This is a genomic window from Pseudomonas arcuscaelestis, assembly GCF_016881005.1.
In the GTDB taxonomy this organism is placed as follows: Bacteria; Pseudomonadota; Gammaproteobacteria; order Pseudomonadales; family Pseudomonadaceae; genus Aquipseudomonas; species Aquipseudomonas arcuscaelestis.
This window is the reverse complement of the sequence record NZ_JACOPV010000004.1, coordinates 173,014-230,043: the sequence shown is the minus strand read 5'-3', so window position 1 is coordinate 230,043 and position 57,030 is coordinate 173,014. Positions and strand designations below refer to the sequence as shown.

Genomic DNA, 57,030 nt, shown 5'->3' with positions numbered 1-57,030 from the left:
CGGCGCGCCGAAGCAGGTGGAGAAGGTCGACTTGATGCCGCTGCCCGAACCCATTTCAGTCGAACCCACCAGTGCGGTGTAGCCCGAGAGGAAGTGGTAGGCCGCTTGCTCTTCGCTGAGGATCGAAACTGGCGGCAGTACACCGGTCAGGTCGCAGGTCAGGAAGATAACAGCGTTAGGCTCGCCACCGAGGTTCTTCTCGGAACGCTTCTCGACGTGCTCCAGCGGGTAGGCGGCACGGCTGTTCTGGGTCAGGCTGCCGTCGGCGTAGTCAGCCTTCTTGGCGTCGTCCAGAACAACGTTTTCCAAGACCGCGCCATGCTTGATGGCTTTCCAGATGACCGGCTCGTTCTTCTCGGACAAGTCGATGCACTTGGCATAGCAACCGCCTTCGATGTTGAACACCACGCCTTCGCCCCAACCATGCTCGTCGTCACCAATCAGGTAACGGCTTTCGTCGGCCGACAGGGTGGTCTTGCCAGTGCCGGAAAGACCGAAGAACAGCGTGACGTCACCCTCTTCGCCGATGTTGGCAGCGCAGTGCATTGGCAGCACGTCGGCAGCTGGCAGCAGGAAGTTCTGCACCGAGAACATGGCTTTTTTCATTTCACCGGCGTAACGCATGCCGGCGATCAGCACTTTCTTCTGTGCGAAATTGAGGATCACGCAGCCATCGGAGTTGGTGCCGTCACGCTCAGGTACACATTCGAAGTTGGCAACGTTGAGCACTTGCCATTCATCACGACCGGCAGGGTTGTACTGCTGCGGGTTGATGAACAGGCAACGGCCAAACAGATTCTGCCAGGCAGTCTGGGTGGTCATCTTGACGGCCAGGTAGTGCTCGTCTGCAGCGCCTACGTGAACGTGGGAAACGAAATGCTCTTGCGCGTTGTTGAAGGCCTCGACGCGGTCCCACAGGGCATCGAACTTGTCGGCCGGGAACTTGCGGTTGATCGGGCCCCAGGCGATGGCATCCTGCGTGGAGGGCTCTTCGACGATGAAACGGTCAACCGGCGAACGACCGGTACGGTGACCGGTTTTCACGACCAGCGCGCCTGTATCGGCCAGCTCGCCTTCACCGCGGTTCAGCGCTTCTTTTACCAGCTCATCGACGCTCAGGTCGGTGTAGACGGTGTTGTTGGCTTGCGTCATGAGATTCCCCATCCGGCCTGAGGCCGAGTGCTCCAAACGTTTTGTAGTAGAGCTTTTAAAACTACTACAGCGAAAAAAGTGGCCGGATTATGCCAGAAACGCCCAAAAAAAGTAGGGCCCTCCTGTCAGAACGGCGAGTTTCCGGCGTTAGACAGGAGATTTACCTGTGGTGAAACGTTTTAGTGACGAGTATCTGACGGCGCGTCTACACCGCCACCGCCGAACAATTGCTCGATATCGGCCGCATCGAATTCATAGCTCTGGTTGCAGAACTGGCAATCGACCTCGATCTTGCCACCACTCTCATTGACCAGCGCAAGGGCATCGTGTTCGCCCAGGCTGACCAACGCATTACCGGAGCGCTCGCGGGAGCAACTGCAACGAAATTGCAGCGGTTGGATATCGAACAGGCGCACGGCATCTTCGTGGTACAGGCGATGCAGGACAGTTTCGTTGTCCAGGCCGAGCAGCTCTTCGGCTTTCAAGGTGTTGGCCAAGGCCTTTACGTGGTTCCAGCTTTCTTCACGATCTTCGATGTCCTTCTGGCGATCAGCAGGCAGTTGCTGCACCAGCAGGCCACGGGCGCGCAGGCCATCGGCGGTGAGGGATACGCAGGTATTGATCTGCTGAGACATAACGAAGTAGTTGGTGAAACATTCCGACAGGTCTTTGCCGTCCAGTTCCACCGTCCCCTGATAGCGCTGGCCCTTGACTGGAATGATGGTCAGCACCAGATGCCCGCCGGGCATCAGGTCAGCCAGGGTTGCATCAGCCTTGATCTGTTCGGCCTCATACCGGGCCAGACCGCGAATTTCGTGCTCGCTGGTGCATTCGATGGCCAGCAGCGGCACCGGCCCGCTGGACTGTGCCTGGAGAATCAGCAAACCATCGAACTTCAGGGTGCCGACCAGCAGGGCAGCGGCTGCCATCAGTTCGCCAAGCAACTGCGCGACAGGCTGCGGGTAAGGGTGCTTGGCCAGTACCTCGGCGTAGCTGCGCTCCAAGCCGACCATTTCACCGCGTACATCGCGATCGTCGAAGATGAAGCGTTGGGTGTAATCGGTATCGGACAAATCGTGCATGGGTTCAGACTTTCGAATAAATGGGTTAATGGCGCCTAGTTTATCAGTGCGCCCCGCGCCCGTTAACCGGCGCTGTCATGAAGCTGGTGGATCTGGCGACGTTGCTTCTTGGTTGGCCGACCGTCGGTCGTTATCCCCATCGCTCCGGCCTTGCGCATGGCGGCGGCCTTTTCGCGACGGTCAATACTCTCCGGCGTTTCGGCATAGAGCGCCTGGGCCTCGGGCGCTCCCCGACGCACCACCGAAAGCGCCAGAACCACCACCGTGCGCTCATCAAAGCCGGTGCGCAAGACGAATTCGTCGCCTACATGCGGCTCTTTACCCGGCTTGCAGCGCTCGCCACGACAGTGCACCTTGCCGCTTTCAATGGCCGCCTTGGCCAGTGCGCGGGTCTTGTAGAAACGTGCGGCCCAGAGCCATTTATCCAGACGTACCTTGTCATCGTTTTCCGGCTTTTGTGCCATGACATTTCTCCGCATATTTTCGTTAACGGAACTGTACTACCGTATCTGACGGATGCAAAAAAACTGCGGCGTGCTTACAGTTCACGACTTGTCGCGCACGCCGGTTCTGGCCTTGCGATTTTTTATGCTGGTTGAGCAATTTGAAGACATTTGACCATTTGACTGTAATTGGCCTGCGCGAGTGGGTAGCCTTGCCCGACCTGGGGGTGGCCGGCTTGCGCGCCAAGATCGACACCGGCGCCAGCACCTCGAGCCTGCACGCTACAGAGGTAGAGCCTTTCGAGCGCAATGGCGAGCAGTGGGTGCGTTTCAACGCGCACCTGGGCTCGATCGTGCAATTACGCCATCGCCGCTGTGAAGCACCGTTGGTGACCATGAAGACCATCAAGAGCTCCAACGGCCACGCGCAAATTCGCTACGTGATCAGAACGCCGTTGGCATTGGGCGACCGGGTCTGGGAAGTCGAATTCACCCTGGCTTGCCGCAAAGCCATGCGCTATCGCCTTTTACTCGGATCCAAAGCCCTGATTCATGGCCAGTTGGTGGTCAATCCAGGGCTCAAGTATGTTCAGGACAAGCCGGCATTTCCGGCCACTATTTCTCCTTCCACAGGTGTTGCATGAAGATCGCCGTGCTGTCGCGTAACCCGCGTCTGTATTCCACTCGTCGTCTGGTTGAAGCCGGTACTGCACGAGGCCATGAGATGGTTGTGATCGATACCCTGCGCGCCTATATGAACATCGCCAGCCACAAGCCGCAGATCCACTACCGTGGTAAGCCGCTAGAGGGCTTCGATGCCGTAATCCCGCGGATCGGCGCATCGGTGACCTTCTATGGCTGCGCAGTGTTGCGCCAGTTCGAAATGATGGGCGTGTATCCGTTGAACGAATCGGTTGCCATTGCCCGCTCGCGGGACAAACTGCGCTCGCTGCAGTTGCTGTCGAGGCGCGGCATCGGCCTGCCTGTTACCGGCTTTGCCCACTCGCCAGACGATATCCCGGACCTGATCCAAATGGTCAACGGCGCCCCACTGGTAATCAAGGTGCTCGAAGGCACCCAGGGCATCGGTGTGGTGCTGTGCGAAACCACCAAGGCCGCCGAGTCGGTGATCGAGGCATTCATGGGCCTGAAGCAAAACATCATGGTTCAGGAATACATCAAGGAGGCTGGAGGCGCCGATATCCGTTGCTTCGTGGTCGGCGACAAGGTTATCGCGTCGATGAAGCGGCAGGCCAAACCCGGCGAGTTCCGCTCCAATTTGCACAGAGGCGGCAGTGCCAGCCTGATCAAGATCACTCCCGAAGAGCGCATGACCGCCATTCGCGCCGCCAAGGTAATGGGGCTAAGCGTGGCTGGCGTGGATATTCTGCGGTCGAATCACGGGCCACTGGTAATGGAGGTGAACTCATCGCCTGGCCTGGAAGGCATCGAAGTCACCACCACCAAGGACGTGGCCGGCATGATCATCGAGCACCTGGAAAAGAACGGCGGGCCAAACCTGACCCGCACCAAAGGCAAAGGCTAGACCGCGTCACGCGGTAGCAACAGCCCCAGCGGCAGGCGCACCCTGGCTTCCAGGCCGCCGCCGGAGCGGTTGCGCAACTCGACATTGCCGCCATGCTGCGCGGCAATGCGCTTGACGATTGCCAGCCCCAACCCGGTCCCCTTGCCGCTTCGGGCCCGGTCGCCGCGAATGAACGGGTTGAAGATGCCTTCCAGCTCGTTCGGATCAATACCCGCGCCTCGGTCCAGCACACTGAGCACCACATACGGGGCGCTGCTGTCGCCGGACACGTAGGCTGCCACCTCGACGCCCTTGCCTGCGTGATACAGGGCGTTGCCGATCAGGTTGTTCAACAGGCGCTTGAGCGAAACCCTGCGCAATGGAAAAGGCGGAATCGGCTCAAGACACAGGCGTACACGCTCTTCTGGCTGGTTGAACGGCGCCACCACTTCACGCACCAGGTCGCTCAGGTCGACCTCTTCGACCGGCTCGTCCCGGCCATCACGAATAAACGCCAGAAACTGGTCGAGGATGGCGTCCATGTCTTCGATATCGCGCACCATGTCGTCGGTCAGGTCACTGTCGTTGTCCAGCATCGACAGCGACAGGCGTAAACGGGTTAAAGGCGTACGCAGGTCGTGGGAAACACCCGCCAGCATCAACTCCCGCTCTTGACCGGCCTGTTCGACGTCTTCGGCCATTTGGTTGAAGGCCCGGTAAACCTCGGTCATCTCGCTAGGAGTGTCGCTGATCGGCAACCGCACACTTCGTCCCTGTCCCAGTTGCCGGGCAGCAAATACCAGGCGTTTGAGTGGCTGGTTGAGCTGACGGACAAAGATCCATGCCGAGGCTGTGGATAACAAGCCGATAGCCAGGAACCAACCCAGCACGCTCCATATTTTCTGGCCACGCAGCGGATGCGGATAAAGCGGAACCTTCAACCATCCGTCGCCAAGACTTGGCGCCCTGACCCACAGGGCCGGTGGCGCATGGATGCGCAAACGCACTTCGGTGTCGGCGCCAAGCTCAGCCTGCATCTGGCGCTGGTAGATTTCACTGTAGGGCCAGTGCTGCTCACCTTCTGGAACACCGGAACCTACTACTCGAATCAGCCCAGCGGCTTCGGCGATCTTGTCGCGGTCGGATTCATCGGCGGCCCAATAGGCGCGCAGGGTCAGGGCCACCCCGTGGCTGTATTGGCGATCGACCAGCACGTCTTCGTTCATCAGCAAGTAAACCAAGGTCAGCGCCTTGGAAAACAGCACGACGATCAGCACCAGCCATAAGGTGCGGGCGAAGAAGCTTTGCGGGAACCACAAGGGGGTTTTCATCGACAACGGCTACACACTTTGCAGGAACGAGCATGGCTCGCAGGCTTTGCGGATCTCGGCACACGCAAAAACAGGGCAACCCGAAGGTCCACCCTGCTTGCCGTGACTGACTCCTACAATCGAAACATCACTTGCTGGCATTGCCATCCGGTACGAACACGTAACCGACACCCCAAACCGTCTGGATATAACGGGGTTTGGAAGGATCAGGCTCGATCATGCGACGCAAACGGGAGATCTGCACGTCGATGGAGCGCTCCAGCGCATCCCATTCACGACCACGGGCCAGGTTCATCAGCTTGTCACGGGTCAGCGGCTCGCGCGCGTGCATGACCAATGCCTTGAGCACGGCGAACTCGCCGGTAGTGAGCATGTGCACTTCTTCGCCGCGCTTGAGCTCGCGGGTAGCCAACGACAGCTCGTAGTCGCCAAAGGTGACGGTTTCGTCCTCGCTGCCTGGGGCTCCGGGTACTGCCGGCGCCTGGCGACGCAGTACGGCCTTGACCCGCGCCATCAACTCGTCGGGGTTGAAAGGTTTGGCCAGGTAGTCGTCGGCACCCAGCTCCAGGCCCTTGATACGGCTGAGCTCATCACCCTTGGCGGTAAGCATGATGATCGGGATCTGGTTGTTTGCGGCGCGCAAGCGGCGGCAAGCGGTGAGGCCGTCCTCGCCAGGCAGCATCAGGTCGAGCACCACCATGTTGAAAACTTCACGGGCAAGCAAGCGGTCCATCTGTTCGGTATTGGGTACTGCACGGGCGCGATAGCCCTTACTGGTGAAGAATCGTTCCAGCAGGCTGCTCAAGCCTGGGTCATCATCGACGATGAGAATTTTTTCGCCTTCAACGGTTTGTGCAGTGCTGCTCATGGATAGCTCCTCTAATCTCGGCACGCATTATGGCTTAGCCGCCATTGGCCGTGCCGTGTGCATTGTTAGCAGATTTTTCCCCGGGCGCCAGTTCTGCCTAGTCAGGGGCTGGCTTGCTGCTATCACCGCAACCCCGGCTGGCTGGGTATAATGCGCCGCTTTCAGCCAGCGCCGCATTGATCCGAGTGCCCTTTGGCGCCCGCCCGCGGCCTTTGTATTCACAATTTGTCAGGTGGTTTTATGGACAGCATCAACAGCCGCATCGCCGAGGAACTCGGCGTACGCCCGCAACAGGTCGAAGCGGCCGTGGCCCTGCTTGATGAAGGCTCGACGGTGCCTTTCATCGCTCGCTACCGTAAAGAAGTGACCGGCAGCCTGGATGACACCCAACTACGTCACCTGGACGAACGCCTGCGCTACCTGCGTGAGCTGGACGATCGCCGCTCCAGCATCCTTGCCAGCATCGAAGAACAAGGCAAGCTGACCCCGGAGCTGGCCCGCGAAATAAAACTGGCTGACACCAAGACACGTCTTGAAGACCTCTATCTGCCCTACAAGCAAAAACGCCGCACCAAGGGCCAGATCGCCCTTGAAGCGGGCCTGGGCGAGCTTGCCGATGGTTTGCTGAACGATCCACAGCTGAGCCCGGAAGTCGAAGCAGCGCGCTTCGTTGACGCCGAAAAAGGCGTGGCCGATGTGAAAGCTGCGCTTGAAGGCGCCAAGTACATCCTCATGGAGCGTTTCGCCGAAGACGCCAGCCTGCTCGACAAACTGCGCAGTTTCCTCAAGCAGGAAGCAGTGCTCAGCGCGCGTCTGGTCGCTGGCAAGGAAGAAGAAGGCGCCAAGTTCCGCGACTACTTCGAGCATGATGAACTGCTCAAGAGCATGCCATCGCACCGTGCCCTGGCGATTTTCCGCGGGCGCAACGAAGGGGTGCTCGCCGCTTCGCTGAAAGTCGGTGAAGAGCTGCCAGGAACGTTGCATCCTTGCGAAATGATGATCACCGAACGCTTCGGCCTGCAGAACCACAATCGCCCTGCCGACAAATGGCTGAGCGAGGTGGTGCGCTGGACCTGGAAGGTCAAGCTATACAGCCACCTGGAAACCGATCTGTTCGGTGAATTGCGCGACAACGCCGAAGGTGAAGCCATCAACGTCTTCGCCCACAACCTGCACGACCTGCTGCTGGCTGCCCCCGCGGGCCCTCGCGCAACCTTGGGCCTCGACCCGGGCCTGCGCACCGGCTGCAAAGTGGCGGTGGTCGATGCCACCGGCAAGCTGCTCGACACTGCCACGGTTTACCCGCATGTCCCGAAAAACCAGTGGGACCAGACTATCGCCGTGCTCGCCGCGTTGTGCGCCAAGCACTCGGTGGAGCTGATCGCGATCGGCAACGGCACCGCAAGCCGTGAAACCGACAAACTGGCTGCCGAGCTGATCAAAAAGTATCCAGCCCTGAAAATGACCAAGATCATGGTCTCCGAAGCCGGTGCTTCGGTGTATTCCGCTTCGGAACTGGCAGCCCGTGAATTCCCCGACCTGGATGTATCGATCCGTGGTGCCGTGTCCATTGCCCGTCGCCTGCAGGACCCGCTGGCTGAGCTGGTGAAAATCGATCCGAAATCCATTGGTGTCGGCCAATACCAGCACGACGTTTCGCAACTCAAGCTGGCCCGTGGCCTGGACGCTGTGGTCGAGGACTGCGTGAACGCCGTAGGTGTTGATGTCAACACCGCCTCGGTAGCGTTGCTGGCGCGCATCTCCGGCCTCAACAGCACCCTGGCACAAAATATCGTCAACCATCGTGATGCCAACGGCGCGTTCAAAACCCGTGCAGCGTTGAAGAAAGTCAGCCGCCTGGGCGAAAAAACCTTCGAGCAGGCAGCCGGTTTCCTACGCGTTATGAACGGTGACAACCCGCTGGACGCTTCGGCGGTCCACCCCGAAGCCTATCCCCTGGTGCAGCGCATCGCCGCTGAAACCGATCGCGACATTCGCTCCCTGATTGGCGACAGCGGCTTTCTCAAGCGCCTGGACCCGAAAAAGTTCACTGACGAAACGTTCGGCCTGCCGACCGTCACCGACATCCTTCAGGAGCTCGACAAACCGGGCCGCGACCCACGTCCCGAGTTCAAGACGGCCGAATTCCAGGAAGGTGTCGAGGACCTCAAGGACCTGCAACTGGGCATGATTCTCGAAGGCGTGGTGACCAACGTGACCAACTTCGGGGCCTTCGTCGATATCGGCGTCCACCAGGATGGCCTGGTGCACATTTCGGCGCTGTCCGAGAAGTTCATCAAGGACCCACGCGAAGCGGTCAAGGCCGGCGATGTGGTCAAGGTCAAGGTCATGGAAGTCGACATCCCGCGTAAACGCGTCGGCCTGTCGATGCGCATGAGCGACACCCCGGGCGAGAAAATCGATGGTGCCCGTGGCAGCCGCCCAGGCTCTGCACCACGTCAGCAAAGCGCTCCAGCCCGTGCCAAGGAAACCCCGGCACCCGCCAACAATGCCATGGCGGCATTGTTCGCCAACGCCAAACAGCTGAAGAAGAAGTGATGCCGGCCCCACAAGAGGTTGTCCTCAGCGCCTTCAGCCAGTTTCTCGGCTGCCGCCTGCAGCATCTGGAAGCAGGCGTTGCGCACATGACCCTGGCCCTGGCGCCGGAGTTGCGCAACCGCGGTGGCAAGCTGCATGGCGGCGCGATCTTCAGCCTGGTCGATACTGCGATGGGCCTGGCCTGTTCCAGCGCCCATGGCTTCGACCAGCAGAGCGTGACCCTGGAATGCAAGATCAACTACCTGCGCGCGGTTGGCGACGGTGAAGTGCTGTGTATCGCCCGGGTGCTGCACGCCGGGCGGCGCACGCTGGTGGTCGACGCCGATGTGCTTCAGGGCGACAAGCTGGTGGCAAAAGCGCAAGGAACGTTCGTCGTCCTCTAGCCTCAAACGGCAAAATTGGGATACTTTCGGCAGAGCGCAGGCGCTGCCGAAAACCGGCCGAAACCAGGCGACAACGCCAGTTCCTCTGTCCACCCTTGTAGACCGTCATTTCCACCCCCATATTGGGGCGACTGATGCGTGAAGGAATCCATCTTGAGCGAACTTCTCAACCGCCGCCTGAGCTTGCTCGGCCAAGGCGACAACCTCTCCCTGCTCAAGCAGTGCCTGCACGGCATCGAGCGCGAATGCTTGCGTGTGACCGACGACGGTCGTCTGGCACAAACCCCGCACCCCGAAGCTCTCGGCGCGGCGTTGACCCACGAGCAGATCACCACGGACTACTCGGAGTCGCTGCTGGAGTTCATTACCCCAGCCCTGGCCGACCCTGCGCAGACCCTGGAAAGCCTGGAGAACATCCACCGGTTCGCCTACACCAAGCTGGGTAGCGAATACCTGTGGAGCCCGTCGATGCCGTGTCCACTGCCAGCCGAGGAAGATATTCCAATCGCCTGGTACGGTGAGTCGAATATTGGCCAGCTCAAGTATGTGTACCGCAAGGGCCTGGCCCTGCGGTACGGCCGCACCATGCAGTGCATCGCCGGTATTCACTACAATTTCTCGCTGCCAGAAAGCCTCTGGCCGCTGCTGCGCGCCGCTGAAGGCAGCAGCCTGGATGACCGTGAGTATCAGTCGGCAGCCTACATTGCCCTGATCCGCAACTTCCGCCGCTACAGCTGGTTGCTGATGTACCTGTTCGGCGCCTCGCCGGCCCTGGACGCGGGTTTCCTGCGTGGCCGGGCTCATTCACTCGAACAGTTCGACGTCGATACCCTTTACCTGCCTTATGCCACCAGCCTGCGTATGAGCGACCTGGGCTACCAGAGCAACGCCCAGGCAGGCCTGACGCCTTGCTACAACGATCTGAGCAGCTATACCGACAGCCTGCGCAAGGCCGTCGCCACGCCGTATGCGCCCTATGTAGAAATCGGTACGCACAAGGATGGCGAGTGGGTACAGCTCAACACCAATATCTTGCAGATCGAAAACGAGTACTACTCCAATATTCGTCCCAAGCGGGTGACCTACAGTGGCGAACGGCCGATCCAGGCCCTGATGGCACGCGGCATTCAGTACGTCGAAGTACGTTGCCTGGACATCAACCCGTTCCTGCCGACCGGTATCGATCTGCCGGAGTCACGCTTCCTGGATGCCTTCCTGCTGTTCTGCGCCCTGGATGACAGCCCGCTGCTGGGCAATCAGGAATGTGGCAACTGCACGTCGAACTTCCTCAGTGTGGTCAAGGAAGGTCGTCGCCCGGGTCTGATGCTGCAGCAGCATGGCAAGCCTGTAGAACTCAAGGCGTGGGCCAACGAGCTGCTCGAGCGTATTGCGCCGCTGGCCGCATTGCTTGACCGCAGCCTGAACAGTGACGAGCACAGCAAAGCCCTGAGCTTGCAAAAAGACAAAGTCAGCGATCCATCCCTGACCCCGTCGGCCCAGGTACTGGCAAGCATGATCGAGCACAAGGAAAGCTTCAGCCGCTTCTCTCTACGCCAGAGCCAGGCGCACGCCGAGTTCTTCCGCGCCAAGGCCCTGTCAGCCGAAGAGCAGCAGCGTTTCGAGACTGCTGCGCGCGAGTCCCTGGAAGCGCAAACCAGGCTTGAGCGCGAAGAGGACAAGGCCGACTTCGACCTGTTCGTCAGCGCTTACCAGGCCAGCATCCTGGCGATCAGCAACTGATATGAGCCGTACCGTCAGTACACGCAAACCCCGCGCTGGCAGCCAGGCGCGGATCGACTCGATCCTTGCAGCGGCGCGCACCCTGCTGGCCAGCGAAGGAGTGGCAGGGCTATCGATCTACAGTGTCGCCGAGCGGGCGCAAATCCCGCCGTCCTCGGTGTATCACTTTTTCGCCAGCGTCCCGGCATTGCTCGAAGCCCTGACTGCCGATGTTCATGCAGCCTTTCGAGCGTGCCTGGCGCAACCGATCGACACCTCTGCACTCACTACCTGGCACGACCTGTCGCGTCTGGTCGAGCTGCGCATGTTGAGTATCTACAACGAGGATGCCGCAGCCCGGCAGCTGATCCTTGCCCAGCATGGCTTGAGCGAAGTCACCCAAGCCGATCGCCAGCACGATATCGAGCTGGGCGACTTGATGCACAAGCTGTTCGCCGAGCACTTCCAGTTGCCCGTGCTGCCGAATGATGTCGATGTGTTTGCCCTGGCCATGGAACTCGGCGACCGGGTCTATGCCCGTTCGGTACAGCTACATGGGCAAATCACGCCGCGCATGGCTGAGGAAGGCATGCGCGTGTTTGATGCGTACCTGGGCCTGTATTTGCCGCCTTTTTTGCCTAAACGCTGAAACTGCCATCGCGAGGCAAGCCCGCTCCCACAGGGGTGCATGGCCTGTGGAAGGGAGCTTGTCGTGCGATGGATCAAAGTTTGGCAATCGACACTTCAGTGGACTTCACGAAGGCAATTACCTCACTGCCAATGGTCAGTTCCAGCTCACGTACCGAGCGGGTGGTGATCACTGAGGTGACAATGCCTGAAGCCGTCTGCACGTCGATTTCCGACAGTACCGGGCCTTCAAGGATTTCCTTCACGGTGCCTTTGAACTGGTTACGTACGTTGATCGCTTTGATGGTCATCGCTTTGCTTCCTTCAGGTCAATGAGCCCAACGCAGCTGCGTTGGCAAAGGTGCTACAGGTTCCGGTTCCGCTGGTGCAGCAGGCACCGAGAGAACGCGGTTGAGAACTTCGGTTTCCAGCGCCGCCAGTCGATGCGAGCCACGCACACGAGGGCGCGGCAGATCGACGGTCAGGTCCAGCCCCACTTGGCCGTCTTCGATGAGAATTACCCGGTCTGCCACGGCAACTGCTTCGCTGACATCATGGGTAACCAGCAATACGGTGAAGCCGTGCTCGCGCCAGAGCCGTTCAATCAGGTGCTGCATCTCGATTCGAGTCAGCGCATCCAGTGCGCCCAACGGTTCGTCGAGCAATAACAGACGCGGCTGGTGAATCAATGCGCGAGCCAGGGCTACACGCTGCTTCTGCCCGCCAGAAAGAGCTGCCGGCCATTCGTTGGCGCGCTCGGCAAGGCCCACCGCCTCCAGAGCGTGCAACGCCTGCGGACGCCAGTTGCCCGACAAGCCCAGGCCAACGTTGTCGATAACTTTCTTCCAGGGCAGCAGGCGCGCTTCCTGGAACATCAGTCGGGTGTCCTCACGCGCCGCGCTCAACGGCGCCGAGCCTGCCAGAAGCTCGCCACCACTTGGCTGGTCGAGCCCTGCGAGCAAGCGCAGCAAGGTGCTTTTGCCACAACCGCTACGGCCGACAATGGCCACGAATTGGCCGGCCGGAATATGCAGGTCGATGTCACGCAGCACCTGGCGCTGGCCGAAGGTTTTCTGCAGGTTGTTCGCCGCCAACGGTATACCGCGCAGCAGTCGTGCCGGTGCTTCCTTGAGGATGGTCATGCGCCCTCTCCCCGAGTGGGTTGATAAGCCGGATGCCAGCGCAGCCATACCCGCTCAAGGCCGCGTGCAGCCAGGTCAGCAAGTTTGCCGAGCACGGCATACAAAACAATCGCCAGCACCACCACATCGGTCTGCAGAAACTCACGGGCATTCATTGCCAGGTAGCCAATGCCGGCATTGGCAGAAATGGTTTCAGCGACGATCAGGGTCAGCCACATAAAGCCCAATGCGAAGCGCACGCCGACCAGAATCGAAGGCAAGGCACCGGGCAGGATGACCTGGCGAAACAACTCGAAGCCGGACAAGCCATAGCTGCGAGCCATCTCCACCAATGCCGGGTCGACATTGCGAATGCCGTGGTAGGTATTGAGATAAATCGGGAACAGCGTGCCCAGGGCGACCAGGAAAATCTTCGCCGACTCATCGATGCCGAACCACAGGATCACCAGCGGAATCAGGGCAAGATGCGGCACGTTGCGGATCATCTGTACCGAACTGTCGAGCAAGCGCTCGCCCCACTTCGACAAGCCGGTGATAAAGCCCAGCACCAGGCCGATCGCACCACCGATCAAAAAGCCCAGCGCGGCGCGCCAGCCACTGATCGCCAGGTGGGTCCAGATTTCGCCGCTGCGCACCAGTTCGACACCGGCGCTGAACACCGCACTCGGTGCCGGCAGGATACGCGTGGACAGCCAGCCAACGCTGACTGCCAACTGCCAGAGTGCCAACAGCAGCAGCGGCAGCGCCCAAGGCGCCAAACGCTGTGACCAGGATGTGGATACACGACTCATGACCCGACCCTCAGCGCTGTGCCGTGGATTTGGGCAAAATGTCGTTGGCGACCATTTCACCAAACGGGCTCACATAGCCGCCACTTTTCGGCAGCTCGGGACGCTCCACGTCCAGGTGCGGGAACAGCAACTCGGCCACACGATAGGATTCTTCCAGGTGTGGATAACCCGAGAAGATAAAGGTGTCGATGCCCAACGCGGCGTATTCCTTGACCCGTTCGGCCACGGTCGGTCCATCGCCCACCAGCGCAGTGCCGGCACCACCACGTACCAGGCCCACTCCAGCCCACAGGTTGGGGCTCACTTCCAGATTGTCACGGCTGCCGCCGTGCAGCGCCGCCATGCGTTGCTGGCCCACCGAATCGAAGCGTGAGAGCGAGGCCTGGGCACGGGCAATGGTGTCATCGTCCAGGTGCGAGATAAGACGCTCGGCGGCCTGCCAGGCTTCGGCGTTGGTTTCGCGCACGATCACATGCAAGCGAATGCCAAAGCGCACGCTGCGGCCTTGCTTGGCGGCCTTGGCGCGAACCTGCTCGATCTTCTCGGCCACGGCCGCTGGCGGCTCACCCCAGGTCAGGTAAAGCTCGACCTGCTCGGCGGCCAGGTCCTGGGCCGCTTCCGAGGAGCCACCAAAGTACAGCGGCGGACGCGGCTGCTGGATCGGCGGGTAGAGCAACTTGGCGCCTTTGACCTGAATGTGCTGACCGTCGTAGTCGACTGTCTCGCCTTCCAGCACCCGCCGCCAGATACGGGTGAACTCCACCGACGCCTGGTAGCGCTCTTCATGGCTGAGAAACAAGCCATCACCGGAAAGCTCTTCCGGGTCACCCCCGGTCACCAGGTTGAACAGTGCACGGCCACCGGAAAGTCTATCCAGCGTCGCGGCCTGACGTGCAGCCACCGTCGGCGAAATGATACCTGGGCGCAGGGCCACGAGAAATTTCAGACGTTGGGTAACCGGAATCAGCGAGGCGGCTACCAGCCAGGAGTCTTCGCAGGAACGACCGGTCGGGATCAGCACCCCACCAAAGCCCAGGCGGTCGGCTGCTTGGGCGATCTGTTGCAAGTAACCATGATCAACTGCACGGGCACCTTCGGAAGTGCCCAGGTAGTGACCGTCGCCGTGAGTGGGAAGAAACCAGAAAATATTGAGGCTCATTGGAGTTGTCTCCTAAGGGGTACGCAAGCCGGGAGCAGCTCCCGGCACGGGCGAATCGTCAAGGCACGCTGGCGACCTTGGCCGGGGGTGTCCAGATCACATCCTTGATGCTCAGCGGCTTGGGAATCAGCTTGAGCGTGTGGAAGGTGTCAGCGATTTTCTGCTGGGCGCTGACCACATCCGGGGTCAGGAAGTGAGCGCCATAGCCCTGGCGTTTTACCGAGGTCAGGGTGATGTCGGCTGGCAGGCCCAGCAGCGGTGCAACCTGGTCGGTCACTTCCTGCGGATTGGCCTTGGACCACTCGCCCACCGCACGCACTTCTTCGACCAGGGTGCTGATCACCTCGGGATGCTGCTGTGCGTAGGTCTTGGTGGCCAGGTAGAACTGGTGGTTGTCGACGATGTCTTTACCGTCGCGCAGCGTGCGTGCCTGCAGCTGCTGCTCGGCGGCGGCCTGGTAAGGATCCCAGATGACCCAGGCATCGACGCTGCCGCGTTCGAACGCAGCACGGGCATCGGCAGGCGGCAGGAATACCGGCTGGATGTCGGTGTATTTGAGGCCGGCATCTTCCAGGGCGCGAACCAGCAGGTAGTGAACGTTCGAGCCTTTGTTGAGGGCGACTTTCTTGCCCTTGAGGTCCTTCACCGCCTGAATCGACGAGCCCTTGGGCACCAGAATCGCTTCGCTATGCGGTGCCGGCGGCTCGTAGGCCACATACAGCAAGTCAGCCCCGGCAGCCTGGGCAAACACCGGAGGGGTTTCGCCGGTGACTCCGAAATCGATGGAGCCGACGTTCAGGCCTTCCAGTAGTTGCGGGCCGCCAGGAAACTCGGTCCATTGAACCTGGATACCCTGGGCTGCCAGGCGCTTCTCCAACGAGCCCTTGGCCTTGAGCAACACCAGGGTGCCGTATTTCTGATAACCGATGCGCAGGCTTTGTGCCTGAGCTTGAGTAATGGCGCCGAAGGACACAGCCGCAGCAAACAGAGCGACCAGACCACGACGCAAAATGACAGTGCGCATAGCGCTCTCCTTTTGCTGTTGGGTTTTGGCTGCACCTGCTTGCCCGTTGGCGGGCGAGTAAGGTGGGACTTGCGAGAAAACAGTTACAGCGGCTCAGATGCTCCAGCGAGCACTGAGCAGACGTTCATTCAGTACACCGGGTGCGACCGGTTTCGGCCTGCGTGCCAAGGCACTGTGAAACAGTTCAAGCGATTCGTTCAGGCGTTGCTCCAATACCGGCGCCAATTGCGCTGCGTTATTGCCTTCGCCGTAGGTGATCTGGCTGTCGTCGGCGAAAATCCCTTGCAGGGTTTCCTGCGCCTTGAGCGCAGACAGCACCGGCTTGAGGGCGTAATCCACAGCCAGCATGTGGGCGATGCTGCCACCGGTTGCGATGGGCAATACCACCTTGTGGTTCAGGGCACGCTCAGGTAGCAGATCCAGCAAGGTTTTCAGCGCACCGGCAAACGAGGCTTTGTACACCGGGGTCGCGACCACCAGGCCGTCGGCTTGTTCTACCAACGCCAGGAAGTGCTGCACCTTGGGGCTATCGAATCGCGCATGCAGCAGGTCCTCGGCCGGAAAGTCGCGGACCTGGAATGTCACCACCTCTACGCCCTGGCCTTGCAACCACTGCCGGCTGCGCTCAAGCAGCACGCCGGAACGTGAACGCAGACTGGGACTACCACCGAGAGAAACAACCAGCATTGGAGCGCATCCTTGATCGTGTTCTGAAAGGCCGCGAGGTCGAGTTCTCGCTGGAATGGATTGACCTTAACAGCTCGACACATATACCAATAAATCATATTTATTCATTTGTTTATTCTTTTATGATCTATTAATTTTGACCCTAAAAAAGGGCCGTCGAAACGGCCCAAAATCCCTGCATGGTTGAATGATCAGCGATTGGGCTGTGGGGTCAGGCGCAGGTACGGCTTGACCGCTCGGTAGCCCTTGGGAAAGCGTTGCTTGATTTCGTCTTCATCCTTGAGCGAGGGCACGATCACCACCTCATCTCCGTCCTGCCAGTTGGCTGGCGTGGCCACCTTGTGGTTGTCGGTGAGCTGCAAGGAGTCGATCACCCGCAGGATCTCGTGGAAGTTACGCCCGGTACTGGCTGGGTAGGTAATGGTGAGGCGGATCTTCTTGTTCGGGTCAATCACGAACAAGGAGCGCACCGTGAGGGTATCGCTGGCATTGGGATGAATCAGGTCGTATAGGTCAGACACTTTGCGATCGGCATCGGCCAGGATCGGGAAGTTGACGGTGGTGTTCTGGGTTTCGTTGATGTCTTCAATCCAGCGGTGATGGGAATCGACCGGGTCGACCGACAAGGCAATGGCCTTCACGCCACGCTCGGCAAACTGCTCCTTGAGCTTGGCAGTGAAGCCCAGTTCGGTGGTGCAGACCGGGGTGAAGTCGGCTGGGTGCGAAAACAGCACGCCCCAGCTGTTACCCAGCCACTCGTGGAAGCGGATCTTGCCGGCGCTGGAATCCTGTTCGAAGTCGGGGGCGATATCGCCGAGTCTGAGGCTCATGGTGCGGCTCCTTGGCTGGGTTCGTTATGGGCTCACTGTGCCTGCTATGACATAAAAACAAAAAGAATAAATATCGATTTATTTATAACTTTTAAACCTATCAATGAGCAGACAAAAAAAAGCCTCGCATGGAGCGAGGCTTCTCTTTTCAACTGGGCTTACATGAAGCTGTAAGTGTAGTTGAAGATCAGACGAGTTTGGTCTTGGTCGTCACTAGCTTCGGAACCACCGCCGCGGTAAACACCATGACGCAGGCTGACGCCCAGGCCTTTAAGGGTGCCTTCCTGAAGGACGTAGTCGATACGCGCATCGCGCTCCCATTCGTGATAACTGCTGCCATTATTGGCACTCTTGATGTCATCGCCACGCAGGTAAGAAACCGAAGTTTTCAGACCTGGTACACCCAGGCGTGCGAAGTCATAGGAGTACTGACCAAAGGTGGTGTTCTCACCCGCTTTGGCGAACTGGTTGATCATACTGTCGGTGAACAGGTAGAAGCTGGCGCCGCCGTTACCTTCGCCATGCGTGCTACTAGTGCCGTCTTTAGTCACGCCACCTTGGTTCGCCCAGACAAAACCACCATCATCACCAATCTGCTGGTGTCCCAACAGGAAGGCATGGCCACCAAGGGTATAGGTGAACATAGCGCTCCAGGTCTTGTTATCGACCTCGCCCGTGTTCTTTGCATAACCCTTGTTGTTGTCGAAAGCATACCCGGTCTGCCCGTTCTTACCATCGCTGCTGCTGTCGAAGTAGCGCAGGTCAGTCTTGAACGATTGGTCTTCGGCGATCGGATAAACGTGAACCAGTCCTAGGAAGTGCTGCTTGTAGAAGTCTTCCAGGTTCGAGTAGTAGTACTGCAAGGTAAGGTCTTTGGTGACTTTCCAGTCGCCACCGGCGAACTGAAACTTATTGCTGTCCTGCGTTGCACCGGAGACGGATAGACCAGTACGGTTGCTCGATGCACGGCCCATCGCGTGAGTCAGCTGACCGGCGTTGAGGGTCAGGTTGTCGATTTCCTTCGACTGGATAGTGCCGCCTTCAAATGTTTGAGGGAGCAGACGACCATCGTTCGATACGAGGATCGGTAGGTTAGGCGCCAAGGCGCTACCGAAATGCGCTTCAGTTTTCGAGAAGCGAGCCTTTGCATTGGCACCAAAGCGTGCCCACTGGCTAACCGCCGACCCATCGGTGTCGCTTGGGAAGAATGTGCTGCTATTTGGGTGATGGCCTTTACCACCATCCAGATGAATACCCCACAGGGCTTGCGCATCAACGCCGAAACCTACAGTGCCTTCGGTGAAGCCCGAGATGTAGTCAACTTTGAAGCCCTGACCGGACTCGCGGTTGTCGTTGCCACCGTCACGGTTGTCGCCATCGAAATACATGGTCCGCGAACTCAGCGAAAGCTTGCTGTCTTCAACGAAACCGGCAGCACCCGCGTGCTGGGCCAGAACCCCAACGGCCACGGCGAGTGCCAATGTGGACTTGTGCATGTTTTGCTCCTCTCATTTCTAATTCTTGTGTGTCGCTTACGGCAGGATCTTTTGCCCTGCTCGACGTCGATAGGCGATTAGCACCAAAGGATGACCGTCAAGTCAATCGTAACTATTCATTTCGCTACTTTGGTCTAATGCGCCCAACCTGGGGGGCAAGGATAAAGACAATTCTATAAATCTAAAAAGACTTATTTCTTAATTTTTCAGATTAATACGGAATATAAAGCGCATTTTTCCTTCTGCCCCCCTGGTCAGGGAGCAAATTCCAGATGGCTATTTAATCGGGAGATTTTAGATCGCTTGGCTCTGACGTATCGCGCCTTGCCTCTTCTCTCGGGAATGGGCCCATCTTTGTCGTTTTCGGCTTCCCTCAGCCTTGACCCCCGTCAGGTTTAGAAGACCGATGCCCATTGCGCAAGTCGATGGGCATAAAGCGATTGGCTCCTAAGCTAATGCTAAAAAGTTATTTATTTTTAGTTTCTTAGATCATTTAGTCTTTCGACCACTTTCTCCCAACTGATCGTCTGACCAGGAGTTCTCCATGACCCTCCATGCTCCGCTGCGCCTGTTCGCCGCCCTGACTCTGGCCGGCACCAGTTGGTTCGCCCAGGCGGCCGACCTTACCGTTGCCTACCAAACCACCGTGGATCCGGCAAAAGTTGCCCAGGTAAACGGCGACTATGAAAAAGCCAGTAAGGCCAGCATCGACTGGCGCAAATTCGATAGCGGTGCCGATGTGATTACCGCCGTGGCCTCCGGCGGCGTGCAAATCGGCTATCTCGGCTCCAGCCCCCTGGCTGCCGCCGCGACCCGCAAGCTGCCGGTGGAAACCTTTCTGATTGCGACCCAGATCGGCGCAGCCGAAGCACTGGTAGCCCGCGATGGTGCCGGCATCAATTCTCCGCAGGATTTGATCGGCAAGAAGATCGCCGTGCCTTTTGTTTCCACCGGGCATTACAGCCTGCTGGCCGCGCTCAAACAGTGGAACATCGACCCGGCCAAGGTACAGATCCTCAACCTGGCGCCTCCAGCGATCATTGCCGCCTGGAAACGCGGTGATATAGATGCCACTTACGTCTGGGACCCAGCGCTGGGCGTGGCCAAGGAAAACGGCAAGGTGCTGATCACCTCCGGCGAACTGGCCGAAAAAGGCGTGCCCACCTTCGATGCCTGGATCGTGCGCAAGGACTTTGCTGCCAAGCACCCTGAAATCGTCAAGGCCTTCGCCAAAGTCACCCTGGATGCCTACGCCGACTATCGCAAAGACCCACAAGCCTGGCTCGCCAAGCAAAGCAACGTCGACAAGTTGGTGAAGCTCTCCGGCGCCAAAGCCTCGGACATCCCGGCCTTGCTGCAAGGCAACGTGTTTCCGCTGGCGGCCGACCAGATCGCAGCACTCGGAGCGCCGACGACCCAAGCCATCACCGACACCGCCACCTTTCTCAAGGAGCAAGGCAAGGTCGAAGCGGTGCTGCCGGACTACGCGCCGTATGTCAGCGCCAAGTTCATCGCCAACTGATCGGAGATCGTTATGGCATTGCTTGAGCTGGAGCGCATCAGCGCACAGTACCCCGGCGCAGCCGAGCCGGTGCTGGCCGATATCACCCTGAGCCTGGGCCCCCAGCAATTGCTGGTTGCCCTGGGCCCGTCCGGCAGCGGTAAAACTTCGCTGCTCAATCTGATCGCAGGTTTCGTTGCCCCCAGCGCCGGACGTATCAGCCTGGATGGTGTGCCGGTGCAAGGGCCCAGCGCCGAACGCGGCGTGGTATTCCAGGACGATGCGTTGCTGCCTTGGCAGGATGTCTTGGCCAATGTCGCCTTTGGCCTGGAACTGGCCGGCGTGCCACGCGCCGAACGTGAACGCAAGGCGCGAGAAATGCTTGCCCTGGTAGACCTGGCCGATTTCGGCAAGCGACGGATCTGGCAATTGTCGGGTGGGCAAAAGCAACGCGTTGGCCTCGCCCGGGCATTGGCCGCCGATCCACGGGTACTGCTGATGGATGAGCCCTTCGGCGCCCTTGATGCGTTTACCCGTGAGCAGATGCAGGAATTGCTCCTGCAAGTCTGGCAACGCACGGCCAAGCCGGTGTTCCTGATTACCCACGACATCGAAGAAGCGGTGTTTCTTGCCACTGACCTAATTCTTTTGGCGCCCAACCCGGGGCAGATCGTCGAACGCCTGCACCTGGATTTCGGCCGGCGCTACGCCGCCGGCGAACCTGCCAGGGCGATCAAGTCCGACCCCCGCTTTATCGAAACCCGCGAGCACGTACTGAGCCGGGTGTTCTCTCAACGCAGCGCCGCCGTGCGGCAGGAGTTCGCATGAGCAGCCTGGAAGTGCCGGTTACGGCCAAACGCAGTGTTGCATCAGCGCCGGTGGCCAAGGCGCGACGCAACCTGAGCACCCGCTGGATCAGCGCGCTGACCCTGGCCACCCTGCTTCTGGTGTGGTGGGCGGTGACCGCTGCCGAGTGGATCGAGCCTTTGTTCTTGCCGCCCCCACAAGCGGTGCTGGCCAAGGCCTGGTTGCTGCTGACCCAAGGTTATATGGACGCCACCCTGTGGCAGCACCTGGGCGCCAGCCTGCAACGTATCGGCCTGGCCCTGGGCGCGGCGATTGTCACGGCGATTCCGATGGGTATCGCCATCGGTCACAACCGCATTGCCCGCGGCATTCTCGACCCACTGATCGAGTTCTACCGGCCGATTCCTCCCTTGGCTTATCTGCCATTGATCGTGATCTGGTGCGGTATCGGCGAGCTGTCGAAAGTGCTGCTTATTTACCTGGCGATTTTCGCCCCTATCGCCATTGCTACCGCCACCGGCGTACGCACGGTCGATCCGACCAAATTGCGCGCGGCACAATCGCTGGGGGCCTCACGAGCGCAACTGATTCGCCACGTCATCCTCCCCAGCGCCTTGCCCGACATTCTTACCGGTGTACGCATCGGCCTTGGTGTGGGCTGGTCGACGCTGGTTGCCGCCGAGCTGATCGCCGCCACCAGCGGCCTGGGCTTCATGGTCCAGTCGGCAGCGCAGTTCCTTGTCACCGATGTGGTGGTGCTGGGCATTCTGGTGATCGCACTGATCGCCTTCGCCCTGGAAATGGGGCTGCGCGCCCTGCAGCGCAAATTGGTGCCCTGGCACGGCCAGAGTCATTGAGATTAATCGAGAATAATCATGAGCCTGAGCATTACCCCGCTGAGTTCTGCACTCGGCGCCCAGATCAGCGGCATCGACCTCAGCCGCGAGATCAGCACAGAACAACGCGACGCAGTCGAACAGGCCCTGCTCAAGCATCAGGTGCTGTTCTTTCGTGAGCAGCCGATCAATCCACAGCAGCAAGCGGCCTTCGCAGCGCGCTTCGGCGATCTGCACATTCATCCGATCTACCCCAATGTGCCTGAAACCCCTCAGGTGCTGGTGCTCGACACCGCCGTGACTGATGTTCGCGACAACGCCATGTGGCACACCGACGTGACCTTCCTGCCAACCCCGGCACTGGGCGCGGTACTCAGCGCCAAACAGTTGCCGACCTACGGCGGCGATACCTTGTGGGCCAGTGGCATAGCGGCCTACGCAGCATTGTCGGAGCCGCTCAAACAATTACTCGATGGGCTGACCGCAACCCACGACTTCACCAAGTCCTTTCCGTTGGAGCGTTTTGGCACCACACCTGAAGACTTGCAACGCTGGGAAACGACCCGGCGTGACAACCCGCCTCTGTCACACCCGGTGATCCGCACCCACCCGGTGAGCGGGCGCAAGTCACTGTTCGTCAATGATGGATTCACCACGCGCATCAACGAACTGAGCGACACCGAAAGCGAGGCGATACTTAAATTACTGTTCGCCCACGCCACCCGACCGGAGTTCACCATCCGCTGGCGCTGGCAGGAGAACGACGTGGCCTTCTGGGACAACCGGGTGACCCAGCATTACGCCGTCGATGACTATCGCCCGCAACGGCGGGTCATGCATCGAGCAACGATTCTGGGAGATGCGCCGTTCTGAGGCAGCGGCTAAAAGCGGTAGGCGCGGGTTTGCCCCGCCCCTACCGTTTGCCTGCTAACGCACCATGTGCAGAAACTGCATATGCCGTTCGTACTGGTCGAGGATGTCGTTGATGATCTGCTCTTTGCTGTAGCCAACCAGATCGTAGTCCTGGCTACCTTCGCTCAGATGAACCTCGGCACGATAGTAACGACGGTTCTTCAGTTCCTGGGTGCCAAGCCCGCCCAGCGCGAATGACGGGGTGAAGTAGCCACGCATCTGTACTTGATAGATGAAGGGTTGCTCCTCGCCATGACCAATCTTCAGGCTGACGTTGTCGTGGCTCGGGTCTTCCTGGGTGATGACATTGAGCCCCTTCTCGACAAACACTTCGGTCACTTCACCAATCGCCGGACGCACTACGTCGTCCATGAACCGGTAGACCTCATCACGCGAAGGAAAATGCACCGCCTGGCTCAGGCGCTGACGCCAGCCACCACGACCCCGACGAGAATTGGCGAACGGCGCCAGCGAATGCATCTGCGCAATCTGGCGCTGCGACTCCAGGTAGAACGCCTTGTGCAGCCCCCACATCATCGCCAGCAGAATCACCGAAAACGGCAGCGAGGTCAGCACTACCGCCGACTTCAATGAGTCGATGCTGCCTGCGAACAACAGGCCGATGGTCACCAGGGCCGTCATTGCCCCCCAGAACACCCGCAACCAGTTCGGTCCGTCTTCATCGGCATTGCCGTCGCGAGCGGACAACGTCGACAACACCACAGTGCCCGAGTCCGCCGAGGTAACGAAGAACACAAAGCTGATGAACACCGTGACGGCAATCACCACCTTGCTCCACGGATAGGTTTCCAGCAGCAGGTACAGGGTCATCGAGGGGTTGTCGATGGCCGACTGACCAAGCGCTGTCATGCCGTGATCGAGCACCTGCGAGATGGCGCTATTGCCGAAGATCGACATCCACGCCAACGTAAAACCCAGTGGGATCAGCAACACGCCGAAGACAAATTCACGAATGGTGCGACCACGGGAAATTCGCGCAATGAACAGGCCCACAAAAGGCGCCCAGGCAATCCACCAGGCCCAGTAGAACACGGTCCAGCCACCCAGCCAGTCTCTGTCCTGGTTGTAGGCATACACATCAAAACTCTTTCTCGGCAGCGCTCCCAGGTAGTCGCCCAGGTTCTGGATCAAGGTATTGAACAGATGCTGCGTAGGCCCGGCGAACAGCACGAACAACAGCAGCGCGCAGGCCAGGAACATGTTGATGTCGGACATCACCCGCACACCCTTCTCGACCCCGGCCACGGCAACAGCCACTGCCGCGCCCATCATCAGGGTGATCAGCGCCACCTGTACCCACTGGGTATGGGGAATACCGAACAGGTAGTCCAGGCCAGAATTGAGGTGCAACACCCCAAAGCCCATGTCGGCGCCAAGGCCGAAGACCGTGGCGATGATGCCGAAACCATCCACTGCATAGCCGATAGGGCCGTTGATACGCTTGCCAATCAGTGGATAAAGCGCCGAACGCAGGGCCAGGGGCAAGTTGTGGCGATAGGCGAAGTAGGCCAGGGCCATACCGACGAAAGCGAATACGCCCCAACCGTGCAGCCCCCAATGCAGAAACAGCAACTGCATGGCCTGGCGCCCAGCCTCGACCGTTCCGGCTTCACCCTGGGGTGGCTGGAGCATATGGGTCAGGGGTTCGGAGACACAGAAGAAAAACAGAGTGATGCTGATGCCCGCAGCGAACAACATACCGGCCCAGGACAGGTAGCTGAACTCGGGTTCGTCGTGGTCGGCACCGAGCTTGATCTTGCCGTAGCCAGATAAGGCGGTGACCACCACGAAGACCAGGTACAGCGTCATCGCCAGCATGTAATACCAGCCGACCGTATTGGCCGCCCAGTTTTGCGCCGCCAACAGCCATTCGCCAGCTGCCTGCGGATTACTGATTACCACTAGTCCGAAAATGAGGATAAAGCTCGCCGAAAAATAGAAGACCGGCGGATTCATGCGGATTTTGCCGCTAGGTAAGGAACTCGGTGCACCCATTAAATGTGCACCTCGAAATGACGGGAAAGGCTTGGATTGAACGGGTTCAGCAAAGGGTTTCCTCCTGTTGAACGCCGGCAGCGGACCACCGTTTTAACTTGAACAAGCGTTCAAGTTAAACATGGATGGGGTCCTTAATGCGACCCGATGCCGCAATCCAAGCCCTGCCTGGGCTACTTCTGCGTGCCGTCATCGTGCTGCAGATTGGCCTGGGTCAGGTTGCTGCCCGGTGCCACGCTGCGGGTCAGCCAGACGTTGCCGCCGATGGTCGAGCCCTTGCCAATGGTGATTCGTCCCAGAATAGTTGCACCGGCATAAATCACCACATCGTCTTCGACGATCGGGTGGCGTGGATGGCCCTTTTGCAACTGACCGTCCTCGTCTGCCGGGAAGCGCTTGGCCCCCAGGGTTACCGCCTGGTAGATCCGCACCCGCTCACCAATGATCGCGGTTTCACCGATCACCACGCCCGTGCCGTGATCAATGAAGAAGCTTTGGCCGATTTGCGCTCCGGGGTGAATGTCGATGCCCGTGGCCGAGTGCGCCAGCTCCGAACTGATGCGCGCCAGCAGAGGCAAGCCGGAGCGGTACAGGTGATGCGCCAGGCGGTGATGGATAACCGCCAGAATGCCTGGATAGCAGAGCAACACTTCATCGACGCTTCGCGCTGCCGGGTCGCCATGGAACGCGGCCAGGACATCGGTATCGAGGATGCTGCGCAGGCCCGGTAGTGCTGCGGCAAAGTCCTGGATCAGGCTCAATGCCTTGGCGTCGACATCAGCGGTGTTGCACTTGCCGTGGCGGGCGACATAGCGCAGTTCCAGACGCGCCTGGGCAAGCAAGGCCGTCAGGGCCGAATCGAGGGTATGCCCAACGTAGAAATCTTCACTTTCCTCACGCAGGTCCACCGGACCAAGACGCATGGGAAACAGAGCGCCGCACAGTAGCTCAAGAATGTGTCGCATGGCTTCTCGCGACGGCAATTCGCGCCCACCTTGTTCGCCACTGCTGCGACCATTGTCGCTGCGCCATTTGGCTCGGGCGCTACGCAAGCCGGCAACGATGCCATGCAACTGCCAATGCCCTGTCTGCGCGTTTTCGCTCACGGTTACATCTCCTGCCGCGGCGGCGAGAATGGAATGAGAAGGCCGCCAGATAGACGCTCACTCTACGACAATTAGCGGCCGGAGAAAAAATACCCTTTATTCCAAAACGCAATAAAGCTGGCATAAGGCCGGGAGTTGCTTGCGGGCACAGGCCTGCCTATAGTCGTTTTTTCCCTTGCAGATGTATTGCCATGATCGACGGACAGCTTTCCCGCTTCAATCGTCTGGACCTGCTTGGCGCGCCAACCGCGCTGGAAAAGCTGCACCGCCTCTCGACCTGGCTGGGCCGTGATATTTACGTCAAACGCGATGACTGCACCCCCCTGGCCCTGGGTGGCAACAAATTGCGCAAACTCGAATACCTGGCGGCGGATGCCTTGAGCAAGGGCGCCGACACCCTGGTCACGGCTGGCGCAATCCAGTCTAACCATGTGCGTCAAACCGCAGCGCTGGCTGCGCGGCTGGGCCTGGCATGTGTCGCATTGCTGGAAAACCCTATCGGCACTGACTCGGCAAACTATCAGGGCAACGGCAACCGCCTGTTGCTGGAGCTGTTCGACGCCAAGGTCGAGCTTGTGGATAACCTCGATAACGCCGACGAACAACTGCAAGCTTTGTCAGTACGCTTGCACGCCAGTGGCCGCAAACCCTACATCGTCCCTATTGGTGGCTCCAACGCCCTTGGCGCCCTGGGTTACGTGCGCGCAGGCTTGGAACTTGCCGAACAGATCAACCAAAGCGGGCAGCGTTTCGCTGGGGTAGTGCTTGCCTCCGGCAGCGCCGGCACCCACAGCGGGCTGGGCCTGGCATTGGCAGAAGCATTGCCACACCTGCCCGTGATTGGTGTCACCGTGTCGCGCAGTGACGAGGCGCAGCGGCCCAAGGTGCAGGGGCTGGCCGAACGCACCGCAGAACTCCTGGGTATGCGCCTGCCTGAAACCTTCAAAGTTGAGCTGTGGGACGAGTATTTTGCTCCGCGCTATGGCGAACCGAACGCCGGTACCCTCGCCGCCATTCGCCTGTTGGCGAGCCAGGAAGGTTTGTTGCTGGATCCGGTCTACACCGGCAAGGCCATGGCGGGCTTGCTCGACGGTATTGCCCGCCAGCGATTCGACGACGGCCCACTGATTTTCCTGCATACCGGTGGGGCCCCGGCATTATTCGCCTACCCTGAGGTCTGGAATAGCTGAATAGCATATTCAAAAAAAGAATAACAAAATTGATTTATATTATTTTTAAACCTATTAGCGTCACCCTATAGTCGCCTTCCACACCACAATAACGTTGGGGCTTCGTCATGACAGTAATCGGTAAACAGATTCTCAATGCGGGCGTTGCCCTGCTGCTGGGCGCCAGTCTGCTCGGTCAGGCCGTTGCCGGCGAGCAGTTGAAGACGATCAAGGACAAGGGCACGATCAGCGTCGGCCTGGAGGGCACCTATCCGCCGTTCAGTTTCGTCGATGCCGATGGCAAGCTGGCCGGTTTCGAAGTGGAGCTGTCGGAGGCGCTGGCCAAGGAGCTGGGTGTCAAAGCCAAGCTGCAACCGACCAAATGGGACGGCATTCTCGCAGCCCTTGAGTCCAAGCGCCTTGATGTGGTGATCAATCAGGTGACCATCTCTGACGAGCGCAAAAAGAAGTACGACTTCTCCCAGCCTTATACCGTTTCCGGTATTCAGGCGCTGGTCCTGACCAAGAAAAAGGATGAGCTCAATATCAAGACTGCCGCAGACCTTGCCGGCAAGAAAGTCGGGGTAGGCCTGGGGACAAACTATGAGCAGTGGCTCAAAGAGAACGTCCCGCAGGCGGTGATCAAGACCTACGACGACGACCCAACCAAATTCCAGGACCTGCGTGTCGGCCGCATCGACGCGACCTTGATCGACCGCCTGGCCGCCCTCGAATATGCCAAGAAGGCCAAGGACACCAGCATTACCGGAGACGCCTTCTCGCGCCTGGAGTCGGGAGTCACCCTGCGCAAGGGCGAGCCAGAACTGCTCGACGCCATCAACAAGGCACTGGACAAACTGCGCGCCGACGGCACGCTGAGCAAACTGTCCGAGAAGTACTTTGGCGCCGACGTGACTAAATGATCGAAGAAAGCCTGCAGCTTGCGCTGGACAGCGCGCCCTTTCTACTCAAGGGCGCGTACTACACCGTCATCCTCAGCCTTGGCGGGATGTTCTTTGGCTTGTTGCTGGGCTTCGGCCTGGCGCTGATGCGCCTGTCATCGCTCAAGCTGTTGAGCTGGACAGCGCGGGTCTATGTGTCGTTCTTTCGCGGCACACCGCTGCTGGTCCAGTTGTTCATGATCTATTACGGCCTGCCGCAATTGGGGCTGGAACTGGACCCGCTGCCTGCAGCGCTGATTGGCTTCTCGCTGAACATGGCCGCCTACGCTTGTGAGATTCTACGCGCCGCTATCGGCTCGATCGATCGAGGCCAATGGGAGGCTGCGGCCAGTATCGGCATGACCCGCGGTCAGGCCATGCGCCGGGCGATTCTTCCACAGGCAGCACGCACCGCGTTGCCGCCCTTGGGCAACAGCTTTATTTCACTGGTCAAAGACACCGCCCTGGCCGCCACTATTCAGGTGCCGGAGCTGTTCCGCCAGGCGCAGTTGATCACTGCACGAACCTTTGAAATTTTCACCATGTACCTTGCCGCCGCACTGATCTATTGGGTACTGGCCAGCATTCTTGCGCATTTTCAGAACCGCCTGGAAGCGCGAGTCAACCGGCACGACCAGGAGTCCTGAGGCATGATCGTGGTAGAGCGACTGAGCAAGCAGTTCAACGGCCAGACAGTTCTGAACGACATCAGCCTGAAGGTCGAGGCCGGTGAGGTTATTGCCATCATTGGCCCCAGTGGCTCGGGCAAAACCACCTTCCTGCGTTGCCTGAACTTGTTGGAAACACCCAACAGTGGCCTGATCCAGGTAGGCGATGTGACGATCGATGCCAACCGTCCCCTCAAGCAACAGCAAGGGCTGATCCGCAAATTGCGCCAGCAAGTCGGGTTCGTGTTCCAGAACTTCAACCTGTTTCCCCATCGCACAGCGTTGGAAAACGTCATCGAAGGTCCGCTGGTGGTCAAACAGACGCCTCGCGAACAAGCGGTGGCCCTGGGCATGAAACTGTTGGCCAAGGTCGGCCTGGCAGGCAAGGAGGCTTCCTATCCGCGCAAGCTTTCCGGTGGCCAGCAGCAACGGGTAGCGATTGCCCGTGCGCTGGCGATGGAGCCTGAGGTGATTCTCTTCGACGAGCCAACCTCGGCACTTGACCCTGAGTTGGTCGGAGAGGTGCTGGCGACCATCCGCAGCCTGGCCGAGGAAAAGCGCACCATGATTATCGTCACTCACGAAATGAGCTTTGCTCGTGATGTCGCCAATCGCGTGATCTTTTTCGACAAGGGTGTAATTGTCGAACAGGGCGAGGCGCGGGCGCTGTTCGCCCATCCCCGTGAAGAACGTACCCGGCAGTTTCTGGGCAAGTTTCTCGGTACGCAAAACACCGGGTACTGAGTTCCCCGCCAGACTCACAGCGTTGGCTGCGCGCACCCATCCATTGCGGGCGTAGGCCGCTTCCGAAGTTTGCCACTGCCTGGCAAAAGGCACTATTGAGCCTTGATCCTTTGCGCTTGCTGACTAATAACCGCCAGTCCCGCAGATATTCATGCCAAGGATGCGCGCTATGCCCCACGTCAGCCACGCAAGCGAATTAACCCCTCCTTCCCTCCCCGGCATCCACGCGGGCGGTATCGGGCGCCACAGTGCCTCTCGATTACAGGCGCGCATAGTCATTGAGCCGCCGATGCAAGCCGGTGATCTGCTCGCCATGTTCTGGGGGCACCGTTTTGTCAGTGCTCGCACCCTGCACACCGATGAAGTGACGAACGCAATCGACATGCCTATACCTGGTCATTTATTGCACAACGGCGTACATCGCCTGCACTACCGCTTGCTCACACCGGGTTACCGTCCGATACGTTCGCCCGAGCGACAAGTGCTCGTCAAACTCGACTGCCCTGGGGGCAATGGCGACCATGCGCAGCTTCAGCCAGTGCAATTGGCCACCAGGGTTCGCCATCACGGCCTTTCTCTCGATGCCCTGAACCACGACCTGCCCTGCACGCTGGCGCCTTACTCGAACATGGCCGGTGGCGACCAAATTACCCTGTGCTGGGGCGATCTGCGCCTGGACTTGCCGGTGTTGGCACAGCATCAGGTGGGCAAACCGATCAAGGCGAAAATCCCCCTGGCGTTGATTCAGGAATGGGGGCCAGACCCGCATCTGCAACTGAGTTACTGCATTCTGGATCGCGTCGGTAACCGCTCTATATGGGCTCCTGCCAGGCAATTGCAGGTGTTCGTCGAGCGACCACGGAGTACTTCTATTCATATTCCAAAATGATAGTTTATTTAATTTTTATACAGCTTTAGGGTATATAAACCGGACCACCGGACCAGCGCATTTCAGTCGGCGCGCGTTGCGCCGACCACTTCAATACGTGAGGTAAGGTATGGTCGGGAACACAATCACCCCAGTGCGTAACGCCAGGGCATTGAGTACAGCCAAGGAGCGGTACTGATGTCCAATCTGGCAGATACAAACGTCCACAGCGATCTTGATAGCGCCCCGCTGCTGCTGCCAGCAAGCGTGCTGGGCGCTGACGCACAAGCCTTGCAGGCCGCGCACGAATTAGCCGATATAGCGCGCAGCCAGGCAGCACGACGCGATCAACAACGCAAACTGCCCTGGGCAGAAATTGAACAGTTCACCCGCAGTGGACTGGGCAGCATTTCCATTCCCCATGCTTACGGCGGCGCGCAGGTGTCTTTTGTCACCCTTGCCGAGGTGTTTCGGATCATCAGCGCGGCCGATCCGGCACTGGGACAGATTCCGCAGAATCAGTTCGGTATCCTGCAGTTACTCCAAGGCACCGCCAGCGAACGGCAAAAGACGTTGCTGTTCAAGTCGGTGCTCGACGGCTGGCGCATCGGCAATGCCGGCCCCGAGCGCGGCAGCAAGAACACCTTGGAACTCAAGGCGCGGATTACCCGGGAGGGCGATCACTATCTGCTCAGCGGACAGAAGTTCTATTCCACTGGCGCACTGTTCGCCCACTGGGTGGCTGTCAAGGCGCTGAACGATGAAGGCCGCCAGGTGATGGCTTTTGTTCGTCGCGGCACGCCGGGGCTGCGGATCGTCGACGACTGGTCCGGCTTTGGCCAACGCACCACGGCCAGCGGCACCGTGCTACTGGACCGGGTTCAGGTAGACCCTGAACTGGTGATCGACAACTGGCGACAGAACGAGGTGCCCAACATTCAGGGCGCCGTTTCTCAACTGATCCAGGCCGCCATTGACGCCGGTATCGCTCAGGAAGCGGTCGCCGATGCCATCAGCTTTGTCCGCGAGCGTTCACGGCCATGGATTGATGCCAAGGTCGAACGCGCCTGCGAAGACCTTTACGTAATTGCCGACATCGGGCGCCTGCAACTTGAGCTGCACGCTGCCCTGGCCTTGCTGAACAAGGCGGCGCGCACGCTCGATGAAGTCAATGCAGCGCCAATCGATGCAGCCTCGGCCGCGCGCGCCTCGATTGCGGTGGCCGAAGCCAAGGTGCTGACCACCGAGATTGCCCTGCTGGCCAGCGAGAAGCTCTTCGAGCTTGCCGGCAGCCGCGCAACCCTCGCCGAGTTCAACCTCGACCGACATTGGCGAAACGCCCGGGTCCACACCCTCCACGACCCAGTGCGCTGGAAATACCACGCCGTTGGCGCCTATCACCTCAACGGTACGTTGCCTGCCCGGCACTCCTGGATTTAACCAGACCACTGGAGCTTTTTATGAGCCTTCTGCCACAACCGCACGAAAACGTCGCGGTCATCCACACTGACGCCCAGGCTTTACTCATTGCCGAGGAAGTTGCCGTTCAACTGCGTCGCGACAGCGCTCTGCGTGACCGCGAACGGCGCCTACCGCATGCGGAATTGACCCTCTTTTCCCGCTCCGGGCTCTGGGCCATCAGCGTGCCCAAAGCCTTTGGCGGCGTAGGTGTTTCGAACGTCACCCTGGCCAAGGTCATTGCCCGTATCGCCCAGGCCGACGGATCGCTTGGACAGATTCCTCAAAACCATTTCTATGCCCTTGAGGTGCTGCGCGTAAATGGCAGTCCCGCGCAACAGCGACGCCTGTACGCCGAAGTACTGGCCGGGCAACGCTTTGGGAATGCGCTGGCCGAACTGGGCACCAAGACCGCTCATGATCGGACCACGGCATTGAGCCGCGACGGCGACGCCTTCCTCATCAACGGGCGCAAGTTCTACGCCACCGGTGCGCTCTATGCCCAGCGCATTCCCACCTCGGTAGTGGATGAAAACGGCGTGCAGCATCTGGTCTTCGTCCCTGCCGAAAGTGAGGGACTGCAAGTGATCGACGACTGGAGCGGCTTTGGTCAACGCACGACCGGCAGCGGCTCGGTACTGTTCGAGAATGTCCGGGTCAATGCCGAGGATGTGCTGCCGTTCCAGACGGCCTTCGAACGACCTACGCCTGTCGGCCCACTGGCGCAGATTCTTCATGCTGCCATCGACACCGGCATTGCCCGCGCCGCCTATGAAGATGGGCTGCAGTTTGTGCGCACCCGCAGCCGCCCCTGGATCGACTCAGGCAATGACCAGGCCAGCGAAGACCCTTTGACGTTGAAGTCCTTCGGTCATCTAGCGATCCGCTTGCATGCAGCCGAGGCGTTACTCGAGCGTGCCGGCGAGTTTCTCGACCTGGCCCAGGCCGCCCCGAATGCCAGTACTGTAGCCGCGGCATCCATCGCCGTTGCCGAGGCCCGAGCGATCAGCACCGAAATATCCCTGGCCGCCGGCACGACCCTGTTCGAGTTGGCCGGAAGCCAGGCGACCCTCGCCGAACACGGCCTCGATCGCCACTGGCGCAATGCTCGCGTGCACACCCTGCACGATCCGGTGCGCTGGAAGTACCACGCCATCGGCAACTACTACCTCAACGACGAGAACCCACCGCTGCGGGGGACGATCTGATGGCCAGGAAAAAGATCCTGCTCAATGCCTTCAACATGAACTGCATCGGGCACATCAACCATGGTTTGTGGACTCACCCGCGAGACACCTCCACCCAGTACAAGACCCTCGAGTACTGGACCGAGCTTGCCCAGTTACTTGAGCGCGGACTATTCGACGGGCTGTTCATCGCCGATATCGTCGGCGTCTACGACGTTTACCAAAACAGCGTCGAGGTGCCGCTCAAAGAGTCGATCCAGTTACCGGTCAACGACCCACTGCTGCTGGTTTCGGCGATGGCCGCGGTAACCCGGCACCTGGGCTTCGGCCTGACCGCCAACCTCACTTACGAGCCGCCCTACCTGTTCGCCCGCAAGCTCTCGACCCTCGACCACCTGAGCCGCGGCCGCGTGGGCTGGAACATCGTCACCGGTTATCTGGACAGCGCAGCAAGGGCCATGGGCCTTGAGCAGCAAGCTGAACACGACCGCCGCTACGATCAGGCCGACGAATATATGCAGGTGCTGTACAAGCTGCTGGAAGGGAGTTGGGAAGACGGGGCGGTGATCAACGATCGCCAGCAACGGGTCTACGCCCGCCCGCAAAAGGTCCACAAGGTCAACCACCAGGGCGAGTTCTACCGGGTCGACGGCTACCACCTGTGCGAGCCCTCGCCGCAACGCACCCCGGTACTGTTCCAGGCAGGCAGCTCCGAGCGTGGCCTGGGTTTTGCCGGCAACCATGCCGAGTGCGTGTTCATCAGCGGGCAGACCAAGGAAGGCACGCGTGCCCAGGTCGACAAGGTGCGCGCCAGTGCCGTGGCCGCCGGTCGAGACCCAGGGGCGATCAAGGTGTTCATGGGCCTCACCGTTATTGTTGCCCGCAGCGAAGAACAAGCCTGGGCCAAACATGCCGAGTACCTGCACTACGCCAGCGCCGAAGCTGGGGTCGCACATTTCGCCAGCTCTACCGCAATCGACTTTTCACAATACGAGCTGGACGAACCTATCCAGTACGTGAAAAGCAACGCTATCCAGTCGGCCACCAAAGCCTTGCAGAACAACGATTGGACCCGCCGTAAGCTGCTTGACCAGCATGCCCTGGGCGGACGCTACGTCACCATCGTCGGCTCACCGACCCAAGTTGCCGACGCCCTGGAAAGCTGGATTGCCGATACCGGCCTGGATGGTTTCAACCTGACCCGCACGGTAACCCCGGAAAGCTACATCGACTTCATCGATCTGGTGATACCCGAACTGCAGCGCCGAGGCTCCTACAAGACTGCCTACGAACCCGGCAGCCTGCGCGAAAAACTTTTCGCCAGTGACCACTCCCTGCTGCCCGCCGACCACCCTGGCGCCAGCTATCGCCACACCGCCCAGACAGGAGCGCAACTGCATGCTTAAGACCTTCCTTGCCCGCCCCGTGGCGGCCCTGGCCCTGACCCTCGGTCTATTCGGCAGCAGCCACGCCGCTGAGGCACTGAAAGTGGGCACCACTGCAGCCTTTGCCATCCCGCTGGAAGCCGCCGTCAGCGAAGCGAAAAAACAGGGCCTTAGTGTCGAACTGATCGAGTTCAGCGATTGGATCGCTCCAAATGTAAGCCTGGCCAGCGGTGATATCGACGTGAACTACTTCCAGCACATCCCGTTCCTGGAAAACGCCAAGGCTGCCGCCGGGTTTGATCTGGTGCCTTATGCGCCGGGCATCATCAACAACGTCGGCCTGTATTCGAAAAAGTACAAAAGCTTCGACGAACTGCCACAAGGCGCCAGCGTCGCAATCGCCAACGACCCGATCAACAGCGGTCGCGGCCTGCAATTATTGGCCAAGGCCGGCCTGATCAGCCTCAAGCCGGGGGTTGGCTACAAGGCTGGCGAAGAGGACATCATCGCCAATCCCAAGCAGTTGAAGATTCTCCAGGTCGAGGCGGTGCAGTTGGTACGTGCCTATGACGATGCCGATCTGGTCCAGGGCTATCCGGCCTACATTCGCCTGGCCAACACCTTCGATGCCGCCTCGGCGCTGCTGTTCGATGGCCTCGACCACAAGGAGTATGTGATTCAGTTCGTCATCCGTGCGCAGACCAAGGATGACCCACGCCTGGCCAAGTTCATCGACATCTACCAGCATTCGGCTGCAGTACGTGCCGCCCTGGAGAAGGCCCACGGCAAGCTCTATCAACCCGGTTGGGAGAGCTGACATGAGCGCCGCCACCGCCCTTGAGGTGCCCAAGGAGCACGCATACGCACCACCGCATCAGGCTGAGCAACGGGCGCTGCATCCCGAGTTGAGCAGTACCCATGTGCGCTTTATCGGTTTGAGCAAGACCTATCCGGGGCAAAGCGCACCGGCACTGGAAGCCATCGACCTGAACATTCAGCGCGGTGAGATTTTCGGCATCATCGGGCGTAGCGGCGCTGGCAAGTCGTCGCTGATCCGCACCATCAATCGTCTCGAACAACCCAGCAGCGGCCGCGTGCTGATCGACCAGGTAGATATCGGCGCGTTCGATGAGGACCGCCTGGTACGCCTGCGCCGGCGCATCGGCATGATCTTCCAGCACTTCAACCTGATGTCGGCGAAAACCGTATGGCAGAACGTTGAGCTGCCGCTCAAGGTCGCTGGCGTGCCCAAGGCCCAGCGCCAACGCAAGGTAGCCGAACTGCTGGCGCTGGTGGGGCTCGAACAGAAGCACCATGCCTACCCGGCACAATTGTCGGGCGGGCAGAAGCAGCGCGTCGGTATCGCCCGGGCGCTGGTGCACGACCCGGATATTCTTCTCTGTGATGAAGCGACCTCGGCCCTCGACCCGGAAACCACCGCCTCCATCCTTGAGCTTCTGCGCGACATCAACCAGCGCCTGGGCCTGACCGTGGTGCTGATTACTCACGAGATGGCGGTCATCCGCGATGTCTGCCACCGGGTAGTGGTGCTTGAGCGCGGGCGCATCGTTGAGCAGGGTGCCGTGTGGCAAGTGTTCGGCGACCCACGGCATGAGGTCAGCAAAACCTTGCTGGCACCGTTGCAAGCCGCCTTGCCACCCGAGCTGCAGGCCCGTCTGCAGGTGCAGCCGGGCAGTGCCGAGGCAGCCTTGGTATTGAACCTCAAGGTTGCTGGAACGCAACGCCAGGCACCGGAGTTATCCACATTGTTCACCAGCCTCGGCGGACGGATAAGCCTACTGCAGGGAGGCATCGAGCCGATCCAGGGGCGTGCGCTGGGGCAGTTGGTGCTGTCGGTCGCGAATTCGCCGCACTGCCACGAGCAGATCATTGAGCGCGCCCGCCAATGGGCCACACACGTAGAGGTGCTGGGTTATGTGGACTGATCGCCTGTTCCAGGGCGTACTCGATACCCTGTTGATGGTCGGGGTGTCATCGCTGATTGCCTTGCTCGCCGGGATTCCCTTGGCGGTGATTCTGGTTACCAGCGCCAAGGGCGGGATTTTCCAGGCCCCCACCTTGAACCGGGTACTGGGTGCCTTCGTTAACCTGTTCCGCTCGATACCGTTCCTGATCCTGATGGTCGCGCTGATTCCCTTCACTCGCCTGATCGTCGGCACCACGTATGGCGTGTGGGCGGCAGTAGTGCCGCTGACCATTGCCGCCACGCCGTTCTTTGCCCGAATCGCCGAAGTCAGCTTGCGTGAAGTTGACCACGGTCTGATCGAAGCGGCGCAAGCCATGGGTTGCCGACGCTGGCATATCGTCTGGCACGTATTATTGCCCGAGGCCCTACCGGGTATCGTCGGCGGTTTCACCATCACGTTAGTGACCATGATCAACTCCTCGGCCATGGCAGGGGCCATCGGCGCAGGCGGCTTGGGCGACATTGCCTATCGTTATGGCTACCAGCGTTTCGACAGCCAGATCATGCTCACCGTGATTGTCATGCTGGTGCTGCTGGTGGCATTGATTCAGCTTGGCGGTGATCGTTTGGCCAAAGGCCTGAACAAGCGCTAGGCGGCGCCGATAGCTGCGTGAGCGGCTATTGAAGGCTTGCGTGCAGCGCATATATTCCAAAAAATACTAAGCAAATTACTTTTTGATATAAATTCGTCCGTTTTCATGCTGTTAGCATTTCTGTTCGCAATCGCACACAGAGGCGATTCCCCGCGTTATCCCTGGAGCTTCAATGAATCTGCCGCTGTCTCTCAATCTGCTGGCGTTCCTGGCATTGCTGCTAGGCCTGGCGCAAACCCGTCATGGCAACTGGAGCCTGGCCAAGAAGGTGTTGGTCGGCCTGGTTCTGGGCGTGTTGTTCGGTGCTGCCCTGCATACCATCTATGGCGCAGGCAATCCGGTACTCAAGGCCACCATCAGTTGGCTGGATCTGGTTGGCAACGGCTATGTGCAGTTGCTGCAAATGATCGTCATGCCGCTGATCTTCGCTTCGATCCTCAGCGCTGTGGCGCGGCTGCACAACGCTTCTTCACTGGGCAAAATCAGCTTCCTGACCATCGGCACCCTGCTGTTCACCACGGCCATCGCCGCACTGATCGGTATCGGCCTGACCAACCTGTTCGGCCTGACCGCCGAGGGGTTGGTGGCAGGCACCGCCGAAACCGCACGCATGCAGGCTATTCAGAGCGATTACGTGGGCAAGGTCGCAGACCTGAATATCCCGCAACTGCTGCTGTCGTTCATCCCCAGCAACCCGGTGGGCGACCTGGCGCGCGCCAAGCCGACGTCGATCATCAGCGTAGTGATCTTTGCCGTGTTCCTTGGCATGGCCGCCCTGCAATTGCTCAAGGATGATGCCGAAAAAGGCAATCGCGCCCTGGTCGCTATCGACACCCTGCAAGCCTGGACCATGCGTCTGGTGCGCCTGGTGATGAAGCTCACCCCGTATGGCGTGTTGGCCCTGATGACCAAGGTGGTTGCCAGCTCGAACCTTGACGACATCCTCAAGCTCGGCAGCTTTGTGGTGGTTTCGTACATCGGCCTGGGGCTGATGTTTGTGGTGCATGGCGTGTTGCTGGCGATCAGCGGCGTCAATCCACTGCGCTTCTTCCGCAAAGTCTGGCCGGTGCTGACCTTCGCCTTCACCAGCCGCTCCAGTGCTGCCAGCATCCCGCTGAGCATCGAAGCGCAAACCCTGCGCCTGGGCATTCCACAGTCGATCGCAAGCTTTGCCGCTTCGTTCGGCGCGACCATTGGCCAGAACGGCTGTGCCGGTTTGTACCCGGCAATGCTGGCGGTGATGGTAGCTCCGGCTGTCGGTATCAACCCGCTCGACCCACTGTGGATCGCAACGCTGGTGGCAATCGTCACCCTGAGTTCGGCCGGTGTTGCCGGCGTCGGTGGCGGTGCGACCTTTGCCGCGCTGATCGTGCTGCCGGCCATGGGCTTGCCGGTAGAGCTGGTGGCGTTGCTAATCTCGGTCGAGCCGCTGATCGACATGGGTCGTACAGCATTGAACGTGAACGGTTCGATGACCGCAGGGGCGATTACCAGCCAGATGCTCAAGCAAACAGATCGTCAGGTGCTGGGCACCGACGAACATGCCGAACTGAGCCACAGCTAACGCCAGAGCGGCTTGGCCCGCGATAGGCCGGCAGGTTATTTGCCGCCTTGTCGCGGGGCAAGCCCACTCCTACCGAGTGAATCAGGCCTTTTCCCAGACCTCGAAGTGGTAGGCCGGCTTGTCACCTTCCGCCGGATTTGCCTGCGTCGACGCGAGCGTCCATTGCGCCGCATCGAACGCTGGAAACCACGCATCCCCTTCCGGGTTCAATTCGACCCGCGTCAAATACAACCGATCAGCCAGGCCTCGCTCGATGGCCTGGGTGTAGAGTTGCGCGCCGCCAATCAGCATCAGCTCATCCACGCCCTGCTCCAGCGCCCATTGCTCGGCCCGCAACATGGCCGCGTCGAGTGAGTCGAACACCTGCGCGCCTTCGAGCTGCAGCCCTGGCTGGCGGCTGACCACCAGGTTCAAACGCCCAGGCAACGGCCGGCCGAGCGAATCCCAGGTTTTACGCCCCATGATGATTGGCTTGCCCAGGGTGGTAGCCTTGAAGTACTTGAAATCCCCCGGCAGGTGCCAGGGCATGCTGTTGTCGATGCCGATCACACGATTCTCGGCGAGCGCCGCGATCAGGCTGAGGGGAAGTGATGTTTTCATGTCCGCGAGGATAGCAAAGCCCGTTCTTCGGCGCCTGGGTTATGCTTTGGGCTGACTTGATCAATGGAAGACCGCGTGACTGCACTGACTGACCTGGACAAACGCTGGCTCACTGAAGCAGTACGCCTGCGTGAGGAACATGCAGGCCTTCTGGACGACCAGGAAGCCAACCGCCACGCCCGCCAGGCGGGCGGTGACCTGCCGACACGCATTGAGCATCGTGCCTTGTGGCTGGCCGAGCGCGATGGCATGCGCAGCGCCCTGCAACGCTGGAAGCAAGGTGCCCGCTTGGCACTGGCGTTGTTGCTGGTGCTGGCGATACTCAGCGGCGCCGGCCTGGCCCTGGCCGCCCTGGGCGACAGCCAGCGCCCGGTGAATGTGTTCTGGGCGCTGGGTAGCCTGCTGGGCTTGAACCTGCTGTTGCTGGGCGGATGGGCGCTCGGCTTCTTCTTCGCCGGGGAGCAAGGGGCAACCCTGGGCAGGCTGTGGTTGTGGCTCAGTGAAAAATTTGCCCGTGATGCCCAGGCCGTGCATTTGGCTCCCGCCCTGCTGGTGTTGCTGCAGCGGCAAAGACTCAATCGCTGGCTACTGGGCCTGCTGGTCCATGGCCTGTGGCTGGTGGCCCTTGGCACAGCCCTGGTGATGCTGCTGATTCTGCTCGCCACTCGGCGCTACGGCTTCGTTTGGGAAACGACCATTCTCGGTGCCGATACCTTCGTAGCCCTGACCCAAGCCCTCGGCGCCTTGCCTGCCCTGCTCGGTTTTAACGTACCGGACATTGCCATGATCCGCGCCAGTGGCGACAGTCAACCCGCCCTTGAACTGGCCCGCCAGGCTTGGGCCAGCTGGTTGCTCGGCGTGTTGCTGGTGTTCGGTATTGCTCCACGGCTGCTGCTGGCCTCGCTGTGCCTGTGGCGCTGGCGCAGTGGCCGCAAGCGTTTGAGCCTGGACATCAACCTTCCAGGCTATAGCCAATTGCGTGAAGCGCTGATGCCCAGCAGCGAGCGCCTTGGCGTTAACGACGCAGCCCCGGATGCCCTGCCGCAGATTGTCCGTGGTGTGGGTGACGAGCACTCCGACGGTGCCTTGCTGGTTGGCCTGGAACTGGACGACCAGCGGCCGTGGCCACCCGCCCTGCCCGCCACCGTCAACAATGCCGGAATACTCGACAGCCGTGAGTCGCGCAATAAGTTGCTTGAGCAACTCAGCCGCTTTCCCCCGGCACGCCTGGTCATTGCTTGTGACCCGCGGCGCTCGCCGGATCGTGGCAGCCTGGCGTTGCTCGCCGAACTCGCCCGCAATGCCGGTGCTACACGCATATGGCTGCTGCAAGCGCTGCCTGGGCAGGCGTTGGATGCCGATCGCCTCGGCGACTGGCATCAGGCGCTGGACCAACTGGGGCTTGCGCATTCCGACAGCGCCCCGCTGAACTGGCTGGAGCATGGCCATGACTAAGCCGCTAAAACTGGCCGTGGTTGGCCACACCAACGTCGGCAAGACGTCGTTGTTGCGTACCCTCACCCGCGATGTCGGCTTTGGCGAGGTATCCCATCGGCCCAGCACTACTCGCCATGTGGAGGGTGCGCGACTGTCGGTGGATGGCGAACCGTTGCTGGAGCTTTACGACACCCCGGGGCTGGAAGACGCTATCGCCCTGCTCGACTACCTTGAGCGTCTGGAGCGTCCCGGCGAGCGCCTGGACGGCCCGGCGCGGCTGGAGCGCTTTCTTCAGGGCAGTGAAGCGCGCCAACGCTTTGAACAAGAGGCCAAGGTGGTGCGCCAACTGCTCGCCAGTGATGCCGGCCTATATGTAATCGATGCGCGTGAACCGGTGTTGGCCAAGTACCGTGACGAGCTGGAAGTGCTTGCCAGCTGCGGCAAACCGCTACTGCCGGTGCTCAACTTTGTTGCCAGCAGCGACCATCGCGAACCCGCCTGGCGTGAAGCGCTGGCCCGGCTTGGTTTGCATGCACTGGTGCGTTTCGACAGCGTCGCGCCACCGGAAGATGGCGAGCGGCGGCTTTATGAAAGCCTGGCACTGATGCTGGAAAAATCTCGGCCCGCGCTACAACGCCTGATCGACGATCAGGACGCCCAGCGCCTGGCCCGTCAGCACAGCGCTAAACGCCTGATTGCCGAACTGTTGATAGATTGTGCCGCGTGCCGCCGAAGCGTGGTGGCCGAACCTGGAGCGCAAGCCGTGGCGATCGAGGCGTTGCGCAAGGATGTTCGCCAACGTGAACAACGTTGCGTCGAAGCCCTGCTCAAGCTGTATGCCTTTCGCAAGGACGATGCCAGCGCCAGCGATTTGCCGCTGCTCGACGGACGCTGGGGCGATGACCTGTTCAACCCCGAGACCCTCAAGCTTCTGGGCGTGCGCCTGGGCAGTGGCGTGGCCGCGGGTGCCGCCGCCGGTGCTGGGGTCGATCTGCTGGTAGGCGGTTTGACCCTGGGCGCCGCAGCGCTGGCCGGAGCCATTGCCGGCGGCGCTTTGCAGACTGCGCGTAGCTACGGCTCACGCTTGCTGGGCAAGCTCAAGGGGCAGCGCGAGCTGACGGTGGATGACAGTGTGCTGCGCTTGTTGGCTTTGCGTCAGCACCAACTGATCCAGGCCCTGGACAGTCGCGGTCATGCCGCGATGGAAAGGATCAAGTTGAGCACACCGCAAGAGCAGAGCTGGCGTGAGGGCAAGTTGCCAGAGGCCTTGAGCAAAGCGCGAGCGCATCCACAATGGTCGTCATTGAATCCAGGGGCGCGGATCAATCAACCCGAGCGCCAGGAGCAGATCGACAGCTTGGTGCAGGAGCTTTAGAACCCTACCGCGGAGCAAGCCCGCTGCCACTGGGATAGTGGTCATCAGGCTTTCCCCGCGATGTATCAATGCAACAGCGCCAATGCCTTGGACTTGAGCATATTCAAGTCAATCACCGGCACATGCATCTCCTTGGCCAATTCATCCCACTCGCGCATGCGCAGGCTGACCTTGCACAACGGGTCACGCTCGAATGCATCCGCCTCGGCCTCGCTCATTACCCCACCCTGATACTCCAGGGTACGACGGCTGGCCTCACTCAATCGCTGGTAGTAGCCCGGCTTGCGCAATGTAAGGTAGCGCTTGGCTTCAACGTGGTATTGCACCAGCTTCGCCAGGCGCTCGCTGAACCCGCAATTGCGCAGGTAATTGGCGCCCACCTGTTCATGGCTTACCACGCCATAGCCGCCCATATTGCCCTCGGCACCACCGCAGATATGACCGATGTCGTGGAAGAACGCAGCCAGCACGACTTCATCATCAAAGCCTTCGTCCAGCGCCAATTGAGCGGCCTGGGACATGTGCTCCAACTGCGACACCGGTTCGCCGATGTAGTCCTCATCGCCATGCTGCTGATACAGGGCAAAAATCTGGCTGACAACCTGTTCGGCTGTTCTCATCGTCATCCCCTCACACGGTTTCGTTGAACAACCGAGCGATATGTCGCTCGGCCAAGGCCGGCCCGACGCTCATGCCAACGCCGCTGTGCATCAGCGCAGCACTGACACCTGGCGCCACCTGCAGCAACGAAAATGGCCCCGGCCCGCCTGAACCATAGACGCCCTGCCAGCGTTCGACCACTTCGACACGACCACCGAGGGTGTGCTCTGCCAGTTCGATCATCCAGTTATCGACTTGCTCGGCATTGAACGGCGAGGCATCGCTGCCGTAGGCATGCGAGTCACCAATGATCAGTTCACCATGGGGCGTGGGGCTGATCAGCAAGTGTATGCCGTGTTCCATCAGGTGCGGGCTATCGGCCTGCAATTGCGCCTTCAGCGCCTGGGCCTGAGGCAGATCGGCAAAGGCGCCGTAGTGCACACAGCTCAGACCGGTGAGCAAGGCATGCTGCAGGTCGAGATTGAATCGTGGGCGGGCTCGCAACATCTGCAACCGACAGACCTGCGGTTGCAGATTGGCGATGGGTTCAGCCAGCAAGGTCTGGTAGTCGTGCCCAGAACATACAACGATTTGAGCAGCGCTGAATTCCCCGGCAGTGGTCGACATCTTTCCAGGCTGGATATCGCGCACCAGGGTGGAGAAGTGGAAGGTCACGCCCAACTCGTGCGCCAGGAAACGGATCAGCGCGGGAATCGCTTCGCGGGAGTACAACTGCTGGTCTTGCAGCCCGCGCAAGGCTGCGCGGTGATGACGAAAGCGACCGCCGTAGAGGTCGTTGAGGGCGGCGCCCGACAACAACTCGACCTGGTAACCCTGATCCACCGCGCGCTCGGCGCAGAAGGCTTCAAGCAATTCTTGTTCAAGCGCAGTGCGCGCAAACAGCAGCGAACCGTTGCTCCTTACTCCAAAACCGGCGTGACGCGACCAGTGCTTCCAGATACCGCGGCTGGCTTTGGCCAGCTCGAGCATTTCACCTGGTGGCTGGCCCGTCACCAGCGCCTGCCCAAAGTTGCGCACCGAGGCACCCAAGGGTGTGGCGGTGCGCTCGAAAACCGTGACCTTGAGACCGCGGCGGGCGGCAGCATAGGCGTGGGACAGGCCGAGTATGCCGGCGCCGACAATCAGTAGATCGGTCATTGCAATCTCCTTGAGGATCGCAGGCCAGGCCCGCCGCACCAGGTCTGGATTCACCTGTAAAAACGGGCCTGGCACACGATGAGGTATTACTGCTGCGCAACCTTCTCCGACTTGCCGTCATAGCGCTTGCGCCATTCCGCCAGGATCGCGTCACGGTTCTTCGAAGCCCAGGCAAAGTCGTTCTTGATCAGGCGCTGTTCGTAGTCAGCTGGCAGTTCGGTCTGTGGCTTGGCGATTCCCGGCTGGGCGAGTACGGCAAAGTTTTCCTTGTACAGTTCCATGGCCGCGGGGCTTGCCGAGAAGTCAGCCAGGCGCTTGGCGGCGTCTTCGTGCTTGCTGCCCTTGAGCACTGCAGTCGCTTCGATTTCCCAGCCCAGGCCTTCCTTCGGCAGCACGATGTCCAGCGGTGCGCCCTGGCGCTTGAGCTGTACAGCCGGGTACTCGAACGAAATACCGATCGGGAATTCACCCGCCGCAGCCAGCTTGCATGGCTTGGATCCAGAGTGAACATACTGGCCGATGTTCTGGTGAAGGCCGTCCATGTAGGCCCAGCCTTGCGCTTCACCAAAGGTCTGCAACCAGGCGCTGACATCCAGGAAGCCAGTGCCGGAAGACGCTGGGTTAGGCATCACAATCTTGCCCTTGTACTCGGGCTTGGTCAGGTCCTGCCAGCTCACCGGTTTGGTCAGGCCCTGCTTTTCGGCTTCGATGGTGTTGAAGCAGATAGTCGCTGCCCAGACATCCATGCCAACCCAGGCCGGTGGGTTGGCAGCGTCGCGGTAGTTGCCACCGATCTTGTCCAGATCCTTGGGGGCATAGCTTTGCAGCATGCCTTGTTGATCGAGGATCGCAAGGCTGGAAGCGGCCAATCCCCACACTGCATCAGCCTGTGGACGGTCTTTTTCAGCCAACAGCTTGGCGGTGATGATGCCGGTTGAATCACGTACCCACTTGATCTCGATATCCGGGTTGGCTTTTTCGAAGGCCTGCTTGTAGCTCTTCAGTTGTTCAGCTTCGAGTGCGGTGTAGACCGTCAGCTGAGTCTCGGCAGCAGTCGCCTGCAGGCTGAACGCAGTGAGGACGGCAGCGGCAAGAGCAAGTGGCTTGAACATGATGCGGTTCCTTTGAACGGTACGAGGGTTGGGTAGGGCAATCAATTACCCGGGGCACGCTGGCGCCAGGCTTGTGAACGTTGCAGCAGGCCCCGCGAAGCCCAGGCCAGCAGCAGTGATACGGTGGCGCTGGTGAGCAGGATCAGGGTCGACATAGCGGCAGCGCCGCCAACATTGCCGGCATCGTCCATGTTCAACACGGCGACGGCGGCGAGAATGGTGTCCGGGCTGTAGAGGAAGATCGCCGCCGACACGGTGGTCATCCCCGAGACGAACAGGTAGCGGACGATGTCCAGCAGAGCCGGCAGACAGATCGGTACCGTCACCCGCAGAAAGTGCCGGTACAGCGGCGCCTTGAGTGATAGCGCAGCAGCTTCGAACTCGCCATCGAGCTGGCGCAACGCAGTGGTCGCGGTCATCTGTGCAGTGGTCAAATAGTGAGCAATGGTGCACACCACCAGCAGCGCCATGCTGCCGTAGAACACATGCAGGGGGTTGCTGGCCAGGTTGAAGAAGAACACATAGCCCAGGCCGAGAACCAAACCCGGCACCGCCATCGGAATAAAACTGAGCAAGCGCAGCACCAGGTTCAGCGCTCGCTGGCCTTTGGTTTTCTCCATCAGGTAGGCGCCCGTGAAAATCACGGCACTGCCGATTAATGCTGTGGCCAGTGCCATGGTCAGGCTGTTGCGGTAAGCCAGCCACCCTCCCCCTGCAGTTTCATCGAACTGATAGTGCTTGAGCGACAAAGTCATGTTGTACGGCCAGAAGGTGACCAGCGACGAGTACACCGCCATGCCCACCACCAGCAAAAGTACGGCGCAGACCACTACCACCACAGCCAGGAACCAGGCGTCACGACGACGCGATGGTTGTGGCACAAACACCTGGGCGCGGCCACTCATCGAATCGCCCTGGCGCCGACGCAGCCAGGCATCGACGCCAAAGCTGAGCAGGGCCGGTACCAGCAGCACCATGCCGATCAACGCTCCGCGACCGAATTGCTGCTGGCCGACCACGGCTTTGTAGGCTTCCAGGGCCAGCACCTGATAGTCACCGCCGACGACGACCGGCACGCCAAAGTCGGTGATGGTCAGGGTGAACACCAGGCAGAAAGCAGCGAACACAGCCTGGCGCGTGGCAGGCCAGGTAATGCTGTGGAAGGCGCGCCAAGGCCCTGCCCCCATGCTTGAAGCGGCATCGAACAAACGAGCATCTGCCAGCGACAACGCCGACAGCAAAATCATCAAGGCATGCGGAAAGGTGTAGATGGCTTCACCCAGGACGATGCCCCAGAAACCATAGATGTTGTCGCTGAGCAGCCCGCGCAACAGGCCCTGGTTGCCGAACAGGTACACAAGGGCAATGGCCGGCAGCATGGAGGGCGCGAGTAAAGGTAGCAAGGAGATGCCGCGCCAGATGCGCTTGCCAGGAATCAGCGTGCGCTGCAGGGCATAGGCAAACAGATAAGCCAAGGGTACGACGATGGCCGCGACGCTCACCGATACTTTCAGGCTATTGCCCAACAGCCAGTGAAAGTTGGCACTGGCAAACAGCTCGCGTGCAGCGACCAACCCGCCACCCTGCCCAGCATCGCCGCTGAAGCCGCGCCAGAAGATCGCCAGCAGCGGCATCAACACTGCAATGCTCAGTAGAAGCAGCAACAGCCATTTGCCGCCCACTACAAACAGTCGATCACCCAGTGATGCGCCGGAGCGCTGTGCTGCCTTCGCCTGCGCGATCGGCATGGCCATTGGCGCGGCCATCTCAGGCAAACACCTGCAGGCTGCGCGGCGGCAACGCTACCCAGATATCCTGCGAGCCAAGACGCGGCATCGACTCAGGCGCGACTTCAGCGAGCAAGGCATGACCGGGCAACGCGTTGAGCTCGAAACTCATCCGGCAGCGATTACCCAGAAAAGTGATTTCACGTACCCGCGCCGGAAACAGGTTTTCTTCATGCACCGGCGGGTTGACGCTGATGGCTTCCGGACGGCAGAACAAGCGTCCGCTGTGCGCCTGGCTGGCACCCTCGGCCAGACGCATGTTCAGGGCACCGACCTGAGCGTGACTGGCGCTTTGACGCTGGAACGGCAACCAGTTGCCCTGCCCCACGAACTCAGCCACGAACGGGGTAGCCGGCTTGTCGTAGATTTCCTGAGGCGTCGCATACTGCTCGACCTGCCCGTTGTTCATCACGGCGATACGGTCGGCCATGAGCATGGCCTCGTCCTGATTGTGGGTCACCATCAGGGTGGTGATGCCCAGCTGGCGTTGCAGTTGGCGCAGCTCGGTACACAGATGCTCGCGCACCCGCGCATCGAGGGCCGACATGGGTTCATCGAGCAGCAGCAACGATGGTGCCGGGGCCAAGGCGCGAGCCAGGGCCACCCGCTGCTGTTGACCGCCGGAAAGCTGACCCGGGTATTTCTTTTCACTGCCGGCCAAGCCCACCAGCTCAAGCATCTGGCTTACGCGCTGACGCACTTCCTCGCGCCCACTGCCTGCCAGGCCGTAGGCGATGTTGGCTTCGACGGTAAGATTCGGGAACAAGGCATAGGACTGAAACAGAATGCCGTAGTCGCGAGCCTGTGGCGGTAACTCGGAGATATCACGATCGCCGATGTACAACGTGCCGCGGTCCTGGCGCTCCAGGCCGGCGATGCACCGCAATAACGTGGTCTTGCCGCAACCGGAAGGGCCCAACAGACACACCAACTCCCCGGCGGCGATGTCGAGCGAGACATCCTGCAGGGCGGTGAAGGCACCGAAGCGCTTATGGATGCCGCGCACTTTCATTTGTGCGCCGGGGGTTGCGACTGGAGTGTTCATGGCAAGACCTCATTGAACGAATGAGGGCCATGCTAGGGGTGGAATGCGAAGGTTCTATGGCGGGTAAGCAAAAGATGGTGATAGTGGTATAGGCAAATTTTGGTGTTGCAGATCAGGCTTGGCCCGCGTGCAGGGTGGCGGTTACACCCCGTCGCGGGACAAGCCCGCGCCTACCGCTTCCTGCGCCAAACCCAGGAACGCCGCAGGCAAACGCGCCTGGCGCCGCTCTTTCAAGCAATACAGGTACTCATGCATGACCGGGGCTTTCTCCAGGCTCAACACGCACAGCTCAGGATTATGCGGTACTTCATGGCGGGCAATGATGCTGATACCGATATTGCGCAACACCGCTTCACGAATCGACTCGCGACTGCCAATTTCCAACATTGAACCAACCTTGATTCCAGCTTCGACAAGCATCTGCTCGGTCAGTTTGCGTGTGCTCGACCCCTGTTCGCGTACCAGCAAGCAGTGCCCGGCCAAAGCCGAAAGCGGCAGTGACTCACGGCAGGCCAGTGGATGGTTACGGTGCACTGCCACCACCAGCGGGTCAGTGCCCAGCACTCGTCGCACCAAACGCGAATCTTCGAGCAGTTGCGAGGATGCGGCAAGATCAACACGGTAGTCTTCCAGCAGCTCCAGCACTTGCTGGGAGTTGCCGATTTCTACCGACACTTCGACCTGTGGCAGGCGCTCGCGGAAAATCTTCACCAGATCAAGAATGTAGTACGGCGCCGTCGCCGCGATTCGCAGGCGGCCCTGCCCCTGCCCACTGTTGCGCAGGAAGAACTCGATGTCGGCTTCTTGCTGCAACAGCGTCTTTACCATCGGCAGCAGGCGCGCGCCGTCATCGCTAAGCGTCAGGCGCCGGCCGCCGCGGAAAAACAGCTCGACTGAATACTGGCTTTCCAGATTGCGGATCTGCGTCGTCACCGTCGGTTGGCTGAGCCCGAGTTTCTTTGCCGCCAGGGTAATGCTGCCCAGACGGGCAACCATGTAGAAGGCTTTCAACTCGGAACTCAACATACATCCTCTATTTTCTCAACAGACGCAGGCCGTTGAAGACCACCAACAAACTTACGCCCATGTCAGCGAACACCGCCATCCACATGGTTGCCGTACCGGCGAACGTAATCGCCAGAAAGATCGCCTTGATCGCCAGGGCCAGCACAATGTTCTGGGTGAGGATCGCCGCGGTCTGACGTGAGAGCCTGACGAAGGCCGGGATTTTGCGCAAGTCGTCATCCATCAACGCAACGTCGGCAGTCTCGATGGCCGTGTCGGTACCGGCGGCGGCCATGGCAAAACCAATCTCCGAGCGCGCCAAGGCTGGGGCGTCGTTGATGCCGTCGCCAACCATGCCGACCCGGTGCCCTTTGGCGTACAGGTCCTCAATGGTCTTGAGCTTGTCGCAAGGCAACAGATTGCCATAGGCCTCATCGATACCCACCTGAGCGGCAATGGCTTGCGCGGTATGAGGATTGTCTCCGGTGAGCATGACAGTCTTGATACCCAGCTCATGCAACTCGGCAATCGCCTCGCGACTGCTGTCCTTGACGGTATCGGCCACCGCAAACAGGGCCAGCGGACCGGACTTGTCGAGCAGCAGCACCACGGTCTTGCCCTGACGCTCAAGCGCATCGAGTTGCGCCTCAAGCTGTGGCGAACACAAGCCAAGCTCTTCGACCAGACGGTGGTTGCCCAGGTGATACAACTCACCCTCGATTTCGCCACGTACACCGCGCCCGCCCAAGGCTTCGAACGCCGCAACGTCCTTCAGGGCCAACTGCTTTTCAGCGGCGAAGACGGCAATGGCACGCGACACCGGGTGATCGGAGCGGTCACCGAGACTGGCAGCCAGCGCTTGCGCGCGGCCCTCGAACAGCGGATCAAGCACGACATGATCGGTCTGTACCGGCTTGCCGTGGGTAATGGTGCCGGTCTTGTCCAGCGCCAGGAAGTCGAGTTTGCGTCCACCTTCAAGGTAAACCCCGCCCTTGACCAGAATGCCTTTGCGCGCAGCTGCAGCCAGGCCACTGACAATCGTCACCGGGGTGGAAATCACCAGTGCACAAGGGCAGGCAACCACCAGCAGCACCAGGGCACGATAGATCCAGTCGAACCAGGCGCCGGCCATGAACAGCGGCGGAATCACCGCTACCGCCAAGGCAAAGGCAAACACAGCCGGGGTGTAGATGCGCGAAAACTGGTCGACGAAACGCTGGGTCGGGGCACGGGCGCCTTGCGCCTCCTCCACCGCCTTGATGATGCGCGCCAGGGTCGATTGCCCGGCAGCCGCCGTCACCCGATATTCAAGGGCCCCAGCCTGGTTGATGGTGCCAGCGAAGACCTTGTCGCCTGGACCTTTCTCAACTGGCAGGCTTTCACCGGTAATCGGTGCCTGGTCGATGCTCGACTGGCCACTGACCACTTCGCCATCCAGACCAATGCGCTCACCGGGGCGCACCCGCACCCGCGCACCCAGCGCCACGTGCTTGACCTCGACCTCGTGCCACTGACCATCGGCCTGTTGCACCGTGGCCATGTCCGGGCTCAACTGCATCAAGCCGCCAATGGCGTTGCGCGCGCGATCCAGCGAGCGCGCCTCGATCAACTCAGCGACCGTAAAGAGGAACATCACCATGGCCGCTTCCGGCCATTGACCAATCAGCACCGCACCCGTCACGGCGATACTCATCAACGCGTTGATGTTCAGGTTGCGGTTCTTCAGGGCGATCCAGCCCTTTTTATAGGTGCCCAGGCCACAGCTCAGAATCGACACCAGCGCAACCAACGCTACAACCCAGTCTGGCCCCAGCGCTGCGAAGTGAATGGCCTCGGCAGCCAATGCCGCGACACCCGACAGCGCCAACGGCCACCAGTGCTTCTTGGCCGGCGCCGGTGCGGCGGCCGCTTCCTCGCTGGAGTCGGTCAGCGGTTCGGCCTGCATCCCCAGCGAGGCTACCGCTTGCTCGATGGCCGAGGTGTCGGCATGGGTGTGGCGAACCCCGAGGATGCGGTTGATCAGGTTGAATTCCAGTTGCTCGACACCCGCAAGCTTGCCCAGTTTGTTCTGGATAAGGGTTTGCTCGGTCGGGCAATCCATTGCCTCGATCCGAAAACGGCTCAGGCGCGCATCGCCGCTGGCCGCTTCACTCAGTTGCACCAGTGACGGCGCCGCATCATGGGAACAGCAGCTATGAGCGTGCTCAGCATGGTCATGGCTGGCGTGATCATGGGTGTCTTCACCCAGTTTGTGGCTTACAGGCTGGTTCATGGGCTCATCCTTAAATGTCCTGTTGCCAAGTGAACACCCTGTAGCCACTATAGGGTCAAGCAACCTGCCGAGGTATTTTCAGATGAAGATCGGAGAACTGGCCAAAGCCACCGACTGTGCGGTAGAAACCATCCGTTATTACGAGCGGGAAAACCTGCTGCCAGAGCCTGCGCGCAGCGAGGGCAACTATCGGATGTACACCCAGGCACACGTCGAGCGCCTGACCTTCATCCGTAACTGCCGCACCCTGGACATGACCCTGGAAGAGATCCGCAGCCTGCTGCGTTTGCGCGACAGCCCGAACGACCAGTGCGAAAGCGTCAACGCCCTGATCGACGAACATATCCAGCATGTCAGTGCACGTATCGAAGGCCTGCAGGCTTTGCAGGCCCAACTGCTGGACCTGCGCCAGCATTGCCTGCCCAAGGAAGTGCAATGCTCGATCCTGCAGCATCTGGAGGTCAATGGTGCGGTGACTGCTCCAGAAGCGGAGCATTCGCATGTGGGCAGAAGCCACGGGCATTGACAAAAAACCTCCCGGAATCAGCAAGAAGGCTTCAGGTTTGGGTGCTTTCGGAACCATCTTACGCACCCTGCCGCTTTTTCTCTGTTGTCGTAAAGGCGCTACAGGGCTAGTTTCCTCGAGTCGCTAGATTGGCGACAGAGTGTGAGAACCTGAGTAGATGATGGATGCAGCTAGTTTTGGCGGCTGTACGCGGACAGACCTCGGTCTGGCCGGGTTTCCTATGTCTATCGGTCTCTCACCCGCGTATGGCTGCCACCCTAATCCTATGAGAGGGAAACGGGAGTAGCTCCTGATAGATATAGGAGTTACCTCATGAAAAAAGTCGTTTCCGACCCACCGCTTTCACTTTCATCCAGCCCTTACTTCTCCATCCACAGCGATCTCATCCCTAGACTCCCTGGCCTTCGCCAGCGAGTTTCTCCGCGGCATCCGCGAAACCATCGACGAATTTTGCCGAGCCCAAGCCAAGGAACCCGGTCAAGGAATGCTGGTGAATGTGCTGCATTCGGCCGAGATGGCCAGGGCGCTGGTTGAGCATGTGCTATGCAAGCTGCAAGGAGTCAAGCCATGAGCGTGAAGACCGGCAAGACGGTGGGTGTGGTGGATTTCATTCGCAGCGAGCAATCACCGATGGGGCTGTTTCGCATTGCGCCGGGTATCTTTATCTACCGCTCGTACCAGGGAAATGCATGGACACAATCGTCATCAGGTACTTTGAGCAGGTCAAAGACCTTGCGACAGGGACAGTAAGTTTGTCCCCATTGGGCAAAGAAACACATGAGTCCATTTCTGAAGCACTCATGCCTGGAAGTGGCCACCACAAAATCTTTTGCATCAAGAAATTCACCGGCGTTGCGAACTACCGCTGGTACGTAGAAGGGGTGGCACTGCTCACGGCACCTGGCGTTGTCCCAGCTGAGTTTACTGTGACGCTCAGTAAAATCTTCACCACGGTGCCTGAGGAATACCTTCAGCAAACGCTGAAGAAAACCGGCTATAGGCTGAACAATGTGCTCCAGTTCGGCACCTTGGTTGAGGTCGACTATGGATTCATCCAGACCATTGGCCGCGAGGATGGTGCCCTTCGGACGAACAAGCGTTACTGCGATACCCTACAAAAAGGGGAGATGCACAAGCGTAGGCTAGCTATCGTCGTCCGGGCCAACAGGGGAGTTTGTCAGGTTGTTCCGGTGACCTCTGATGCACCTGGCACATCGGACAAAACGTGCTTCCAACTTTCACGCGCCACCCTGGATCAGCTGACTTTTTGGGGATCAAGCGGAAAGGACAGCTGGGCGATCTGCCAAATGGTGGAGTCGGTATCCATCAACCGAGTACTGCCTCCAGCGACTGAGTATCTGGTGCGCGGGCAGACACGCCGAGGCCGTAATATCCACTACGCATTGCGCCTGACCGAAGCGGAAAAAGGACTGCTGAAGACATCTCTCCTCCATAGCATAGGCGTCACCGACTATCAGCAGACCAAGACCAGACTGGGCGAAACACGCGAGCAGTTGCAGAAGCTTACAGACGTAGCGACTGACCTCCAGGCTGCTAATGACCGCATTGCCGCCCTTGAGGCTGAGCGAAGCGAACTGCTGCTGTACAAGGAGGTTGCACAGGACTGGGGGAAGGGAATGGGCGAAGGCCAGCTCCAGGGAGCAATCGATGACTTAAAAGCGCTTTACGAGGCCATGGCCGCCGAGGGTTCCGGCGAGAAATTACCCTCCTGGCCTGAAGCCAGCAATGTCAATCTGTTTGACAACGTGGTTAGCAGAAAGTAACCTTTTTGCACTGGCGGGGAATGCTGGAGCAGTACCGGAACCTCGCGACGGCCTTAGGGCATATACTGCAGAAGAAAACGTTTTACAGAAAACCGCCTATAGGCGGTTTTTTGCATTCTAGCTTCCTTGCCACTCAGGCTTTTCGAGCAAACACACTGGTCGGGCTTGGTCGATGTGGGGCTGGGTATGGAAACGGCTTAACGCTTTGCCCCTATACAAGCCCGCACCCCGCGACTGTTTGCGGACTTGAATAGAGACTGCTGTAGATCAGACCGCCATCGGCGCAGTCATTGGCGCGTGGTGTTCGTAGCCTTCGAGGGTGAAATCGCTCGGGTCGACCTTCTCCAGCCACTGCGGCTCATACACGCCAGTCTTGGCGTATTCCGGTACGCGGTCATTGATCACCAGCTTGGGCACCGCCAGCGGCTCGCGTTTGAGCTGCTCGTTGAGCATGTCCAAATGGTTCTCGTAGACGTGCGCATCGCCGATGAAGTAGGTGAACCAGCGCGGTGTGTAGCCCGTCAGGCGGCCAACCAGCGACAGCAATGCAGCGCCTTCGGTCAGGTTGAAAGGCGTGCCCAATGGCTTCATGCGACACCTATGATGCACACTACGACTGTATCCTTGAGCAATATCTGTATCATCTCGTAGTGCAGAATTATAATTGCACATTACGTGAGAAATAACAAGCACTTACCTTCATTCATTGCGCATGCATTTGCGGGCCTTACCCACGTTGACGCCCAGGAAAATGTGTCGCTATGCCAACACTTGTTGATGGCCTCCGATACCCCTAGATCCACCGATCTTCACGTAGGCCCGTCTCGCCCACGGGCTAGTGACTCCGAACGTGTCCGTACCGTATACACTTGGCACAGGCTATCTGCCATCACGACTATTAGCTTTCGCAATGGACACTCCATGGATTACAGACGCATCAGAGGCATGGATTCAGGACAGCGCCTCGCATTTGAAGAACTCGTTTGCCAGCTAGCCCGACGTGAACCACCAGCCGCTGACGCGGAGTTCAGGCGAATAGAAGGTGCTGGAGGAGATGGGGGAATCGAGGCGTACTGGTTGCTCAGTGATGGAAGCGAGGTTGGTTATCAAGCTAAATACTATACGAAATCGGCTGATATAAACTGGGCTAACATTGACGACTCCGTGCGGCGAGCCTTGGAAACGCATCCAGGATTGTCCAGGTATATTGTCGCTCTCCCCTGTGACCTGACTGATAAGACTGGCAAGCAAGGTGGCGGCAACACAGGTTGGGAACGCTGGCACTCTCGAAAGGAAACATGGGGAAAGCTCGTTGCGCCGGGTAAACATGTCGACTTTATTGCATGGACGGCCTCAGAGATCACGGATCGACTCACCCATCCGAATGCGGAGGGGTTGCGCAGATATTGGTTCGGCGACGTTGAGTTCTCACCAAAATGGTTTTCCGATCACATTGACCTAGCAGTCAAATCGCTGGACGAAAGATACCATCCTGAAGACCATGTGGAAGTTGGCATTGAAAGAATATTCAAGGTCATATTACGAGACGATAGCATTGTCTCCGAGATCCAGGATCACTTTTCAAAAATACAAAAAGCCGCCCAACTTGGAGACATTGAGCAGTCATTCGAAGGCAGCTTAGAGCTTATTGAGAATATCCACGCCAAAACAATTGACTTGGAGAAACTTAGCCTCGCATTTACTTCAGACGCCTACAGAGTCTGGCCTGTAGCGGCAGCCTTAGAGATAATCGAGTCTATTTCAGAAAGCGTCCATGATCTAGAAAGATTTTTTTGGCGAGCGAAGCAAGAAAAGGCGAAGGAACCAAAGTCCAGCAGCTCCTCATTGGACTATATAGAGTACCGACTGCGAGATCTCAGTGGTGCAGCATACGCCTTCAGATCACTCATCGAGGGTCGATACATTTCTGCGGAATCAGGTCGCAGCATCTTCATATTTGGAAAAGCGGGAACGGGAAAATCGCATCTGCTGGGTAACGTAGCGCAGAACGCCATATCAGAGGGCAGAGCTGTCGTCCTGATACTTGGCCAACAGCTAAACGGCGACAGCGTCTGGGCTCAGTTTTCAAAGCGCCTGGGAGTCGGAGACATTAATCCTGACGCATTGCTTCAAGCACTGAGTGCCGCCGCAGACGTTACCGGCAAGCGCGGATTGATCCTGGTGGATGCGGTAAATGAGGGGGCTGGATTAACTCTCTGGCGTAATGAGCTTGCAGAGTTCGTGGCAAGAATCGAACGCCACCCGAACCTAACGCTGGCCTTCAGTTGTAGGACTGAATACATTCCTTACATTATCCCTCCTGCGGTAAGTGAGAAGGTTCCGGCGTTCCGAATTCGCGGATTTGAGACACAGGAAGAGCAGTCCAGAGCGGCTCGAATATACTTGGGAAAGCGCGGCATATCTCAACCGAACACCCCATGGTTAGCTGCCGAGTTTGTAAATCCGCTTTTTTTGCGTAGCGCCTGCGTTGCTCTTGAAAGGGAAAATCAAAAGTGGTTCCCCAAGGGTTTGGTCGGCACGAAGCAGGTTTTTTCGTTCTATACGAAGAGTATTGCTCGCAACTTGGGTGCCGGTAGGGATGGTAGCGATGAGTTGGTAAGGCCGACGAACCAGGCACTCGCTGCTATTGCATCAGAGATGGCTGCAAACAGACGGGACTATGTCCCGCATAGCGACGCCATACGTATCGTCGATGGGAGGTTCCACGCATACCCGGCACCTCCGGGAACCACATGGTTTGAAATTCTCCAGAGAAACGGATTATTCAGGCTTGATCCAGATCCCAGGGAAAGGAGAGCCGATCCTTTTGCCGCCCCTGAAGACATCGTTCGCTTCAGCTTCCAGAGACTTCAAGACCACTTGATGGCCTCAGTGATACTGGAGACGGTAATCAATCCTGCTGATGCACTGAAATCTGGTGCCCTGAAATTCATCCATGATGATGAAAGCATTCATGGTGACTGGGTGGGATTGGTCGACGCCCTGTCGGTGCAACTGCCTGAGCGTTTCAATCAAGAGCTGCTCGATCTGTTACCAGGCGATATCAATGCATGGGCGAATGATCCAGCAGTCAATGATGCCTTCATAGAAAGTCTTAGGTGGCGCAATAATGAGTCGTTCACCGACCGGACGCTCGAGCTATTCAACGCATTCCTGGAGGTTGAAGATGGGTATTTCGACATTATCATCCAGGTCAGCGCGAGTGCTGGGCACCCCTGGAATGCAGAAGCACTGCATAAGCGGCTAATTGTCCTTGAAATGCCGAAGCGGGACGCATACTGGACTGTGCACGCGAATATTCTCCCGTTAGACGAGGGGGCTACTGCCAGGCGGCTCATAGAGTGGAGCGCTCTCGAGCAAAGTGAGCAGACAGACTCTGAGGTACAGTACCTTTGCGCGATAATCCTCACATGGTTCCTTGCTAGCTCTAATCGGGAGCTGCGGGACAAGGCCACCAAAGCGCTTACCTCGCTGATGATCCGCAACCATTCTCTGTACGCGAAGCTTTGTGATGACTTCGCCGCAGTGGACGACTTGTATATCCTAGAGCGCCTGCACACAGCAGCCTTCGGCGCGTGCTGTGTCAGCAATTGTGAACGGCTTCTGCGCCCCTTTTCTGAGGTGACCTACAAGGCTGTATTCGACCGAGTGGACGTCCCCGCGTCCATCCTGCTTCGAGACGCCGCCCTTGGCATTATCGAGCTCGCAGCTTGCAAAAACTGCTTGCCGGAAACCGTGGACATTCAGA

General features: G+C 59.5%; 52 protein-coding genes (2 of these 52 cut by a window edge). 28 read left to right on the top strand and 24 right to left on the bottom strand.

What is annotated here, in order from left to right:
- The 3 genes from H8F21_RS07395 to H8F21_RS07385 form a co-directional block, all read right to left on the bottom strand.
- On the bottom strand, positions 1-1,152 hold the 5' portion of the coding sequence (locus H8F21_RS07395) for a phosphoenolpyruvate carboxykinase (protein ID WP_203480924.1). 390 nt of this gene lie to the left of the window's left edge; only the first 1,152 of its 1,542 coding nucleotides appear in the window; the start codon lies at positions 1,150-1,152; its stop codon lies beyond the left edge, outside the window.
- Between the two features lie 179 nt (positions 1,153-1,331).
- Positions 1,332-2,234 carry an Hsp33 family molecular chaperone HslO gene (gene hslO / locus H8F21_RS07390; RefSeq protein WP_203480925.1) on the bottom strand — a complete coding sequence of 301 codons (903 nt, stop codon included), beginning with the start codon at positions 2,232-2,234 and terminating at the stop codon, positions 1,332-1,334.
- Between the two features lie 62 nt (positions 2,235-2,296).
- On the bottom strand, positions 2,297-2,698 hold the full coding sequence (locus tag H8F21_RS07385; protein WP_203480926.1) for an RNA-binding S4 domain-containing protein: 402 nt from the start codon (positions 2,696-2,698) through the stop codon (positions 2,297-2,299).
- Between the two features lie 140 nt (positions 2,699-2,838).
- Between H8F21_RS07385 and rimB the strand changes: the two genes are divergently transcribed.
- Together rimB and rimK are read left to right on the top strand one after the other, a co-directional pair.
- Entirely contained in the window at positions 2,839-3,321 is a 483-nt protein-coding gene (rimB, locus tag H8F21_RS07380) for a retropepsin-like aspartic endopeptidase RimB (RefSeq protein WP_203480927.1), read from the top strand.
- On the top strand, positions 3,318-4,223 hold the full coding sequence (gene rimK, locus H8F21_RS07375) for a 30S ribosomal protein S6--L-glutamate ligase (protein ID WP_203480928.1): 906 nt from the start codon (positions 3,318-3,320) through the stop codon (positions 4,221-4,223). The genes rimB and rimK overlap by 4 nt, the downstream gene beginning before the upstream one ends.
- On the opposite strand, the gene H8F21_RS07370 is transcribed toward rimK, so the two are convergent.
- Together H8F21_RS07370 and ompR are read right to left on the bottom strand one after the other, a co-directional pair.
- Positions 4,220-5,533 carry an ATP-binding protein gene (locus H8F21_RS07370; protein WP_203584179.1) on the bottom strand — a complete coding sequence of 438 codons (1,314 nt, stop codon included), beginning with the start codon at positions 5,531-5,533 and terminating at the stop codon, positions 4,220-4,222. The genes rimK and H8F21_RS07370 overlap by 4 nt on opposite strands.
- Before the next feature lie 127 nt (positions 5,534-5,660).
- Positions 5,661-6,401, bottom strand: coding sequence for an osmolarity response regulator transcription factor OmpR (gene ompR / locus H8F21_RS07365; RefSeq protein WP_203480931.1), 741 nt, complete (start codon positions 6,399-6,401; stop codon positions 5,661-5,663).
- Positions 6,402-6,641: 240 nt separating this feature from the next.
- Here ompR and H8F21_RS07360 point away from each other — a divergent pair, with 240 nt between their 5' ends.
- The 4 genes from H8F21_RS07360 (at position 6,642) to H8F21_RS07345 (ending at position 11,711) form a co-directional block, all read left to right on the top strand.
- A complete protein-coding gene (locus H8F21_RS07360; RefSeq protein WP_203480932.1) occupies positions 6,642-8,960 on the top strand; it encodes a Tex family protein in 2,319 nt (772 codons plus the stop codon).
- Positions 8,960-9,343: a PaaI family thioesterase gene (locus H8F21_RS07355; RefSeq protein ID WP_203480933.1), complete on the top strand. Its 384-nt coding sequence runs from the start codon at positions 8,960-8,962 to the stop codon at positions 9,341-9,343. The genes H8F21_RS07360 and H8F21_RS07355 overlap by 1 nt, the downstream gene beginning before the upstream one ends.
- Positions 9,344-9,496: 153 nt before the next feature.
- Positions 9,497-11,083: a glutamate--cysteine ligase gene (gene gshA / locus H8F21_RS07350; RefSeq protein ID WP_203480934.1), complete on the top strand. Its 1,587-nt coding sequence runs from the start codon at positions 9,497-9,499 to the stop codon at positions 11,081-11,083.
- 1 nt (position 11,084) lies between these two features.
- Positions 11,085-11,711, top strand: coding sequence for a TetR/AcrR family transcriptional regulator (locus H8F21_RS07345; RefSeq protein WP_203480935.1), 627 nt, complete (start codon positions 11,085-11,087; stop codon positions 11,709-11,711).
- A 73-nt stretch (positions 11,712-11,784) separates the two neighbouring features.
- On the opposite strand, the gene H8F21_RS07340 is transcribed toward H8F21_RS07345, so the two are convergent.
- The 8 genes from H8F21_RS07340 to H8F21_RS07305 form a co-directional block, all read right to left on the bottom strand.
- Positions 11,785-12,000 (bottom strand): TOBE domain-containing protein, encoded by a 216-nt coding sequence (locus H8F21_RS07340; protein WP_010221227.1) that lies wholly within the window; start codon positions 11,998-12,000, stop codon positions 11,785-11,787.
- An 18-nt stretch (positions 12,001-12,018) separates the two neighbouring features.
- On the bottom strand, positions 12,019-12,831 hold the full coding sequence (ssuB, locus tag H8F21_RS07335) for an aliphatic sulfonates ABC transporter ATP-binding protein (RefSeq protein ID WP_203480936.1): 813 nt from the start codon (positions 12,829-12,831) through the stop codon (positions 12,019-12,021).
- Positions 12,828-13,622 (bottom strand): aliphatic sulfonate ABC transporter permease SsuC, encoded by a 795-nt coding sequence (gene ssuC, locus H8F21_RS07330; protein WP_203480937.1) that lies wholly within the window; start codon positions 13,620-13,622, stop codon positions 12,828-12,830. The genes ssuB and ssuC overlap by 4 nt, the downstream gene beginning before the upstream one ends.
- Before the next feature lie 10 nt (positions 13,623-13,632).
- On the bottom strand, positions 13,633-14,781 hold the full coding sequence (gene ssuD, locus H8F21_RS07325) for an FMNH2-dependent alkanesulfonate monooxygenase (RefSeq protein WP_203480939.1): 1,149 nt from the start codon (positions 14,779-14,781) through the stop codon (positions 13,633-13,635).
- A 58-nt stretch (positions 14,782-14,839) separates the two neighbouring features.
- Positions 14,840-15,805: a sulfonate ABC transporter substrate-binding protein gene (locus H8F21_RS07320; RefSeq protein ID WP_203480941.1), complete on the bottom strand. Its 966-nt coding sequence runs from the start codon at positions 15,803-15,805 to the stop codon at positions 14,840-14,842.
- Positions 15,806-15,898: 93 nt separating this feature from the next.
- Entirely contained in the window at positions 15,899-16,492 is a 594-nt protein-coding gene (gene ssuE, locus H8F21_RS07315) for an NADPH-dependent FMN reductase (RefSeq protein ID WP_203480943.1), read from the bottom strand.
- Positions 16,493-16,683: 191 nt separating this feature from the next.
- Complete coding sequence (locus H8F21_RS07310) at positions 16,684-17,322, bottom strand: peroxiredoxin (RefSeq protein ID WP_203480945.1); 639 nt, start codon at positions 17,320-17,322, stop codon at positions 16,684-16,686.
- A 158-nt stretch (positions 17,323-17,480) separates the two neighbouring features.
- Positions 17,481-18,818, bottom strand: coding sequence for an OprD family porin (locus H8F21_RS07305; protein ID WP_203480946.1), 1,338 nt, complete (start codon positions 18,816-18,818; stop codon positions 17,481-17,483).
- A 544-nt stretch (positions 18,819-19,362) separates the two neighbouring features.
- Between H8F21_RS07305 and tauA the strand changes: the two genes are divergently transcribed.
- Genes tauA through tauD form a run of 4 tightly spaced genes read left to right on the top strand, consistent with a single transcriptional unit; the run spans position 19,363 to position 22,835 of the window.
- Positions 19,363-20,340, top strand: a complete 978-nt coding sequence (tauA, locus tag H8F21_RS07300) for a taurine ABC transporter substrate-binding protein (RefSeq protein ID WP_203480947.1) — start codon at positions 19,363-19,365, stop codon at positions 20,338-20,340.
- Positions 20,341-20,352: 12 nt separating this feature from the next.
- Positions 20,353-21,147 carry a taurine ABC transporter ATP-binding subunit gene (tauB, locus tag H8F21_RS07295; RefSeq protein ID WP_203480948.1) on the top strand — a complete coding sequence of 265 codons (795 nt, stop codon included), beginning with the start codon at positions 20,353-20,355 and terminating at the stop codon, positions 21,145-21,147.
- Positions 21,144-21,983, top strand: coding sequence for a taurine ABC transporter permease TauC (tauC, locus tag H8F21_RS07290; RefSeq protein WP_203480949.1), 840 nt, complete (start codon positions 21,144-21,146; stop codon positions 21,981-21,983). Before tauB ends, tauC begins: the two co-directional genes overlap by 4 nt.
- Before the next feature lie 18 nt (positions 21,984-22,001).
- Positions 22,002-22,835, top strand: coding sequence for a taurine dioxygenase (tauD, locus tag H8F21_RS07285; protein ID WP_203480950.1), 834 nt, complete (start codon positions 22,002-22,004; stop codon positions 22,833-22,835).
- Positions 22,836-22,889: 54 nt separating this feature from the next.
- Here the strand turns inward: tauD and betT are convergent, their stop codons facing one another.
- Together betT and epsC are read right to left on the bottom strand one after the other, a co-directional pair.
- A complete protein-coding gene (gene betT, locus H8F21_RS07280; RefSeq protein ID WP_168198423.1) occupies positions 22,890-24,851 on the bottom strand; it encodes a choline transporter BetT in 1,962 nt (653 codons plus the stop codon).
- A gap of 212 nt (positions 24,852-25,063) precedes the next feature.
- Complete coding sequence (gene epsC, locus H8F21_RS07275; protein ID WP_203480951.1) at positions 25,064-25,996, bottom strand: serine O-acetyltransferase EpsC; 933 nt, start codon at positions 25,994-25,996, stop codon at positions 25,064-25,066.
- Between the two features lie 191 nt (positions 25,997-26,187).
- Between epsC and H8F21_RS07270 the strand changes: the two genes are divergently transcribed.
- From H8F21_RS07270 to H8F21_RS07215, 12 genes are all read left to right on the top strand, one after another.
- The gene (locus tag H8F21_RS07270; protein ID WP_203584178.1) at positions 26,188-27,186 is read left to right on the top strand and encodes a D-cysteine desulfhydrase; all 999 of its coding nucleotides are present in this window, start codon (positions 26,188-26,190) and stop codon (positions 27,184-27,186) included.
- 107 nt (positions 27,187-27,293) lie between these two features.
- On the top strand, positions 27,294-28,088 hold the full coding sequence (gene tcyJ, locus H8F21_RS07265) for a cystine ABC transporter substrate-binding protein (protein WP_136474024.1): 795 nt from the start codon (positions 27,294-27,296) through the stop codon (positions 28,086-28,088).
- A complete protein-coding gene (gene tcyL / locus H8F21_RS07260) occupies positions 28,088-28,753 on the top strand; it encodes a cystine ABC transporter permease (RefSeq protein ID WP_168198502.1) in 666 nt (221 codons plus the stop codon). Before tcyJ ends, tcyL begins: the two co-directional genes overlap by 1 nt.
- 3 nt (positions 28,754-28,756) lie before the next feature.
- Complete coding sequence (tcyN, locus tag H8F21_RS07255; RefSeq protein WP_203480955.1) at positions 28,757-29,518, top strand: L-cystine ABC transporter ATP-binding protein TcyN; 762 nt, start codon at positions 28,757-28,759, stop codon at positions 29,516-29,518.
- A 169-nt stretch (positions 29,519-29,687) separates the two neighbouring features.
- Positions 29,688-30,407, top strand: a complete 720-nt coding sequence (locus H8F21_RS07250) for a hypothetical protein (protein ID WP_203480957.1) — start codon at positions 29,688-29,690, stop codon at positions 30,405-30,407.
- 177 nt (positions 30,408-30,584) lie between these two features.
- Positions 30,585-31,826 (top strand): SfnB family sulfur acquisition oxidoreductase, encoded by a 1,242-nt coding sequence (locus H8F21_RS07245; RefSeq protein ID WP_203480960.1) that lies wholly within the window; start codon positions 30,585-30,587, stop codon positions 31,824-31,826.
- A 20-nt stretch (positions 31,827-31,846) separates the two neighbouring features.
- Positions 31,847-33,052 (top strand): SfnB family sulfur acquisition oxidoreductase, encoded by a 1,206-nt coding sequence (locus H8F21_RS07240; protein ID WP_203584177.1) that lies wholly within the window; start codon positions 31,847-31,849, stop codon positions 33,050-33,052.
- Positions 33,052-34,437, top strand: coding sequence for an LLM class flavin-dependent oxidoreductase (locus H8F21_RS07235; protein WP_203584176.1), 1,386 nt, complete (start codon positions 33,052-33,054; stop codon positions 34,435-34,437). Before H8F21_RS07240 ends, H8F21_RS07235 begins: the two co-directional genes overlap by 1 nt.
- Positions 34,430-35,233 carry a MetQ/NlpA family ABC transporter substrate-binding protein gene (locus H8F21_RS07230; protein ID WP_203584175.1) on the top strand — a complete coding sequence of 268 codons (804 nt, stop codon included), beginning with the start codon at positions 34,430-34,432 and terminating at the stop codon, positions 35,231-35,233. The genes H8F21_RS07235 and H8F21_RS07230 overlap by 8 nt, the downstream gene beginning before the upstream one ends.
- Position 35,234: 1 nt before the next feature.
- The gene (locus tag H8F21_RS07225; protein ID WP_203480973.1) at positions 35,235-36,362 is read left to right on the top strand and encodes a methionine ABC transporter ATP-binding protein; all 1,128 of its coding nucleotides are present in this window, start codon (positions 35,235-35,237) and stop codon (positions 36,360-36,362) included.
- Positions 36,352-36,996, top strand: a complete 645-nt coding sequence (locus H8F21_RS07220; protein WP_203480975.1) for a methionine ABC transporter permease — start codon at positions 36,352-36,354, stop codon at positions 36,994-36,996. Before H8F21_RS07225 ends, H8F21_RS07220 begins: the two co-directional genes overlap by 11 nt.
- A 172-nt stretch (positions 36,997-37,168) precedes the next feature.
- On the top strand, positions 37,169-38,560 hold the full coding sequence (locus H8F21_RS07215; RefSeq protein WP_136474014.1) for an L-cystine transporter: 1,392 nt from the start codon (positions 37,169-37,171) through the stop codon (positions 38,558-38,560).
- Positions 38,561-38,641: 81 nt separating this feature from the next.
- Here the strand turns inward: H8F21_RS07215 and H8F21_RS07210 are convergent, their stop codons facing one another.
- On the bottom strand, positions 38,642-39,160 hold the full coding sequence (locus H8F21_RS07210; RefSeq protein ID WP_136474013.1) for a dihydrofolate reductase: 519 nt from the start codon (positions 39,158-39,160) through the stop codon (positions 38,642-38,644).
- A gap of 75 nt (positions 39,161-39,235) precedes the next feature.
- On the opposite strand from H8F21_RS07210, the gene H8F21_RS07205 reads away from it, so the two are divergent.
- Both H8F21_RS07205 and H8F21_RS07200 read left to right on the top strand, forming a co-directional pair.
- Positions 39,236-40,615, top strand: coding sequence for a DUF2868 domain-containing protein (locus tag H8F21_RS07205; RefSeq protein ID WP_328824439.1), 1,380 nt, complete (start codon positions 39,236-39,238; stop codon positions 40,613-40,615).
- On the top strand, positions 40,608-41,972 hold the full coding sequence (locus H8F21_RS07200) for a GTPase/DUF3482 domain-containing protein (RefSeq protein WP_203480978.1): 1,365 nt from the start codon (positions 40,608-40,610) through the stop codon (positions 41,970-41,972). Before H8F21_RS07205 ends, H8F21_RS07200 begins: the two co-directional genes overlap by 8 nt.
- Before the next feature lie 65 nt (positions 41,973-42,037).
- Here H8F21_RS07200 and H8F21_RS07195 read toward each other — a convergent pair whose 3' ends face one another.
- From H8F21_RS07195 to H8F21_RS07165, 7 genes are all read right to left on the bottom strand, one after another.
- Positions 42,038-42,592 (bottom strand): phosphonate degradation HD-domain oxygenase, encoded by a 555-nt coding sequence (locus H8F21_RS07195; RefSeq protein ID WP_203480979.1) that lies wholly within the window; start codon positions 42,590-42,592, stop codon positions 42,038-42,040.
- 10 nt (positions 42,593-42,602) lie between these two features.
- On the bottom strand, positions 42,603-43,736 hold the full coding sequence (locus tag H8F21_RS07190) for a TIGR03364 family FAD-dependent oxidoreductase (RefSeq protein ID WP_328824446.1): 1,134 nt from the start codon (positions 43,734-43,736) through the stop codon (positions 42,603-42,605).
- 80 nt (positions 43,737-43,816) lie between these two features.
- A complete protein-coding gene (locus tag H8F21_RS07185) occupies positions 43,817-44,842 on the bottom strand; it encodes a putative 2-aminoethylphosphonate ABC transporter substrate-binding protein (RefSeq protein ID WP_136474008.1) in 1,026 nt (341 codons plus the stop codon).
- Positions 44,843-44,883: 41 nt separating this feature from the next.
- A complete protein-coding gene (locus tag H8F21_RS07180) occupies positions 44,884-46,608 on the bottom strand; it encodes a putative 2-aminoethylphosphonate ABC transporter permease subunit (RefSeq protein WP_203584173.1) in 1,725 nt (574 codons plus the stop codon).
- Position 46,609: 1 nt separating this feature from the next.
- Positions 46,610-47,674 (bottom strand): putative 2-aminoethylphosphonate ABC transporter ATP-binding protein, encoded by a 1,065-nt coding sequence (locus tag H8F21_RS07175; protein WP_203480983.1) that lies wholly within the window; start codon positions 47,672-47,674, stop codon positions 46,610-46,612.
- A 141-nt stretch (positions 47,675-47,815) separates the two neighbouring features.
- Positions 47,816-48,700 (bottom strand): LysR family transcriptional regulator, encoded by an 885-nt coding sequence (locus H8F21_RS07170; RefSeq protein WP_203584172.1) that lies wholly within the window; start codon positions 48,698-48,700, stop codon positions 47,816-47,818.
- A 7-nt stretch (positions 48,701-48,707) separates the two neighbouring features.
- Positions 48,708-50,951 carry a heavy metal translocating P-type ATPase gene (locus H8F21_RS07165; RefSeq protein ID WP_203480987.1) on the bottom strand — a complete coding sequence of 748 codons (2,244 nt, stop codon included), beginning with the start codon at positions 50,949-50,951 and terminating at the stop codon, positions 48,708-48,710.
- Positions 50,952-51,033: 82 nt separating this feature from the next.
- Here H8F21_RS07165 and cadR point away from each other — a divergent pair, with 82 nt between their 5' ends.
- From cadR to H8F21_RS07150, 3 genes are all read left to right on the top strand, one after another.
- Positions 51,034-51,477: a Cd(II)/Pb(II)-responsive transcriptional regulator gene (gene cadR, locus H8F21_RS07160; RefSeq protein ID WP_203480988.1), complete on the top strand. Its 444-nt coding sequence runs from the start codon at positions 51,034-51,036 to the stop codon at positions 51,475-51,477.
- Between the two features lie 567 nt (positions 51,478-52,044).
- Positions 52,045-52,227: a hypothetical protein gene (locus tag H8F21_RS07155; protein WP_203480989.1), complete on the top strand. Its 183-nt coding sequence runs from the start codon at positions 52,045-52,047 to the stop codon at positions 52,225-52,227.
- On the top strand, positions 52,167-53,261 hold the full coding sequence (locus tag H8F21_RS07150; RefSeq protein ID WP_203480990.1) for a type II toxin-antitoxin system PemK/MazF family toxin: 1,095 nt from the start codon (positions 52,167-52,169) through the stop codon (positions 53,259-53,261). Before H8F21_RS07155 ends, H8F21_RS07150 begins: the two co-directional genes overlap by 61 nt.
- 267 nt (positions 53,262-53,528) lie before the next feature.
- Here the strand turns inward: H8F21_RS07150 and H8F21_RS07145 are convergent, their stop codons facing one another.
- Positions 53,529-53,933: a thymidylate synthase gene (locus tag H8F21_RS07145; protein WP_268963050.1), complete on the bottom strand. Its 405-nt coding sequence runs from the start codon at positions 53,931-53,933 to the stop codon at positions 53,529-53,531.
- 249 nt (positions 53,934-54,182) lie between these two features.
- Here H8F21_RS07145 and H8F21_RS07140 point away from each other — a divergent pair, with 249 nt between their 5' ends.
- Positions 54,183-57,030: the 5' portion of an NACHT domain-containing protein gene (locus H8F21_RS07140; protein ID WP_169918563.1), read on the top strand. The gene runs 1,643 nt beyond the window's last position; the window shows 2,848 of its 4,491 coding nt (coding positions 1-2,848); the start codon lies at positions 54,183-54,185; its stop codon lies beyond the right edge, outside the window.

Excerpts from the sequence above, each read along its gene's own strand:
- H8F21_RS07235 (WP_203584176.1), top strand. The coding sequence starts at position 33,052 with ATGGCCAGGAAAAAGATCCTGCTCAATGCCTTCAACATGAACTGCATC.
- H8F21_RS07195 (WP_203480979.1), bottom strand. The coding sequence starts at position 42,592 with ATGAGAACAGCCGAACAGGTTGTCAGCCAGATTTTTGCCCTGTATCAG.
- H8F21_RS07230 (WP_203584175.1), top strand. The coding sequence starts at position 34,430 with ATGCTTAAGACCTTCCTTGCCCGCCCCGTGGCGGCCCTGGCCCTGACC.
- H8F21_RS07200 (WP_203480978.1), top strand. The coding sequence starts at position 40,608 with ATGACTAAGCCGCTAAAACTGGCCGTGGTTGGCCACACCAACGTCGGC.
- H8F21_RS07220 (WP_203480975.1), top strand. The coding sequence starts at position 36,352 with ATGTGGACTGATCGCCTGTTCCAGGGCGTACTCGATACCCTGTTGATG.
- H8F21_RS07210 (WP_136474013.1), bottom strand. The coding sequence starts at position 39,160 with ATGAAAACATCACTTCCCCTCAGCCTGATCGCGGCGCTCGCCGAGAAT.
- tauD (WP_203480950.1), top strand. The coding sequence starts at position 22,002 with ATGAGCCTGAGCATTACCCCGCTGAGTTCTGCACTCGGCGCCCAGATC.
- H8F21_RS07165 (WP_203480987.1), bottom strand. The coding sequence starts at position 50,951 with ATGAACCAGCCTGTAAGCCACAAACTGGGTGAAGACACCCATGATCAC.
- H8F21_RS07320 (WP_203480941.1), bottom strand. The coding sequence starts at position 15,805 with ATGCGCACTGTCATTTTGCGTCGTGGTCTGGTCGCTCTGTTTGCTGCG.
- ssuE (WP_203480943.1), bottom strand. The coding sequence starts at position 16,492 with ATGCTGGTTGTTTCTCTCGGTGGTAGTCCCAGTCTGCGTTCACGTTCC.
- H8F21_RS07175 (WP_203480983.1), bottom strand. The coding sequence starts at position 47,674 with ATGAACACTCCAGTCGCAACCCCCGGCGCACAAATGAAAGTGCGCGGC.
- H8F21_RS07240 (WP_203584177.1), top strand. The coding sequence starts at position 31,847 with ATGAGCCTTCTGCCACAACCGCACGAAAACGTCGCGGTCATCCACACT.
- H8F21_RS07150 (WP_203480990.1), top strand. The coding sequence starts at position 52,167 with ATGGACACAATCGTCATCAGGTACTTTGAGCAGGTCAAAGACCTTGCG.
- H8F21_RS07270 (WP_203584178.1), top strand. The coding sequence starts at position 26,188 with ATGATCGACGGACAGCTTTCCCGCTTCAATCGTCTGGACCTGCTTGGC.
- tcyN (WP_203480955.1), top strand. The coding sequence starts at position 28,757 with ATGATCGTGGTAGAGCGACTGAGCAAGCAGTTCAACGGCCAGACAGTT.
- H8F21_RS07355 (WP_203480933.1), top strand. The coding sequence starts at position 8,960 with ATGCCGGCCCCACAAGAGGTTGTCCTCAGCGCCTTCAGCCAGTTTCTC.
- H8F21_RS07345 (WP_203480935.1), top strand. The coding sequence starts at position 11,085 with ATGAGCCGTACCGTCAGTACACGCAAACCCCGCGCTGGCAGCCAGGCG.
- H8F21_RS07310 (WP_203480945.1), bottom strand. The coding sequence starts at position 17,322 with ATGAGCCTCAGACTCGGCGATATCGCCCCCGACTTCGAACAGGATTCC.
- tauB (WP_203480948.1), top strand. The coding sequence starts at position 20,353 with ATGGCATTGCTTGAGCTGGAGCGCATCAGCGCACAGTACCCCGGCGCA.
- H8F21_RS07250 (WP_203480957.1), top strand. The coding sequence starts at position 29,688 with ATGCCCCACGTCAGCCACGCAAGCGAATTAACCCCTCCTTCCCTCCCC.
- cadR (WP_203480988.1), top strand. The coding sequence starts at position 51,034 with ATGAAGATCGGAGAACTGGCCAAAGCCACCGACTGTGCGGTAGAAACC.
- ssuD (WP_203480939.1), bottom strand. The coding sequence starts at position 14,781 with ATGAGCCTCAATATTTTCTGGTTTCTTCCCACTCACGGCGACGGTCAC.
- hslO (WP_203480925.1), bottom strand. The coding sequence starts at position 2,234 with ATGCACGATTTGTCCGATACCGATTACACCCAACGCTTCATCTTCGAC.
- tauC (WP_203480949.1), top strand. The coding sequence starts at position 21,144 with ATGAGCAGCCTGGAAGTGCCGGTTACGGCCAAACGCAGTGTTGCATCA.
- rimK (WP_203480928.1), top strand. The coding sequence starts at position 3,318 with ATGAAGATCGCCGTGCTGTCGCGTAACCCGCGTCTGTATTCCACTCGT.
- H8F21_RS07245 (WP_203480960.1), top strand. The coding sequence starts at position 30,585 with ATGTCCAATCTGGCAGATACAAACGTCCACAGCGATCTTGATAGCGCC.
- betT (WP_168198423.1), bottom strand. The coding sequence starts at position 24,851 with ATGAATCCGCCGGTCTTCTATTTTTCGGCGAGCTTTATCCTCATTTTC.
- H8F21_RS07155 (WP_203480989.1), top strand. The coding sequence starts at position 52,045 with ATGAGCGTGAAGACCGGCAAGACGGTGGGTGTGGTGGATTTCATTCGC.
- H8F21_RS07185 (WP_136474008.1), bottom strand. The coding sequence starts at position 44,842 with ATGTTCAAGCCACTTGCTCTTGCCGCTGCCGTCCTCACTGCGTTCAGC.
- H8F21_RS07370 (WP_203584179.1), bottom strand. The coding sequence starts at position 5,533 with ATGAAAACCCCCTTGTGGTTCCCGCAAAGCTTCTTCGCCCGCACCTTA.
- H8F21_RS07215 (WP_136474014.1), top strand. The coding sequence starts at position 37,169 with ATGAATCTGCCGCTGTCTCTCAATCTGCTGGCGTTCCTGGCATTGCTG.
- H8F21_RS07145 (WP_268963050.1), bottom strand. The coding sequence starts at position 53,933 with ATGTGCAATTATAATTCTGCACTACGAGATGATACAGATATTGCTCAA.
- H8F21_RS07360 (WP_203480932.1), top strand. The coding sequence starts at position 6,642 with ATGGACAGCATCAACAGCCGCATCGCCGAGGAACTCGGCGTACGCCCG.
- H8F21_RS07180 (WP_203584173.1), bottom strand. The coding sequence starts at position 46,608 with ATGGCCGCGCCAATGGCCATGCCGATCGCGCAGGCGAAGGCAGCACAG.
- H8F21_RS07305 (WP_203480946.1), bottom strand. The coding sequence starts at position 18,818 with ATGCACAAGTCCACATTGGCACTCGCCGTGGCCGTTGGGGTTCTGGCC.
- H8F21_RS07225 (WP_203480973.1), top strand. The coding sequence starts at position 35,235 with ATGAGCGCCGCCACCGCCCTTGAGGTGCCCAAGGAGCACGCATACGCA.
- ssuB (WP_203480936.1), bottom strand. The coding sequence starts at position 12,831 with ATGACCATCCTCAAGGAAGCACCGGCACGACTGCTGCGCGGTATACCG.
- H8F21_RS07340 (WP_010221227.1), bottom strand. The coding sequence starts at position 12,000 with ATGACCATCAAAGCGATCAACGTACGTAACCAGTTCAAAGGCACCGTG.
- ompR (WP_203480931.1), bottom strand. The coding sequence starts at position 6,401 with ATGAGCAGCACTGCACAAACCGTTGAAGGCGAAAAAATTCTCATCGTC.
- tauA (WP_203480947.1), top strand. The coding sequence starts at position 19,363 with ATGACCCTCCATGCTCCGCTGCGCCTGTTCGCCGCCCTGACTCTGGCC.
- H8F21_RS07170 (WP_203584172.1), bottom strand. The coding sequence starts at position 48,700 with ATGTTGAGTTCCGAGTTGAAAGCCTTCTACATGGTTGCCCGTCTGGGC.
- H8F21_RS07385 (WP_203480926.1), bottom strand. The coding sequence starts at position 2,698 with ATGGCACAAAAGCCGGAAAACGATGACAAGGTACGTCTGGATAAATGG.
- ssuC (WP_203480937.1), bottom strand. The coding sequence starts at position 13,622 with ATGAGTCGTGTATCCACATCCTGGTCACAGCGTTTGGCGCCTTGGGCG.
- tcyJ (WP_136474024.1), top strand. The coding sequence starts at position 27,294 with ATGACAGTAATCGGTAAACAGATTCTCAATGCGGGCGTTGCCCTGCTG.